This is a genomic window from Halorussus lipolyticus (assembly GCF_029338375.1).
Classification (GTDB): domain Archaea; phylum Halobacteriota; class Halobacteria; order Halobacteriales; family Haladaptataceae; genus Halorussus; species Halorussus lipolyticus.
This window is the reverse complement of the sequence record NZ_CP119804.1, coordinates 1,556,340-1,610,085: the sequence shown is the minus strand read 5'-3', so window position 1 is coordinate 1,610,085 and position 53,746 is coordinate 1,556,340. Positions and strand designations below refer to the sequence as shown.

Below are 53,746 nucleotides of genomic sequence, written 5' to 3'. Positions count from 1 at the left end.
GCCGGTCGCTTCCGGACCGCTCGGACCGGCCGGACCCTCCTCGCCGGGCGCGCCCCCGACGAGGACGCCTGCCGTCACGCCGGAGCAGACGACCGTCACGACCGCGAGTATCGCCAGTACGGACTCCAATCGTCTCATTCGTGCGTTACGTGTCCGGCACCCCATACTTAATTTGTGATATTAATTTCCGCGCAGACAACTGTTCCCGGCGACAGTATTCGCCGAGGTTCACGCAACTTTTAATCTCGTTCGCAGGCGATGCAGAAGCAATGGCCGACGACGCAGGCGAGGTCCCCCCAAGCACCTCCGAGGACGGAGACAGCGACCCCGACCCCGTGGAGTTGGGCGTCGAACTCCTCTCGAAACTCGAACACCCCGAACTCACCGTTGCCGAGGCCGTGGACCGCATCGAGACGGTCACGACCCATCCGGCGACCACGCGCAAGATTCTGGACGAGGCCGAGAAGCGCGGCGTCATCGAGCGCGAGGAGGGCATCGTCAAGACCACAGGTGGCGGTTACGTCAGCTATCAGAGCGAAGTCGTCACCAAGGAAGGGGAGTTCTCCTGTCGGCGTTGCGGCGCGAGTATCTCGACTGGCTACTTCATCAAACTCGACGCGGGAGAACACGGCGCGTTCGGCCCGGAGTGCATCCGGAAGGTCACGGGCCGAGACTGACGATTAGCGACCGCGACTCAGTTCCTCGATGAGGGTTTCGAGGGTGCGCTGTTGCTCGGCCAGCAGTTCGTTCTGGCGCTCGACGGCCTCGGTCAGCGCCGCTAACTGCTCGTCGGTGTCGTCGGCCTCCAACTCCGAACTCGCCGGTTCGAAGCCCGAGTCGGCGAACCCGCCCGACTCCTCGGCGGTCGCTCGCTCGCTGTCTGCCGACTCGTTGGTCAGACTAACTTCGTCGCGCTCGGCCGCCGGTCGTGCGCCACCGGGGTCCTCGGCAGTCGAATCAGCTTCGACCGCCGGACTGGCAGGTTCGGTAGTGCCGGCGGAGTGGGCCGTCGATTCGGTCCGGTCGGCCTCCGCGCCCGACTCGCTCGCACCGCCTGCGTCTGCACGACCGGCGTCTGTGCCCGAACCGGCGTCCGTTTCGGTATCGGCGTCTACATCCGCGCCGGCACTCGCCGCCGCGGCCCGCGCCGCCGCGTCACTGGCTTCGTCGGCGCTGACCGATTCGCCTGCGCGCTCGCCGGTCGTCACGCTGGCGTCGTCAGCCACGATTGCGCCCTCGTCGTCCAACTCCGGCGGGTCGGCGTCGATGGGGTCCACGCCGCCGCCCGCCAGCGGGTCGTTCTCGGCGGGTTGGCCGGGAGCCTCGGACTCGCCCTCGGCCTCGCCGTGGTCGTCGGGTTCGGCGTGTTCCCGAGCGAACTCGTCGTAAGAACTCGCGTCGTGATGCTCCAGCAGAGCGCGCTCGATGCGCTCGCGGACCTCGCGGGTCTGGTCGCTCGGTGTCTTGATGCGTTGGGGACGCCCGTCGGTTTCGAGGATGATTTGCGACGAGACGTTGCCCTCCTCCACGTCGAGGGCGGTCACGTCGTCGAAGTGGAACTCCTCGTGGTCCTCGTCCCAGACCGCCGCGCCGACGTGCTTGACGACGCGCTCGCTGGTGATGACCAGCGTGAGTTCGCTGAACTGGTAAGTCTGCTTGACCGTCTCGTCGGGACCGGTCACGTCGGCCGCGTTCAGCACGCCGGCCAGCACGGGGTGGAGGGCCTCGTAGAGCCGATTCGAGGGAATCTTGAACTTCTCGTCGCCCTCGATGCCGTAGTCGAGTTTGATGGCCGACTTGCGCCGCCCCTCCGAAATCTCGATTCGTTCGGCCTCGTGGGGGTACTCCTCGACCGATTCGTCGCTCAGGAGTCCGTCTGCGCGATAGATGAGAGTCCGAGTGCGAGTCACGTAGAGGCCGTCCTCGCCGCCGAGCGGGACCTGCGCCGCGACCTGTTCGCCGTCTAGCCGGGACTGTACGATGCCGGGAACGCTCATGCTCAGGTATGTTTATCCCCCCGGCTTAAATCCGCCGGGTGCGTAGCGCGACGAATCTCTCTCACGAAAAATCCCCGTGCGTCCCGGTGACGAATCGCCGGAAGATGAGAACTTTAAAGAGCAACACCCACCTACTCGAAATTGAGCCCGGGTGGCTTAGCTGGACATAGCGCCGCACTCATAGGGTTACTGAGATTCGGTGCTCAGGCCTTGGAAGCCTCCCATGCCCGAGAGGCCCGCCGAGCCTCGTACCTGGGTCATGCGGAGATCGAGGGTTCGGAGCCCTCCCCGGGCATTTTCTTCATCACCATGAACTCCGAGCGAGTCGTCTCGCCGGAGAACGCCTACGAAAAGGATTTTGAAAACCGGGCCGCTCAGCGACTGTTAGATTCTCGACGTGTTCGTCGGGTTGGACGGGCCCGCCCGCGGGAATAAACGCCGTCGCGCTTCCCGTGTCGTGCCACATGCACCGCTCGTCCCAGACTAGTCCAGTATTCGTGTGCTGATTGGTCATCGTGTTCTCGAAATCTTCGGTCGTCCTCGCTGACTGTACGACGTTCTATTCTCGGCGTTATTATTTAGAATACCAAGAGAAATCCGGGGGGGAACCTGTGTCATTTCCACCACTATCGGTGTTCAGAACGCCTCTCCAACAGTTAGGGAAACAATAATATTGCTTTTAATTGGGTGAAGATTGTCGGACTGCCTACTCCGGACGAGCGAGTACCGACAGCGATTCCTGCGGGTCGGTCAGCCACTCGGTTCCCTCGTCCGTCACGAGGAGCATCTCTTCCAGTCCCAGATACCCCCACTCGGTGTCGGCCCCCAACTCGACCGTGTAAATCTCTCCGGCGCGAATCTCGCCCTCGGGTGCGGACCCGTACCGGTCCCACTGCGGGCCGAGGAGCGTCCCGCCGTCGTGAGCGTTCCGCCCGACCTGATGGCCGAAGGCGTGTTCGTACTCGGGCCACCCCCGGTCGGTCAACTCGTCGCGCGCGGCCGAATCGACCTCGTGGCCCGCCACGCCCGGCGCGATTCGCTCCCGGCCTGCCTCGATGGCGGACCGCACGTCGGCGAAAGCCTCGCGTAGCCCCTCGGGCGGTTCGGGGTTCTCGTCGGACGGCCGGTAAAACAGCCTCTGCATGTCGGCGCTGTAGCCGTCCTGTTTCACGCCGAAGTCGATGTGCAGGACCTCGCCCGGCGGAAGCGTCAACTCGCCCGGCAGGGTGTGACCGACTTCTCTGTCGCCGCCGGCGTGGACCGTCGGGCAGTAGTCCCAACTCCACGCGCTCCCGAGACCCCGGTCGTCCATCCGGTCGTGAAGCCAGTCGGACACGTCGGCCTCGGTCCAGTCGGGGTCCCATCGGTCGCGCATCTCGCCAAGTAACTCCTCGGTGGTCTCAACCGCCTGCCGGACGCGCGCTCTCTCGGTGGGCGACTTGATACCCCGGACCGCCGAAATCACGTCCTCGGCGCTGGTCAGCGACTCGTCGTAGTCGGTTCCGGAGAGGAGGTCCCGCAGTCTGAGGTACATCCCGTGAGTCAACCCATCTGCAGTGTTGTCGTCCCGCGAGAAGTTGACCGCGATTTCGTCGGGGTCGATTTCGTCCAGCAGGCCGAGGAGGGCCTCCTCCAGCGACTCGTCGTAGGGGTAGACCTCGTGCGGGAGTTCGCGGGCGTTCGGCGCGTCGTGGCGGCCGACGACCACCGCCGACCGGTCCTCCTTCGAGACCACGATTGCGGTCGGCCACACCACGTCGAACCCGAGGAGGAAGGGCAGACACGGTTCGTGGATTTCGGTCGTCTCTCGGCAGAAGGTGAGCCAGCAGTCTACGTCCTGTTCGGCCAGCGCGTCGGCGGCCTGCTCGGTCTTTTCGGCAATCAAGTCAGCGTCTGGCATGGTCGTCACTACGGGTCGTTTCAGAGGGTCGGTCAAAGAACGTTCCGGCGACCGAGGCGAGTGCCGACGCTCGTCGTCGCCGACTCTCGCGCTACCGGACGTAATCGACGCCGTAGACGTTCAGTTTCCCGCTTCCACCCGAGAGGCGAAGTCGCCGAACCGGATTTTCACTCTCCACGACGCCGCTTTCGAGGACCGTGTTCTCGGGGCCGTGCGTCGTGGTCACCGTTGCGGTCGTTTTCAGAAAGTGACTGTCCTTCTCGTTCACGTTCGGTCCGTGGACCAGTAGCGTCCCGGACCCGGTTCCCGAAAGCACCTCCCAACTCGACGACGTTTCACGCCGTATCCCCGACACGGACCCCGAATCGTCGGTCAGACTGTCGGCCAGTCTTCCGCTCCGCTTGGTCACGTACTCGTAGCGCTGGTTGCTGTTTACGTCGTTGACCTTACAGTCGAGGCCGCCGTCGATACTGAAGTTCACCTCGTAGGCGTCGAACTTCGGAAGCTTCCCGGAGTCGTAGTCGATTTGCTCACTGTTGCGGACTGTATCGAGGAGTTTGCGCCGCGTTCCATCCGAGTCGGCGGTGTGGCGCAGTTCCCCGGTCTCGACCGAATCGAAGGCGGGCGACTTGCCCGACGTGGCGAGTCGCTTCCATTCGGACCCGTCGCCGAGGTACTCGTTTTCGGTGTCGGTGGCGAGGAACTTCGCACCCGCTCGGGGTTCGTACTCCGAGCGCTTGTCGTCTGTGTCCCGAATCTCGACGTCGCCGTCGAGTTTCTCGAAGTTTTCGTTCAGCGGGACGTGCCAGTCGGTCGCACCTTCCTTCGGCGTGTTGTAGTCGTGATTCTTCGTCATCTTAGCCACCGTATCCGAGCGTTCCGTAGCCCTGTTCGCCGTACTCGTCCTCGGGGGCCGAGGATGTTTCCGTCGTTTCGTTCTTCGCTGTGGTGGTTGCAATCTCTGTGGTAGTCGGTGTCGCGGTCTCGGCCGTGGTTGCAGTCGTCGCCGTGCCACCGTATCCGTAGGTAGTCTCGGTGGTCGTCTGGCTGGTCGTCTTGTCGCCTCCCCCGCTACAGCCAGCGAGGACGCCGACGACGGCCGTCGTCAGAAACGCGCGACGTCGCATGCCTCGTCGGTCTCAACTCCGACACAAAAGCTCACCGGTTGACATCTCCGCGAGGAGAAACGATAGTTAGGATTCGTGGAGGTCCGAGGCTTCGACCTCACCGTCGAGATACTCCCTGCCGAGCGGGCTAATCGTGTAGATGTCGCTTCCGAGGTGTTCGACCAGTCCGTGGTCGGCTAGCGTCCGACACCGGTCGGCGACCTCCTCGCGGGCGAGGGGCAACTGCTCGGCGATGGTGTTGAACGTATCCTTGCGCTCGGCGCGAAGCAGGGCGAGCAAGTGGTCGTCCTCGGGACGCATCCAGTCGGCCTGCTCGCTCATGGTGGTCTCTTCTTCGTTCGTCTCCTTCATCCTTTGTGGAGGGGTACGGTTGATTCCACCGCCGACGTTGACGTTGGTTACCGACGCGCAGGCAACGCCTGATTACCGGTCGAGTGGTCGGGGTATGCCGGTATTTCTACTGTCGTAGTATCCGAGAGAAAAACGCTCAAATCCGGTTTTAAATTTTACGAACGGTTTAGAAGGCGTTTTGAAAGGTACTCTTTTCGTATTGTTCACGGTAAACGGTCCTGAAATCGCGCTAACGCTCGGCCCGTTATATGACCCCTGCGGTGTAACGAATGGATGAGGACGAAACGTCCCCATGACCGAATCCACCCTCCAAAACGAAAACGGCTCCATCACCTCCCCCGCGGACGCCGGCGAGGCGAGCGCAGGGCGAACCAAACTCGCTGTGATGTACGACCAGTACCGAGACCACACCCTCACCACGCCCTTCGAGGTTGTCGGGTTCTGGTCGGCAATCGCACTGCCCTTCCTCTACCTGCCGCTGTTGGCCTCGGGCATCTCGACGCAGGGCGAACTGCTGACCTTCATCGGCCTGCTCGCGCTGAACGTCGCCGCCCTACTGGCCGGCCACAGCCACAAGCGAGAGTGACGCTTCGGCCCTCCACTTTCGGCCCTCCATTCTGCCGCCCTCTGACTTCACCGCCCTGTTCGACGCCGCGCTTCTCGTTCGTCTCGACTGGCCGGTCTCTGCTGTCCCGTCCCACACGGTTCCCGGAACAGATGGTTTAACCGGACGCTTCGGTAACGTTCGAGCATGAATCTCGATACGGTGTCGCTGGGTCGCACCGGGACGAAGGTCAGCGAAGTCGCCTTCGGGACGTGGCGCTTCGGCCGAGAGGACGACGACGAGGAGGTCGAAATCGGCAAGGAGCGCGCCCACGACCTCTTGGACGCCTACGCCGACGCCGGCGGGAACTTCATCGACACCGCCGACATGTACGGCGACGGCCGGAGCGAGGAGTACATCGGCGATTGGTTGGCCGACCGGGAGCGCGAGAACTTCGTGGTCGCGTCCAAAATCTACTGGCCGACCCGCGACGACCCGAACGGGCGGGGCCTCTCGCGCAAGCACCTCCGGAACAACATCGACGAGATTCTGGAGCGTCTCGGGACCGATTACGTGGACCTGCTGTACGTCCACCGGTGGGACGACGAGACGCCCGCCGAGGAGTTCATGCGCACCCTCGACGGGTTCGTCCGCGAGGGGAAAGTCAACTATCTCGGGACCTCGACGCTCGGACCGAACGCGTGGAAGGTCGCCAAGGCGAACGAGTTGGCCGACAAGCGGGGCTACGAACCCTTCAAACTCGCACAGCCTCGGTACAACCTCGCCAACCGGGAAATCGAGGGCAACTACCTCGAAATGTGCGCCGACTACGACATCGGCGTCGTGCCGTGGAGTCCGCTGGCCGGCGGGTTCCTGACGGGCAAGTACAGTCGCGGCGAGCAACCGCCGAAGGGGACGCGGGGCGCGACCGACCAGCAGTTCCGCGATTCGTACCTCACCGACGAGAATTTCGACGTGTTAGAGGCGGTCGAAGCGATTGCCGAGGAAGTGGACGCCACGCCCGCGCAGGTCAGTCTGGCGTGGTTGACCCACCACGAGCAGGTCACGGCCCCCATCGTCGGCGCGCGCACCGTGGACCAACTGGCCGAGAACCTCTCGGGGACCGAAATCGAGTTGACCGACGAGCAGTTCCAGCGTCTGGCCGAGGCGAAGTAGCCCTCGCAGTCGGCGTTCGTTCTAGCGTTTTTCCAGATACTGCGGCACCAACAGCACCAATCCGGCCAGCGAAATCGCCGGGTGCGACAGCGCCTCGACGCCGAAGAAGTAGAGCGCGCTGTTCACCGCGACGACCGCCAGTCCGACGACGAAGAGCGCGGTCACAGTCCGCGACCAGCGTCCCTCTGCGTGGTTCTGCTCGGGCGCGAATCCGGAGAACTCGTTTCCTCGTTCGGTCATTGCTCCGTGGTGTCCGGCCCGAGGCTAAAGTCCTTCTGGAGTCGTACCAGTCCGAAAAGAGACCCGCCGGACAGTCGTTGCAGTCACCGCCGGGTGACGGCCGACCTGACCTTGGGGAGTTCGCGGGCCAGCGCCTCGTGTTTCACCAGACAGAATCCCGCGAAGATGATGAGGAAGCCTGCGACCGTGTTCAGGTCGATGACCTCGTTCAGGAACCACCACCCAGAGAGCGCCGCGAATATCGGAGCGACGTAGGAGACGAGGTTGATTTCGATGGGACCGAGGCGGTCCAGCAGGTCGAAGTATATCAGGAACCCGACCGCGCTCGCGGCGATGGAGAGGTACGCCAGCGCCCAGACGGCCTCCGAGGTCCACCGTATCGCGGCGAGCGATTCGCTCGGGCGGGCCACGCTCACGGCGTGCATCATGACCGCGCCGAGGAGCATCGACCACGCCTCCATCGTCTCGATGGGGAGTTGGGCCTCGATGCGCCGGGTGAGGACGCTCCCGAGTGCGAACGACGCCGCGGCCGCGAACACCAGCAGTTCCCCGACGACGCCGGAGGTCACGAGGTTGTTCGGATTCGGGTCGCTCAGGACGACCACGCCAGCGAGACCGAGCAAGAGGCCCGCGATTCCCGCAGGCGTCAGACGCTCGCTCGGCAGGAGACCGCGGGCGAACCCGGTGGTCAGGACGGGGTTCAGACTGACGACCACGGCGGCGACGGCGCTGGTCACGCCCTCGTAGCCCTCGCCGACGAACAGGAAGGCGTGGTAGGCGGCTATCAGGAGACTCCCGCCGACGACGACGAGCGACCACTCTCCTCGGGTGCGGGGCCGCCAGCGGTCGGTGGCGTAGGCGGCGTAGCCCAGCATCAACACGCCCGCGATGTCGTAGCGAATCGCCGCGAAGAGGACCGGCGGGAAGTAGTCGAGACCCGCCTTGATGGCCATGAACGCCGACCCCCATATCGCGGCCAACAGGACGAACAGCACGAAGTTCCGGTATCTGCTCACGTTCAAACTGGCCCGCCCCGGCGGGTCAACGTTTCGATGGGGGCAAGCGTTTGCCGGTTGCGAGAATCGAGGAGACTCCTCGAACGTCGAACGCAGAAAAGCGGGCGCAGATTAGGTCGGCGTCGTCTGGATGTTCAGCGACTTCCGGATGAGCTGAGTGAAGCCCATCGAGCAGAGGAAGTACCAGATGATCCACAACTGCATCGGACCCAGCACTTTGGTCGTCCAGCGGGCTTCGCCGATGAGCGGCGCGACGATTTCCCACTCGCCGGTGGCGACGTGGCCGTCCAGCACCATCCAGTAAATCCAGAGGAAGACGGGAATGGTGAGGAACATCGTCCAGACCATCGGGCGGAACTGCTCTTTGAACATGCCCAACTGGTCGCCCATCGCGTCCATCTGCTCCTCCCGAATCTGTTCGAGGGCCTCGTCGTCGCCGCGCTCGCGGGCCTCCTTGCGCTTGTCCTGAATGTCCTTCATGCGCTCCTGATAGGCGCTCATCTTGTCCATGTCCATCAGGTTCGCTTGCAGGAGCGTCGAGTAGAGACCGGTCAGCAGTGCCAGCACTAACACGACCACGTAGAACGGCAGTACGGCGTCGATTGGACCGACGAGGACTTCGATGGCGCTCCCCACGATGTTACGCACCGAACTCTGGGAGTAGCCGAGGAACAGGCCCGCAGACCCGACTGCGGCGAGTTTGTCCCACTTCGACCACGACGATTCTTCCATCTCCTCGTCGTCCGAGTCAACGTCGGTGGTCGAAGTCGAGACAGTCGTGGTGGGTTCGTCGTCCAGCGCGGCCTCTACCGCGCCGGGGTCTTTGAGTCGGAACTCGTCGTCCACGCTCTCCAACACGTCCTTTTCGATGAGTCGGCCCCACTGGCCGCTCGTGAGTTCGTCGTTCACGTCGGCCCACTCGATTCGCTCGGAGCCGCCGTCGGTGCGGTCGTAGACGACCGCTAAGGCGTCGGCCATCGCCGAATCGTCGGCGATGAGCGACTCGATTTTGTCCGCGGTCCGTGCCATTGTGGGAGATTTGGAATCCCCCGGTTAATCAACTTTCGCTCTTGTGCGCGTTCTGGACCTTCGTCTTCGATTCGTGTTCGGAGCGGTGTTGCGTCTCCGTGGGAAACGCATGAGGACAACTAATCACGTCTTACGGAATTGTAATCCTATTTCTAGCTTGCCTCTACAATTCTTTACTGGCGCAGAATATGGCTATAAACAGGTCCAGAACGCGAGGGAGCGACACGACCGAGTGCAGACGACGGGCGGATACGGAACGCGACCGACGGGCGGCTAGACGAGTCGGAGGTACGCCTGAAGCAACTGAAGACCGTCTGCCCGCGGCCGCGGAAACGAGACTATCTGCAATCGAGGACCACCGAAAACAGCACTCGAAGCCGAAACCGAAGAAACGACGACCGATTCAGGCGCGGTCTTCGATGGTTTCCTGCACGTCGTCCCAGACCTCGCCGGGCGTCTGCTCGCCGTCGATGCGGGCGAGTTCGCCGCTGTCGTCGTAGAAGTCCACGACAGGCTGAGTGTTCTCGTCGTAGACCCGAATGCGCTCGCGGGCGGTCTCCTCGGTGTCGTCCTCGCGCTGGTAGAGGTCGCCGCCGCACTCGTCGCAGACGCCTTCCTCCTCGGGCGGGTTGAAATCGACGTGGAAGGTCGCGCCGCACTCCTCGCAGACGCGGCGGCCGGTCAGGCGGTCAACGAGTTCGTCCTCGTCCACGTCGAGGTACAGCACCACGTCGAGGTCCGTGATGTCCGAGAGGAACTCGGCCTGTTCGAGGTTCCGGGGGTAGCCGTCCAGCACGTAGCCGTCGGCCTCGTCGAGGGCCTTGTCCACGATTTCGTTGACCACTTCGTCGGGGACGAGTTCGCCTTGGTCCATGTACTCGCCCGGCGTGTCGTACTCCAAGTCGAGATGGCTGATGTCCATCTCCTTGTTGCCACGGAGGGCGTCACCGGTCGTGACGTGTTCGACGCCGAACTCGTCTACGATGCGGTCGCTCTGGGTTCCTTTGCCTGCGCCCGGCGCGCCGAGTATCAGGATGTTCGGGTTCATGTATCGAACTCCGCCGCCCTCGCATAAAGGTGTTAAAGAAAGCGGAAAGAGTGTGTCGTGCGAACACCCATCACTCAAAAATTGGCGCGCCCCGGCAGGTTTTTGATTTGGCCCTGACTAGGCACGGGCATGCTTACCGTGCGGGCCCCGGCGACGAGCGCGAATCTCGGTAGCGGCTTCGACGTGTTCGGGGCGGCGCTGACCCGACCCGCCGACGTGGTGCGGGTCGAACGCGCCGCCGAGACGACCATCGACGTGACCGGCGTGGGTGCCCAGTACGTCCCGACAGACCCGACGGAGAACACCGCGGGGGTCGTCGCTCGGGAACTCGACGCACCCGCTCACATCCGAATCGACAAAGGCGTCCGGCCGTCGTCCGGGCTAGGCTCGTCGGCGGCCAGCGCGGCGGGCGCGGCAGTCGCGCTGAACGAACTCTACGACAGAGGCCTCTCCGACGAAGAACTGGTCTGGCTCGCGGCCGAGGGCGAGGCCGTCGTCTCGGGCGACGCCCACGCCGACAACGTGGCCCCCTCGATTCTGGGCGGGTTCACCATCGTCACCGACGACGGCATCACCACGATGGACGCCGACCTCCCGGTCGTGGTCTGCCTGCCCGAGACGGTGGTCTCGACTCGGGACGCCCGAGGAGTCGTCCCCGAATCGGTCACGATGGACCAGATGGTCGAGACGGTCGGGAACTCCTCGACGCTGGTCGTCGGGATGTGCCGGGACGACCCCGAACTGGTCGGCAGGGGCCTGACCGACCCGGTGGTCACCCCCGCTCGCGCCGACCTCGTTGACGGCTACGATGCTGTCGAGGAGGCCGCCCGCGAGGCGGGTGCAACCGGCGTGACGATTTCGGGTGCAGGCCCCGGCGTCTTGGCGGTCTGTCGCCATCGGGGCCAGCGCCGGGACGTGGCCTCGGCGATGGTCGGCGCGTTCGCAGAGGCGGGAGTTGATGCACAAGCCTACCAGACCGAAATTGGCGACGGCGCGGAAATTAGTCGGTGAGAAGATTTCGGGCGGGAACGTAGATTTCGCTCAGTTTCCGCGGTCCTGCAACTGGTCCTCCTCGGGCAGGTCGGCGTCGGTCTCGTTACTAATCTTCTTCATCATCGTCGAAGTCGCCTTGGAAGGCGACCTGTGCTTTGATATCTGGACGGTCACGGTCTTCGTCAGTACGGTCACGGTCTCTGTCAGTAGATTCGCTCATGTCGATATTTTCGGATGCAAGCCTCAAGAACCTTCGCCACGCTCCAACATACGGATTGCTGTATCTTTCCACTTCGAGAGCCATTTTTTCAGTCTGTCTGGTGGATCTGTCAGCTTCCACCAACGACGTAATGTGCCGTAAAGGCCGCTGAATTTCCCGAATAAGGCAAAAAATATCAATACTAGAGCATTGGTGAATGGTGTCACCACGTCCGAGTTATAGATGCCTATCACACCGAGCGCTAAATAACAAATAGCTCCGACGGCGGTCAACAGCGTAAGTGTAAAAAGAAGGGCGTTAGACGCGTTCTTTCTGAAATTGTAGTGAATCATCTGGCCATACTTTAGAGCGATTTCTTCTTCGACCAAATCGTAATCGTACTGCTGATTCAGAATCCCTTCTGCAATAGATTCTCTTGTGATGCCGATTTTCTCGGCAGTCGATGTGTACGTAGTAGCTGATAGGACGATAGATGTAAACAACAAGAGGCCCCCCGTCGTCGTATATGGTGTAATAAGTGTTTTAGACGATAGGTTTTTAGAGCTAACGGCTATTGACAGACCAGTAACAAGGATACTTGCCACGACGATATTGATTCGAAAAACCTGAATCGCCTTCTCATCAATGTCCGAAAGAGTAGATGTTTGTTCACTTATGGTTTCTCTCGCTTCCTCGCGAGCTAGTTGCGCTCGTGCGACTCTCTCTTCGTATTCGTCTTCTGGGATATCCACCATTCGTATTTATATCAGCAACAGCTATTTAGTCATATAAGACTATTCAAACACACTGATTTATTCCGCCATCCTGCTAGTGGTGGCAGAGCGTCTCTATCGAATGGAAGTAGCAGAGTCGGTACCTATCCACAACAAAAGAGAGGCCGCTCAGTTCCCGCGGTCCTGCAACTGCTCTTCCTCGGGCAGGTCGGCGTTGGCCTCGCCCTTCATCCCAGAGCCGATGTCCTTGCTGATGTCGGCGAGTCGCTCGGGGTCGTCCCAGTTGTTCGTCGCCTCCACGATGGCGTCGGCCATCGCCTCGGGGTCCTCTGCGCCGAAGATGCCCGACCCGACGAAGATGCCGTCGCAACCGTGGTGCATCATCAGCGCGGCGTCGGCGGGGGTGGCGATGCCGCCTGCCGCGAAGTTGACGACCGGGAGGCGGCCCTCCTCGGCAGTCTCGTGGACGAGGTGGGCCGGGGCCTCAATGTCGCGGGCGAAGGCCTCGCGCTCCTCTTTGGTCATGCCCTCGATTTTGCGGATGGCGCTCTTGATGTTGCGCTGGTGGTGGACCGCCTGATTCACGTCGCCGGTCCCGGCCTCGCCCTTGGTCCGAATCATCGCCGCGCCCTCCTCGATTCGGCGCAGGGCCTCGCCGAGGTTCCGGGCACCGCAGACGAACGGCGAGGTGAACTCGCGCTTGTCGATGTGGTACTTGTCGTCGGCGGGCGTCAGGACCTCTGACTCGTCTATCATGTCCACGCCGATGGCTTCCAGAATCTGGGCCTCCTTGGTGTGGCCGATTCGGGACTTGCCCATTACCGGGATGGACACCTCGTCGATAATCTCCTCTACGTCGGCGGGGTCGGCCATTCGGGCCACGCCGCCGCGCTTGCGGATGTCGGCCGGGACCGCTTCGAGCGCCATCACCGCGACTGCACCCGCGTCCTCGGCGATGCGGGCCTGCTCGCGGTTCACCACGTCCATGATGACGCCGCCCTTCTGCATCCGAGCGAACCCGCGCTTGACGAGTTCGCTTCCTCGCTTAAGCTCCTCGATGTCAGTTTCGTCGGCCATACGACTCCCTTAGGATGCCGGGACTTAAGGCGTACCGATTGCCCCACGTCACTTCCGCGACCAGATTTCGTCGGCCTCTCGGACGTTCCGGACGTTTCCGGGGTTCTCCAGTTCGGCGTCTCGACGCGCTACGAACTGGTCTACTTGCGCGGCCTCGTCGTCGTCGGCCGTCCGGTACGTCCCGCCGCCGACGAGGCCCAACAGCACGAGGTCGTAGAGCGCGAGCGAGAACGACGCGGCTCCCGCGAGTCGAACCCCGGCCCGAGGACTGAGCAGTAACACGAGCGCCCCAATCGAGAGAAACGGGAACGCGGCCAGCGACGCCGTGACGGCGTGGGGGTGATGGCGCTTCAGCAACGTCCACCACGCTCGATAGTAGCCGTTCTTCCGGTAGACGAGGCCCTCGTCGGTATCTACGGTATCGTCGTCGAAGGCCGTCACGTCCGGATGGTGGCGAATCGCCTCTCCGGCGGCGTAGGTTTCGACGTGGGCGTAGGCAAAGAGACCGACGCCCGCGACGGGCCAAATCGCGGGAAACAGCAGGCCGAGTCCGGGAATCGAGAGTTCCGCGAGGAAGAAGTCGGCGACGCCGAGACCTGCGACTACCGGCGGGACCGCCACGGCCGGGCCGAACCACGAGGTCCGGCACAGCGCCATCGAGCGATGCCGGACGCGCTCGTAGTGGCCGAACTGGTAGGCTCCGACGCCGACCGCGACGGCCCCGACGAGACCGGACAGAATCGCCACGTCCGCGCCTAGCTCTGTCACTATCGGGGTTTTATCAGAACGTTGGAAAAACGTTTCGGCGAGCGGTCGGGAAACCACTCCGGTATCGTCAGCGTTTAGCCACCGCCGTTCGAGGGTTCCGGCAATGACGAGGGTGCCCCGCCGCGCCGACTTGCCTCGGTATCTCGCTCCTCTGCCGGAGTCGCTGGAGGACCTCGCGCTCCGTTACGCGTGGGTCATCGTCGCGGTCAACCTCGCCGGGACCGCGTTTGGCTTCTGGTACTACGGGTTCCATCCCCTGCCGCTCTCGGACCCCCTCATCACGTGGCAGTTCGCTGGCGAACCGCCGGTGATGTGGCCCTTCGTGCCCGACAGTCCGGTAGCGACCCTGTTCATCGCGGCCAGTCTGGGCCTCTGGAAGTTGGGCCGGAACTCGGAGGTGGTCAACGCCTTGGCCTTCTTCGGGTGTCTCAAGTTGGGCCTCTGGACGCCGTTCGTCCTGCTCGCGTTCATGGAGGGCTTTTCGTATAACTCGGTGCTGATGTACAACTTCCTGTTCTGGAGTCACCTCGGGATGGTCGCCGAGGCGTTTCTCATCCACCGGTACAGCGACTTCCCGGTCGGCGCGGTACTGGTTGCGGTGGTCTGGTACGGGTTCAACGACGTGGTGGACTACTTCATCCCTATCGTCGGAACCCCGCACCACACCACGCTTCCGGGCCAAGCGGTGTTGGAGTCGGTGCGGGGGTTCTCGCACCCCTCGCCGACGCACGAGATTGCCGCCGCCGGAGCGGTCGTGATTACCCTCGGCGCGACGTTCTTGGCGTTGGCGACGCGGGTGAAGAAGTTAGAAGTCGGAAACCAGTCGTAGTCTCTAAGGTAACTATATCTGTCTTTTATATTTGAAATTGTTTCTCTAGGGACTCTACGTCGAACCGAACTGTCCCACTACGTTTCGGCCGACTCCGCCAGCACGTCGCCGTTCGCGTGCGCTCGAACCCACAACTCCCCGATTCGAGAGAGGCGCGTCCGGTAGGACTTCCCGTGTTCCTCCTGCTCGATGTACCCCTTGCCGCCCGGTCCGAGCCTATCGACGTTGTAGATGACCTTCGACCGGAAACTGTCGGTGTACTCCTCGTTGAGTTCGGTCGCCAGCGCCTCGGCGAGTTCCGAGACCGACTCGAACTCGCCTTCCTCGCCGAGTTTGAACAGGATGACCTCCTCGAAGGGCTTGACGTTCGAGAACGAGGCCACCGGGAGTTCCACGATGTGCCCGCCGCGAATCTCCTTCGCGCCGATGGTGGTCCCGCGCTCGTCGAACTCCGAGAGGAGGTCCCTTGCACTCGCCAAACGCTCACCGATGCGGTCGTCCTCGACTTCGCCATCGAGGTCTTCGAGGAGGTCCATCTGTCTGCGTAGCTCCTCGGCGAGTTCGGTTTCGAGGTACTTCTCCGGGGCGGTGTAGTAGGTGTGGATTTTTTCGCGGTCCTCCTCGCGCTCGACCATCACGGAGTGGGCCGCGGTAGCGAAGGCGAAGCTGACGGTCCGGGGCATCGCGGAGATGTTGACCCAGACCTCTCTGCCCGCGTCCAGTTCCGCATTAATCAGGTCGTAGGCCTGCTCGAAGGCGGCGTCGTAGTCGTACACGTCGGCGACGACCACGCGCTCGGTGGATGCCCCCAGTAGGTTCTGGAAGTCCTGTTCCAGTTTTTGAGAGAGGTTCTGGGAGTACTCGACGTTGGCCTCGCTCCCGACTGCGCCCTCCAGCAGGATGACGCGGTCCACGTCCAACTGGTCGCGGACGAGGGGCGCGATAAGCCGGTCGTAGTCGAAGCCGACCGGGACGATGTGAGTTTGCATATGAGTTGGATTAGTGGTATAGTTATAAAATACCAGTCTTCTACTTGTTGCTGTCTAAATCACCAAATAAGAAACTATATAAATCATAGTGTTTGTACCAATAATATAATTATACGTAGTTTAAAATTGACATATTCATATTACATCTCCGTGGATTAGAGACCAAAGGCGGTGAGTGATAACAAATAATGTGAGAAAATAGTGAGCTAACAAACTGTACACAAGTCCACTAACGAAAAAAGCAACTTCTAAACTTGCTACTCCATTAATACGTGAAATTATGTATCCGAACATTAAACAAGTGATAAGAAGAACACCAGCTAAAATAGTATAAAGAGTAAACTCCTTTGTTTTCCTTACTGTTTTTTCTTCATATGGATGGGAGCCATCCTTATCATATCTCATCAGTAATACTATAGTGTTAATTGAAAACCCCGTTAGAACGCTCAAAACAGGAGCAGAAGCAGCAATAAAACCTGACCAAATTATTACATAATTGGCGAGCGTGTAGCCAATAACTGATGGTATTATACCAAATACAATAACCAAGAAGACATAATCAAATGGTGTTTTTAGGCCAGTCTCCTCGCCAAGAGATGAATAGTGATCTGTGACAATACTTCCAATATTCCCGAATATCATCTTTTGACGTTGGTAGTTCCCGTAAGTGGTTCTACAATCTGTTGGTTCAAAATATCGTTGGCCAGTTTATTTACTTCGGCTCGGAGCGAATCCGCAGTAATAAGTCCTGAGGCTGTATGAAGATCATCAGTATCAAGATCTTTTCGCATGGCAATCTCTTCATTTAGTAATGAGAAAGTTTCGCTACCCCCTCCATCTTTCTGAATAGTTACGGAGAAGTTTTCTACATCGTCACTAACGATTTCCCCAAAGTGTTTTTCATTTTCTTTAAGTCTCCCTGCCTGATTCTTTAACCAATCAAAACTTCCCCCATGCTCTGGCCGAAGCACGACAGACTGAGTCCCGACCTCTTCAGTCTTTAGGCCCTTTACTAAGCTCATTTTGCTTTCGTCATCCCCCGGAATTTTCCGAACATTAATATCTAATTTAGCAATTCTGTCTGCCTCTAAAACCTTCTCAAGGACCTTCTCTGTCGTAACCGGTTCCATTTTCAGCGTATAATCAGTAACTCCACTCAGACAGGATTGCTCAATATGCTTCTTTAATTTCCCTTTCACCCCGATACGGTTTACTTGGTGAAGTATAATTAGCGCAGTTTGCCCATTGTCGTAGGGTTTGCCTTCTTGTGTTTGTGGAAGATAAATGAGGAAGTACAATGGCATCTGTTCGGCTTCATCTTCACCTTTCAGGTGGGTCATATTGCCGGAGTCAACATGTCGAATTTCAGCCTCATATCCGTGATAACCTGTAGAAACGATACCTTCAATCACGTTTCCATCTCGATGGAATTCCTCAATAACGAATGTTTTATCGTTACTCGCAGGCTCAAGATTTGTTTCTTGATTACTTTTGAGCATATTTTCAACCAAGTCTAAAAAGTGATTTTGACTGAATGCTGTATCGTGAGCCTGAAGCTGAGTAAGATTATATCCGTTATCCGGATTTCCATGTTCGTATATTTCAAACTCGTATGGAACGAGCTTCTCCGAGGGCATTGCGAGATACCTCCGATTGAAACTATATAAAAGTATGGTTAGCTGACCAGTTTCAACTCTCTGGTTATACTACGGTCTAGTACTAGTCATCCGTATTTTGCCCTAGAACCGTCACCTTTACCCACCGCTCCAACACCACTCAAACCGAGATGAGTCTCCGAAGTGCAGTTGCCGCCCCGTTCCAGCAGAAGGGCACCGAGTCGATGCCCGAGAGCGAATTCGTCGTGGCGCTGTCGCTCGACCGCGACTGGTTCTCGCCCGACCAAGCCGAGCGACTGGTGGACTTGGCGACCGGACAGGGCCTGCTCGCGCGGGACGACGAGACCGACGAAGTTCTTGCGGAGTTCGACCCCTCGGCGGTCGAGATTCCCGAGGACTTCGTGCCGGACGAGTCGGTGCTACAGGAGCAATCGACCTTCGAGAAGCTCCTCGACAAGGTGGTCTCGGCGGGCACCGACAAGCAGACCGCGGTGGCCGAAATCAACGACTTGCAGGGTCGCCTCGGCGTCACCATCGAGACTGCGGCGGTGGTCTACGCCCGCCGCCGAGGAGTAGACGCCAGCGCCGAAGCGGCCGAGGCCCGCGAGGAGTTGAAAGCCGAAAGCTGATTCGGCCACGGTGCGACGGTTCGGGCATGGTCGAGGACCGAACCACAGACGGGAAGCGAATCGCGCAACTGCTGTCCTCCGAGGTGTCGAGCAGGGAGGACTCCGGACTCGACGCCCTCGAAGTCGTCAACGCCGACGCCGACGTGGAACCGTCGGCCGAGGGCGAACTGGCCTACGAAATCGCGTTCGCGGATGGGGGCGAAATTCTGGCCGAGGTCTACGTGCAGGAGGACCGCGCCCGAATCGAGTTCCGCGAGGAGGTCGATTCTGCGGCCGAGGTCGCCGAATCGGTCGAACTGCGCGTCCGGCCCAAAGCGGTCGAACCCCCGCGGACCATCGTCTTCGTGGAGGACGGCGCAGAGGTCAAGCGAGCGACCGACGTGTTCGTAGCGATTCTATAGTCGCTTCAGAATTTTCGGTAGCTCCTCAGCCAGCGCGTCGCGCTCGACGTGTGCGTCGGCGTCGGGGTGGCGGTCGGGTCCGTCGTCGTAGAGGACCTGCACCGTGTACATCCCGGCGTCTCGCGCGCCCTCCACGTCGGTCTCGGGCTTGTCGCCGACGTAGACAGCTTCGCTGGGTTCGACGCCGAGGGCCGACAGGATGGCCTCGAAGGCGCGTTCGTCGGGTTTTCCAGCGTCGAGGTCGCCCGTGACGGCGATGGCGTCGAAGGTGTCCACCCAGTCGAAGCGGTCGAGTTTGCCGCGCTGGGCCTTCGAGGGGCCGTTTGTGAGCAGGCCGAGGTCGTAGTCGGCCTGCAAGTCCGCGAGCAGACCGGCCACGCCATCGACCTCGCGGAGCGACTCGGCGACTTTCTCGCGGTAGGCGTCGGATAGCTCCTCGGGGTTGGTCTCGGCGTCGTCGGGCAGGAGGTCGGCGAAGATGGGCACCCGCGAGTCGCTGTCGAGGTGCCGGGCGTGGGCGTCGAGGTAGTCCTCGCGCGTGAGGTCCGGCGCGCCGACCGCTTCGGTGCTGTCGTCCAGCACGGCCTGCCGAGGACGGCCGGGCGCGGTCAGGGTGTGGTCGAAGTCGAAGACAACGGCGGAGAGAGTCATGGCCCGGTCTTGGCACGACGCCCTCTTGAGAGCTACGGGCGCGAGCGAGGGCAGGCACGAGCGAGGGCGGGCACGAGCGAGGGAAGGGTATCGCGGACCGAAGCTATCACGGACCGAAGGCCGCGATGTCGGCCCCGACCGTCGCCAGCGCGTCGGCGGGGTTTGGGTCGCTGTCGGCCAAATGTGTGTAGTGGTGTTCCGGAAGGCTCGACAGCGCCGCCGTGACGGCCTCGCTGTAGGTCTCGACGCCCGGTTCCGTCGGGTCGTCGCCGCCCCAGACGTCGCGGATGACCGTCATCGAATCGATTCGCACTTCCAACCGGCGCGGCTCGTAGCGAGCCAACAGCTCGGAGAGGCCGAGCTGGAGGGCGACGTACTCGGCGGTGTTGTTCCCCGTCCGAGAGCCGACGGGTCGGCCCAGACGGGCGAGTTCGTCCTCCTCGGCGTCCATGATGACAGCGCCAGCGCCTGCCGGGCCGGGGTTGCCGCGCGAACTGCCGTCGACGTAGAGGACGAAGCTGTCGCTCGTCGGTTCGGGGACGGACGGCCGGGTGAGTTCCGACGCCAGCAGGCGTTCGAGCGCGGAGCGCAACTCGTCCGAGGTGGTCGAGGGTTCGAAAAGACCGCCGTAGCCGGGAACGGCGTCGTCGATGGCGTCGGTGGCGGCCGGCATCTCGTAGCCGACGCCCGCGAGTACCTCGTCCACGAGCGCCGCGAGCGGCGAAAGGTGTTCGGCCGGGAGGCGGTCGTCGGTCACGGCGTCTCCTCCTTCGGTCCTCGGTACCGGACCGCCGCGGCCTCGCCGCCGGATGGCGTGGTTGACTGGTCGCACCAGTTCATACGGGACCTCGGTGGTCGAGCCGGATAATCCCTTCAGGTGCCGCCGGCGACGGGCGGTATCGAATCGGGCGACCGCTCGGGGCCTCGACGGCGGAGCCGAAACACAGTAGAATAATTGTCTAAGAAATGGAGAAGAATGTTAAGAACAACGATATGCTTCTTTCGTCCGCCAAGAGTAAGAGCCTTGCCCGAACCACCGAAACCCTCGGTATGACCTTCTTCGACCGCCTGCGAGAGCGAATCCGGGCGACCGACGGCTTGCTGGCCGTGGGCCTGAACCCCGACCGCTCGCGCCTCCCCGACGACTGCCGGGACCACGACTACCCCCGGCGGGCCTTCAACCGCCGAATCGTGGACGCGACCCACGAACACGTTGCGGCTTACACCGTCAACCCGGCCGTGTACGCCGACCGCGAGGGGTGGACCGCGCTGGCCGAGACGATTGCCTACGCTCGGGGTCGGGGCGTCCCGGTCGTCCTCGACGCCAAGTACGCCGACCTGCCGGACCCCGACGCCGACCTCCTCGGCCGCGCCGACGCCGTGACGGTTTCGCCCTACCTCGGCCGGGACGCGCTGGCGGGTCTCCTCGACTCCAATCTCGGCGTCTTCGTGACCTGCCGGACGCCGAACGCCGGCGCGGCGGACTTGCAGGACCGCGAACTCGCCGGTAGCGGAGCAGACACTGGCGGGGGCGACGAATCAGCAGACGGACCGACCCTCGGCCAGCGCGTGGCCGACCTCGCCGGAGACTGGGCCGCAGACGCCGAGGCCGACGTGGGTCTCCTCGTCGGCGGTGAGTCCGACGACCTCGAAGCCATCCGCGAGCGAGCGCCGGACCGGCCGTTTCTCGCGGTCGGCGGCGCGCGAAACGACCCCGAGGTCGCCGGCCACGCCGCGCCGGAAAGCGGTCCGAACGCGGGACTTGGACTGGTCGAGGCCTCGCGGGAAGTCCTCTACGCGGGCGAGACCGCCGGACGACGACGCTCTCGGGGGCAGGACGACCACGCCGCGGCGGCCCGCGAATCTGCCCGGCGACTCGTGCGCCAACTGAACCGCCACCGGTGAATCCCGCCACCGGTGAGTCGCGGGCGAATCGGTCCGGTCTCAGAACCGCATCACTTCGTCGTCGTCGAGGTCGTCGGGTTTGACGGTCCCCTCGTCGCCGCCGCGTTGGATGGTGGCCGCACACTGGGCGCAGAGGCCATTAGCTTCGTCCCAGTGTTCTTCGCACGCCAGCGTCCCGCAGTTGGGACAGGAGTGTTCGGCTTCGTTGCGCTCGCAAATCTGGCAGAGGCCTGTGACACTCATGAGAGTTTCACTCGCCACAGATAGGGCGTCGAGGCGTATGAGTGTGTGGGAGTACCAGTCATGGGAGAGAGAGAATCGACCGTCGAACGTGGTACAAGTGGGTTGGTCCGTGAAACTCCGTGCCGGAGCAATCGAGTCAGCGCGCAAACGACGACAGGAGAAGAACCGAAAACAGAACGCTCGGTCAGTCGTCGGCGAGTTCGTCCCGAAGCGTCCCCACCTCGGCGACTCGCTCGGCGTGGGCGTTGTGCTGGTGGATGGACTCGTCGTTGCTCTGCTTCATCGTCACTACGGCGTCGTCGGGCAGGTCCGGGAACTCGGCCACGACGCCCTCGGCCATGTCGCGCACGCAGTCCTCCACGAACTTGGCGTTGGCGTGGGCCTCGAAGGTCATGTGGTCCTCGTCGGGGCGCTTGGCCAGATTATAGATGCGGGCGCTCATCGAATCTCGGGCGACTTCGATGACGTCCATCAGGTTGGCCTCGGGCGCGCCGTCGCTCTCGACGGTCAGGGTGGCGTGGCCTCGCTGGGAGTGGCCCGCCTGCGGGACCTCACGCAGGAACTCGCTGACTTCCTCCTCGCCGACGCCGAGGTCCTGCAACTTCTCGCGGGCGGTCTGGCTCATCATCCCCTGCGAGCAGGGACAGACCGTCATGCCGGTGACGCGCGCGCCGATCTCCTCGCGGGTGCCCTCGTCGGTCGCGGTGGCGCTGGCGATGATGTCCGCGGTGGCCTGCGTCGGGCGCTCGCTGGCCGGGGTCTCGTCCTTTATCATGTACTCGGCTTCCATCTGGACCTCGGCCTTCGATGTGTAGTCGTGTTTCTCCAGCAGGCGCTCGGCGACTTCGCCGCACAAATCTTCGACCGAGTAGGTGGGTTCGGCCACCGCGTCCTCCAGAATCTCGTCCACGACCTCCATGTTCCGGCTCATGTCCGCTCCCTTGCGCCAACTTGGGAGGTCCACCAAGACTTCGAACTCGGCGGTCAGCACGATGGGGCGCTTGTCGGGGCGGGCGAGTTCGACTAACTTCGTGACGCCGGTGACGCCGACGCGGTTGAGTCCGACGGTCACGTCGGGTTCGGAGGCCTGCACGTCCGGCAGTTGCTCGCTCATTACCGGCGACTAGCGAACGGGCGGGATTAGGACTTTCCCTTTCGGCAGATTCAGTCCAACTTCCCGAGCGCCCGGAAGAAGTCGCTAGACGGCTCGGCGATTCGGGTCGGCTCCTCGGCCGGTCGGACCGTCACCGACTCGGGCATCTCGAACCGCTTGCGAGTGCTGTCGGCGCTGACGTAGCCGAACTCCGCGCCCTCGGCCCGAATCACGATTTCGGCGTCGCCGTCCATCACCAGCGGGGGCATCGACTCGGCGGCGCACATCTCGGTAATCACGAGGCTGTCGGCGTCCGGATGCACGAGCGGTCCGCCCTCGCTCAGGTTGTACGCGGTGCTTCCGGTCGGCGTCGAGACCAGCACGCCGTCGCCGTGCCCGGTCGTAAAGACGCGGCCATCGACTCGGACCTCGTAGTCGAGGCCCTGTCCGTGGCCGCGTTGGGGTCCCTGCACGACGATTTCGTTGAGCGCGGGATGGACCGACCAGTCGCTGTCGTCCTCGCCAGTCGCCCGCAAACGGGGCACCTCACGGGAGGGAATCGTGTCGGTCTCCCGATAGCCCGCCACGACGGCTTCGACAGTCTCTACTGCGTCGTCGGGCGCGACGCCGTTGAGGAATCCGACCTCGCCGAGGTTGACGCCCAGAATCGGGGTCGGGCCTGCTCCTCGGGCCGCGAACAGGAAGGTGCCGTCGCCGCCGATGGAGACCACCAAATCGCAGGCGTCCATCTCGTCTACTGGGTAGCCCTCGCCGTCCACGCGCTCTGCGGTCGCGTCGTCCAGTCGAATCGTGACCTCCTCCGGCAGGGTTTCGCGTATCTGTTCGGCCAGAAAGGCCGCCCGTGAGTTGCCCTTCTGGGCGACGATGCCGACTCTCATCGTCGGGTATTCTCGCCCGCCCGCCAAAAGTCCGCCGACGCGGAACGGTCGCCGTGGCGGAACAGTCGCCGCGTCGGAATGGTCGGCGACGATTTCGGTCGCCGGACGCAAGAAACATTGAAATGTGACCGGTCCGAGGTGCCGGACGTGCATCGCGCTCGACTTCCGAGGAGGTGGCCTTCGTGACCGAGGACGACGACTGGTTCGAGCGCGCGCTCCGCGAGGACGACGAGGACGAATCGTCGGACGCCGCCGAGTCAGGAGCATCCGGGTCGGACGAGGCGGCCTCCTCGGCGGGACCCGCCGAGCAGGTGGAAGCCGAGCGAGTCGAAGAAGCCGAACTGGACGCCGGGGACCGCGACTCCGATTCCGGCGAGAACTCCCCAACCGGCGGATTCGGTGACGCCCCGGACTTCGACGCCGGAGAAACAGGATTCGGCGGTTCCGAGCAAGACGAACCCGACTTCGGCGACGCCGAGGCAGACGATAGTGAATTCGGCGGCCCCGACTCGGACGACGGCGGATTTGGCGGTTCAGAGTCTGAAGAAACCGTATTCGGTGGTTCCGACCCCGACGACGAACCGGGCGAGGGCGGCGAGTTCGGGATGGGTGGCGGCGGTGACTTCGGCGGCGAGGACGCCGAGAGCGGATTCGGCGACGGAGACGCTGACGCTGGTGGTTTCGCTGACGCCGACCCCTACGACGAAGACGACGAAGACGAGGGGGAACTGTTCGATGACGACTTCGCCAGCGCCTTCAAGAACGCCCCCGGCGGCGGCATGGGCGGCGAGGCCGGAGGCGGTGGCGGCGGTGGATTCGGTGACGAGGGCGGTGGGTTCGGCGGGGGCGGCGGTGGCGGATTCGGCATGGACGGCGACGAGGGTTTCGGCGGCGGATTCGGCGGTGGTCCCTCCGAGAGCGACGACTTCGACGACGAGGAGTTCGAGTCGTCCATCCCCCGCATCGACCTCGGCATCGAGGGGTTGGACGACATGATTCAGGGCGGCGTGCCCGAGCGGTCGCTCATCACCACCGTCGGGTCGGCCGGGACCGGGAAGACGACGTTCGGCCTCCAGTTCCTCCACGAGGCCCTCGAAAAGGGCGAGAACGCGGTGTTCATCACCCTCGAGGAGAGCCACGACCGCATCGTCAACACCGCGACCGAGAAGGGGTGGGAGTTCGACCAGTACGAGGACGATGGCCAACTCGCGGTCATCGACTTGGACCCAATCGAGATGGCCAACAGTCTGACCTCGATTCGCAACGACCTGCCGCGACTGGTCGAGCAGTTCGGCGCGAGTCGCCTCGTGTTGGACTCGGTGTCGCTGTTGGAGATGATGTACGACAATCAGGCCACCCGCCGAAACGAGGTCTACGACTTCACCAAGAGTCTGAAGCAGGCGGGCGTGACCACGATGCTCACCAGCGAGGCCAGCGAGGACAACGCCTACGCCTCCCGGCACGGCATCATCGAGTACCTCGTGGACGCCGTGTTCATCCTGCGCTACATCCGGAGTTCCGACGACTTCCGCGAGACTCGCCTCGCCGTCGAGATTCAGAAGATTCGGGACGCCAACCACTCGCGGGAAATCAAGCCCTACTCGATTACCAACGAGGGTATCAGCGTCTATCGGCAAGCCAACATCTTCTGAAGCGACCTTTTTTCGTCGTCGGGTGTCCTCGGGCGAGTGCTGGTGCGCTCCGCTGAAAGACACATATGTCGTTGTTTAGAATTTGTCCACATATTCAAAAGAAATGATTAGTTTGCTCTACAGCTCCTGTGTCGTCTCGGCCGAGACTCGCCGGTCCCTACCGGACCACCGTAATCGGAATGGTCGCGCGCCGGACCACCGTCTCGGCCACGCTCCCCAGCAAAATCCGCGAGACGCCCGACCGCCCGTGGCTTCCCATCACGATGTGGTCGAAGCCCTCGTCGTCGGCGTACTCCACGATGGTCCGGGAGGGCCGACCCATCTCGGTCGCGTTTTGGAGGGTGACCCCGTACTCGTCGGCGACTGCTTGGGCCTCCTCGAACAGTGCTTCGGCGTCGTCTTTCGCGCCCTCGTACCACTCCTCGGACCCGCCGGGGATGCCGACCGGGGCGCTGTACCCGGCGTCGATGGGGTCGATGACGTGGAAGACGGTGATTTCGTCGTCCGGAAATTCTTCGAGCGCGTGGTGAAGCGCGTCCGACGACTGAGGCGACCCGTCGATGGGGACGAGAACTCGCTTGCTCATGTCCGAAAATAGAGAGGGAGCGGGTTAAACTTTCAGGGACGGCGCATCGACCAGTCCGGGGAGTCGGACCGAGACGACCGTGCCGTCCTCGTCGCCGTCGAAGGCCACATCGCCGCCGAGGACGTTCACGCCCCACTGGATTATCCAGAGGCCCAGTCCGCTTCCGTGTTCGAGGTCACGCTCCTCGCCCTGACTGATGACCGCGACCTCGTGGTCGGGAATCCCCGGTCCGTCGTCGCGGACCTCGAAGACGACCGAGTTCTGGTCGCGTTCGACCTCGGTGAGGCCGATTTCGACCCGCGGTCTGTCGTGGGTGTCGTGTCTGAGCGCGTTCTCGACCAGATTCGAGAACACCAGTCGGACCACCGCGGGGTCGGTATCGAGCGCGAGTCCCTCGGGGAGGTCAACGTGGATGCGACTGCCGGGGTAGTCCTCGCGGAACTCCTCGGCGAGGTCGGCGAGGAGGTCCCCGACCTCGACACGCTGGCGCTCGCCGGACTCGCCCATCGCCCGCTCGAACCGGCGGGCCTTGTCGCCGAGTTCGGCCAACTCGCGGCCGGTCTCGATGATGGTCTCGGTGTGGTCCCGAATCTCGTCGGGGTCGTCGGTGTCTTGGATGACCTCGGCGTATCCGGTAATCGTCGTCATGTCGTTGCGGAGGTTGTGGCGCAGGACCCGGTTGAGGACTTCGAGGCGTTGCTCTCTGCGCTTCTCCTCGGTCACGTCTTGGAAGACGAGGGTGTAGCCCACGTGGGTCCCCGTCGAGTCGGCGACTTCCGAACTGGCCACGCTGTACTCCCGGCGCTCGCCGTCGGTCCGGACGGTCATGAGTTGCTCGTCGGCGGTCACGTCGATGGGGGTCTCCACGAGGTCGTTCAACCGACCGCCGATGTCGCCCACCGCGTCGATGCCGAACACGCGCTGGGCCTCCTCGTTCACGTCGATGACCCGGTGTTTGGTGTCGATGATGAGGACCGGTGTCCCGAGGTCGTGGATAGCGGCGCGCTCGCCGACCCGCCGGGCCGCGGGCGACTGTTCGAACATGTCGAGGTGAAAGAGACCGTAGAAGTCCAGCGCGAGGTGAATCGTCAGCGTCGTCGTGGTGAGGTTGAGACCCGGATGCGGAACCCACTTGAATAGCCACGCCGCGTTTGCGACGAACGGCGCGAAAAACGACAGCGCGACCACGACGGTCTGGCCGCGGTAGACCGACCCGTAACTCACGAACGCTTCCAAGAGCAACAACAGCGCGACGGTGGTCAGCGAGTAGAACATGAGCATCGACATGTAGAGCCACATCTGGTGGGTGTACGCCACCGTGGCCGCGCCGAAAATCGGGTCGATGTGGTAGTTGCTCCACGCGAGTTGGTGGAGCGGATTGGTCGCCACGAGCATGACCGAACTCAACTGTATCCCGCCGAGGAGGAACATCCACTTCGACCGGACGATTTCGGCCCGGCCGGTGTATTCGAGGGCGTAGGCGAGGAAGAACACCGTGATGAAGCTTTTGCCGAACCAGATGGGTATCTCGAGCAGTTGTCGGACCACGGGGTCGAAGACCAGAAGCGCGAACCCGTAGGCCCCGGTCCAGATGCCCTCACAGACGACAGTAGCGATAAGTAGCCCACCGCCCGGTTCGTCGCGGTAGGGCCAGAGATGCCAGAGGAAGTATAGCGACATGACGAAGGCCGAGAACGGCCCGAGCGCCAGCCACGTCAGAGAGATATCCATCTCAGGCGTTACAACAGAACCAACCAATAAAAAAGTAGGTTGGTTTCGGCGAACCAACAGGTGTCGATGGCTTGACTATTCAGTCGCGGCCGTGCTTCGTGACGCACTTCGAGAGACCGATAATCTCGACCGGTTCGGAGTTGTCCGGCGAGTAGACCACCATCTGACCCTTCTCCATGTAAGGGACCTTCCCCTCCAACTTCGAGGGGATGTTGACGCTCTTGATGGCGTCCTCGTCGCCCAGATTCAGGACGACGGTGGTGTTGACCTGCTTGAAGACCGGTTCGGCGATGTCTTGTGGGTCTTGGGTGATGAGGAACAGTCCGAGGCGCTCCTTTCTGCCCTGCTTGGCGGCGTCGGTGAACTTCCCGATGACCTTCCGGGCCTGCACGTTATCGGCGTCGGTCAGGAAGTTGTGGGCTTCGTCCATCCCGACCACGAGGGGCGTCTCCTTGATGCGGTCGTGTTTCGGGTTGTTCGATAGCTTTTCATCGATGAGGAGACTGGAGACGGCGAGGACGAACATCTCTTTCGCCCGACTGGAGGTGAGGTGATACGTCGGAACGATGGTCAGTCCGCCGGAACGGACCAGTTTGTGGTCGAGTTCGGTGATGGGTTCTGCGCTCTGGTCGAAGATGCCGCTCGGAATCGCACGAACTCGGCGCTTAACGGCGTCGTAGGTGGCTTCGTGGATTTTCCCGGACTCGTCGAGTTCCTCTTTGAGTGCGGGGTCGTCGAGGAACGAGCGGAACTGCTGGTACGTTCCGTCTGGGTACTGTCCAAAGAATCGATTCAGGAGTTCCTTCAGCGCGGGATACTGGTTTTCGTTCAGCGAACTTCCCGCGACCAGCCACGGTCGGGTGCGTGCCATCGAGAACGGAATCGTGAATGATTCGTACTCGGCGCGGTGGTTGTCCGCCGAGTAAGAAACACCGTCCTCTTTCGGGGCGAGGACGAGCGTGTCGTCGTGGCCGCCGTGGGCGATGTTCTCGGACTCCCACTTGCGTTCGTCGTCCCGAGTCACGTCGGGGTTGTCGTCGTGCATCTGGGCGTATTCGTCCTGCGGGTCGAACTGGACGACCGCTGTCCGGCGGGACGCGCCGTCCTCCATCTCGTATCTGCGCTCGTCGGCGAGGAACTGCCGGAGCATGTTCTTCGCGCCGTGGGTCTTGCCCGACCCGGTGCCCCCGGCGACGAGGGTGTGGCGGAACACGAGGGGGTCGCCGTCGTCGTAGTCGTCCTTGAGTCGGTAGTCGATGGTCGGTGGTTCCGCGGCGGTCCGAACCTTCTCGCCGCCGACCGAGAGGTGGCCGAGGAACACGCCGTTCTCGGGCATCTTGAGGCCGGTCTTGATTTCGGACTTGTCGTCGGCCTCGCGGACGACCGACTTGGGCTTGGGTACGCGGTCGGTCATCCGACGCTTGAGGTCGGCGTCCGGGCCGGTTCCATCCTTATAAAGGACTGCAACCGGTTCGAGGTCCGCCATGAGTTTGTAGTCGGTCTCCTCGATTTCGTCCCGGCGCATCGCGCGCTTGGCGTGGATTTCGGTGGCGTCGTCTACCCGGTACTCCTGCAAGTACTCCAATCCGCAGATTCGGCAGAATAGCTTCTCGTCGTCGGGATAGGGCACGAGGAGATACTGGCCGACCCGGACCTCCTCGCGGTTGTCGGCGGTGACGTAGGCTTGGAGGTGGGTCTCGTCGTCGTCCTCGCCGATGCGCAGGCCCTCGGCCGCAGACAGGGTGCCGATGCCCCGGTCGCGTCCTGCGGGGTTGGTGTCCATCTGGTCGAACTCCGTTTCGTCGCCCGCGCTGGCGGTCGAGGAGGCCTCGAAGTCGCCGGGGTCAGGGGAGGTGTCAAGGCCGGAGTCGTCCGCGTCGAAATCGTCGGTCTCGAAGGTCGACGACTCGGACGCCTCCGAGTCGCCGTCAGCACTGGGCCGAGTGAAATCGCCGGGGTCGGGGTCACTCATCGTTCCTCGGCAATGGGCGCATGGGACAAACAGGTTTCCCTCCGGGGCGACTGGTGGGGCGACCGGTGGCCTCCTCGGCGCGTGCGGAGCCGGGGAAATAATAACCTATCTTAAGAAATTGTTTTTCATTCCCTAAACGGAATAACAGACACTCGCGTCCTCGAATTCCGAGACGCTCGGTCTTCGCTACCCCGGAAATTTCGTGCGAGCGCGCCCCTTTTATCTCCTGACGTGCTACATCCGTTCTATGCTACTCATCCGTGGCGAAGCAGGGGGCACCACCCTGACCGGGACGCTGTACGAGCGTGGAGAGCGCGCGCCGCGGTTCAAGGGCGCGCCCGACGAGGACGCCCCCTACGTCTGGGTCTGCGACGAGTTCTATCAGGTCGAGAGCGGCGGCACCGTCCAGAAGGTGGACGGCGAGGAGGTCAACGTCGCCTTCGAGTCGCCGATGCCCCGCGGGTTCGACACCCGCGAGCAGGCCGAGGAGGCCGCGCGCGAACACATCCGGACCCAGTTCGTCCGCATCGGCATCGACGCCGACGACGTGGAGATTTCGGTGGAGAAGCAGGAAGCCGAGGCCGCAGAACCCCAGTAAATTGTCTTTCAGCGTCTCGTCTATTTCTCCGGGCGACGAGTAACAGACGCGGAGTTGGCAGTCGAAGGGACAGCGATTCGGTCGTTTCGAGTTAGAAAGCCCCCGCGGGCTCGCGGTCGCTGAGCAGGATATTTCGTGCGCGCAGTTCTGCGCGCACGAAATACTAGCCTGCACAGACGACTGAAGTGAACGCGAACCCGCGGCCCCTTTCAGTCCACCCAAACCGGGGATTGTCAGGTCAAGCGCCTGCCGGTGGCTGTTTCACCGAGCGCATCCCGAAGTCAGGTTCTCAGTAGTCTCTGCCCCATCGAATCGCGTTGTAGTTCTCGTCCAGTTCGGTGTTCAGCGAGTCCTCGAACGAGTCGATGAGCGAGCTGGCACTTCCGCGGTCGATAGCCGCCAACTCGTCGGCCTTCGAGATGGCGCGCGGTGGGCCACGCTGGAGAGCGACCTCTTGGAGAATTTGGCGTTCGATTTTCGTTCGGAGCGTTTCGTCAGTCGCAAAGACCTTCGGGGTTTCCACCTTGAACACGAGGTCCCGACGAGGGTCGTAGACGATACAGAACGCGACCCGATACTGCTCGGGGTCGAGTTTGCGGTCGAGATAGCGATTGTCCTCTTTAGCAAAGAAGTTGTCTGCACCGGCCTTCGAGAGGAACCAGTTCGTCAGCGTCAAATCGTCGGTCAAGCGCTCGTACTCGTCGCCGACTTTTTCTCGGCGTTCGAGAACCTGCGAGAAGAACGCGGCGTCGTGTGCCCACGGAATCGGCCCGATGTCGCTTCGCTTCTTGAGCGTCCGAACGATAGTTTTCGCAGAGACGTTCTTGACGAACCCGGCAAGCGGGATGTTTCGCTCTGCGAACTCCTCGACCAGTCTGACGTAGTTATCGAAAATCTGACTCACGTCGTCAGAATCCAGAAGGTCTTCCAAAGAAGGACTCCGGGATTGCCACCGGACGAGTCCTTTCGGGTATACCGGTCCGTCGAGGAGGAGAAAGTCGGAAACGCGCTCGGCGTTGTCGATGGCGTGCTGGCTTTCGGCGAGATAGAGCGCGAGTGCGTGGACGGCGTCCTGCTCGTATTGGTTTTCGGGAAGGTGGGTGTGGACGATGCGGCGCTTGCTCCCGCTGTTGTACGACTCCCAGTCGGTTTGGAACTTTGCGGACGTGTCGTTCAAGTGAACTGCCTTCACCACCGTCCGACAGTCGTGAAGGTCAAGATTCGAAGGAGTGGCACTCATCGCGGCGTGGGCCACGTCGAGGACGATTCCGTTTTTGAACGGTCGGGGGTTGAGTGTCCCGGCGTCCAGACCGTGCGTCGTCGGGAACGGTTCGTCTTCTAACGCGATTTCCTCCGCAGTAACTCGCTTTCTGGCTACCTCGTTTATCGGTTCGAGGACGGTTTCGAAGTCGTCGTCCTGAAGCGGGTCGAACTGACTGTTCCAGAGGTCGGTTGCGAACTCCCGGTGGTCGCGGTCCTCGGCGTCGTAGTCGATGCGGTCGGCGAGGCCCGCAATGCCGTCGAAATGCACCGGGTCGAGCGTCATGGACGTTGGGTTCTCGCCAACTCCGCAAAAAGGATTGGGTTCCCGAAAGCCGAAGGGTAGTTAGGACGCGACGCCCTCCTGTCGCGCATGAAAGCCGCGCTCATCATTCTCGACGGCTGGGGAGTAGGTAGCGAGGCGAACGCCTCGGAAAATCGAGCGGCGAAGCCGCGAGACAGCGAGGACGGCGGACGCAACGCCATCGAGGCCGCCGACACGCCGAACTTCGACCGGTACGCCGAGGCGGGGGCCTACGGCACCCTGAACGTCACCGGGCGGCGGGTCGGACTGCCCGAGGGCCAGATGGGCAACAGCGAGGTCGGCCACCTCAACATCGGCGCGGGCCGGGTGGTCAAACAGGAGTACACCCGCATCGAAGACGCCATCGAGGCGGGCGAGTTGGGTGACAACGACGCCATCGACGCCGCATTCGAGTACGCCCAAGAGAACGACGGATGCGTTCACTTCATGGGACTGGTGAGCGAGGGAGGAGTCCACTCCGACCAGCGCCACCTCTACGCGCTCATCGAGTTGGCCGCCGAGCGCGGCGTCGATGCGGTCACCCACGCTTTCACCGACGGTCGGGACACCCCGCCCGAGAGCGGCGAGGAGTTCCTCGGCGAATTGGAGGCGGTCGTAGAGCGCGAGGGAACCGGCGACGTGGCCACCGTCTCCGGACGATACTACGCGATGGACCGCGACCAGAACTGGGAGCGAACCAAGCGCGCCTACGACGCCATCGTGAACCGCGAGGCCGAGTGGGAGGCCTCCTCGGCGGTCGAAGCGGTCCGCGAGTCTTACGAGCGCGACACGACCGACGAGTTCGTGGAACCGACCACCATCGAGGGCGGTCCCGCCCTCTCGGACGGCGACGCCGCGGTCTTCTTCAATTTCCGGTCTGACCGCGCCCGCCAACTGACCCGAATGCTGGCCGACATCGACCCGGTTTGGGAGTTCGACACCTCGCCGCCCGAGATTCGCTTGGCGACGATGACCCAGTACGACAAGGAGTTCGGCCTCCCCGTCGCCTTCCCGCCTCACCAACCCGAGGACACCCTCGGCGAAGTCCTCGCGGGCCACGGTCTCACGCAACTCCGCATTGCCGAGTCCGAGAAGTACGCCCACGTCACTTACTTCCTCAACGGCGGGCGGGAAGTCGAGTTCGACGGCGAGGTCCGGAAAATCGTCGAGTCGCCGGACGTGCCGACCTACGACCAGCAACCCGAGATGAGCGCAGAGGAGGTCACGGACACCGCCATCTCGACCATCGAGAGCGACGACCCCGACGTGCTGGTCCTCAATTACGCCAACCCGGACATGGTGGGCCACACCGGCGATTTCGACGCCGCGGTGCAAGCGGTCGAAGCCGTGGACGCCCAACTGGGCAGACTCGTGGAAGCCGTCGAGAGCGCAGGCGGGCACGTCCTCGTCACCGCCGACCACGGCAACGCAGACGACATGGGCACCCCGGAGAACCCCCACACCGCCCACACCTACAATCTGGTCCCGCTGGTCTACCTCACCCCTGAGGGCGACGACGGCGGCCGGACGGTCCGTGACGGCGGGTCGCTCTGCGACATCGCGCCGACGCTCCTCTCGCTCATCGGCGTCGAACAGCCGAAAGCCATGACCGGGCAGAACCTGCTGGAGTAGGCTGTCGAACACCAAATTTCGACTTCCGTCCCGGCGCGCGCTAATTCGACCCGACGGTTCGGCGCGCGCTGGCGCGACCCGCAAGTGGTCGCGCCAACCGCGCGAGGGATGAGTAGCGTGGGAGAAGCGACCGAAGGGAGCGACGACCGAGCAACGCAGTCGGTTGGGGAGGGTGTGGTCCGCAGTTGCGGGGCGGTGCGGGGCGGTTGCGGCAGACGGCGTTGCTCACACCTGAAGCTAGCGCTATTTGTCTCCGATTCGGAACACATCGCTATATATTGCTCAAAGAAACGCAAATGCAGTTAAAAGAAACTATTTATTGGCCGCCAGTTCGGAACGAGAGGTCCAACGTATCAGCCGAGTGCGTCAGCGACCCCATCGAAATCACGTCCACGCCGGTCCCGGCGTACTCCGGCACGTCCGAAATTCCAATTCCACCGCTGGCTTCTGCAAGCACATCCTCCGGAAGCACCTCGACACCTTCTGAAACCTCCGCAGGCGTCATGTTGTCCAGCAGAACGATGTCGGCCCCGGCCTCCGCGGCCCGCGCCGCGTCTTCCGGGCGTTCGACTTCGACCTCGATTTTGGTGGCAAAGGACTTCTCGTCGCGGAAGTGCCGGACGGCCTCCGCCATCCCCATCTCGGCGACGTGGTTGTCCTTGACCATGACCATCCCCGAGAGCGTGAGGCGGTGGGTGTCCCCGCCGCCCGCCGCAATCGCGCGCTTCTCGACGCCCCGGAGGCCGGGCGTGGTCTTCCGGGTGCCCGCGATGGCCACCTCGTCGCTGACCTCGCGCGCAGACTCGACCGCTCGGCGGGTCTTCGTCGCCACGCCCGAGGCGTGGCCCGCGACGTTGACCGCGACTCGCTCGCCCCGGAGGACCGACTCGGCGGGACCCTCGACTTCCAGCAGAACGTCGCCCGGCGAAATCTCCTCGCCCGCATCGACGGTGGCCTCGCAGTCCACGTCGAGATAGTCGAAGACGGCCGCCCCAGCATCGAGGCCGGCCGCGACGCCCGACTCCTTGGCGACGAGTCGGCCCGTGGTCTCGCCGGGGACGTGGTTGGTCACGTCGCGGTGGCCCACGTCCTCACGTAGCCAGTCCTCGACTTTCCGGTCAGTCACCCGCACGGGCCTCGGCCTCCTCGTCGTCGGCGTCCGATTCGTCTTCGGCGAGCGCGTGGCATCCCACGGGGTCGGCGTCCATCGCCTGCCGGGCGACCAGCAGGGAGACCACGCTGGCGTTCCGGAGTTCGTAGAGGCTCCGCGAGGTTCTGGTCCGGGTGTAGGCGTCCACCTCGCCCTTGAGTCGCCGGAGAACCGCGGTCGCACGCTGAAGTCCGTCGGGCGTCCGGCGCAGACCCACCTGCTCGTCCATCACTCTCCGGAGGCGGACGAACTTCTCGCGGGCGAATCCGGAGGGCAGGTCGGGGTCCCTGTCCAGCAGGTCCGGCGCTTCGACGCGCTCCGGGTCGAATCCGACAGCGGACTCCCCGGCGCGCAGGCCCCAGACGAGACCCTCCAGCAGACTCGTGGACGCCAAGCGGTTCGCGCCGTGGACGCCGGTCCGGGCGCACTCGCCGACCGCAAAGAGGCGGTCCAAGTCGGTCCGGCCGCGGTCGTCCACCGCGATGCCGCCACAGAGGAAATGCTCGCTCGGTTCGACCGGGATGCCCGACTCCCAGTCCACGCCGCGGGCCTCGCACTTCTCGGCGAGGTCCGGGAACGACTCGGCGAAGCGTAGCGGGGATACGTCTAGATACACCCCGCCCGTGCGCTCGCGCTCGTCCGCGACTGCGCGGGCAACCACGTCGCGCGGGGCGAGTTCGGCGTCCTCGTGGTAGTCGGGCATGAATCGCTCGTCGTCGGCGTTCCGGAGGAGCGCGCCCTCTCCTCGGACCGCCTCGCTGACGAGGAAGGGGTCCTCGCCGGCATAGGCGGTCGGATGGAATTGGATGTACGCCATGTCCTCCACGTCGGCCCCCGCGAGGGCGGCCATCGCAATCCCGTCGCCGGTCGCCGTCTCGGGGTTCGTGGAGTTCCGGTAGAGCGCGCCGATGCCGCCGGTGGCGAGGACCGTCGCGCCCGCGAAGACCGACTCGCGCTCGCCGTCCTGTTCCACGACAGCGCCGTGGACCCGGCCCTCGTGGGTGATGAGGTCGAGCGCGGCGGTGTCGGCCCGGACGGTGACTCGCTCGTGGTCGTCGAGGTGGTTCAGGAAGGGTCCGAGGAGGTGCTTGCCGGTGCTGGCGTTGACGTGGAGGATGCGGGGTTCGGAGTGGGCCGCTTCCTGCCCGTAGTCGAAGTCCGAACTGTCGGGATTTCGGTCGAATGGCACGTCCAGCGTCTCGACCAGCACGTCCTCGACCGCTTCGGGGGCGTCCTCGACCAGCACCTCGACCGCCTCCGGGTCGGCGGTGTCGGCGCTGGCCTCGATGATGTCCCGCTCGAAGGCCTCGGGGTCCGAGCGCGTCGTGGCGACCCCGCCCTGCGCCCAGTGGGAGGTGGTCTGTTCGGGACGCTCGGCCTTGGTGACGACGAGGACCTCCGCGCCTTCGCGGGCGGCCGAGAGCGCCGCGGCGCATCCGGCGACTCCGCTTCCGACGACCAGCACGTCGGCCTCGGTGGGGGTGCCGGAGTCAGTAGGGGTGTCGGAGTCGGTGGGGGTGTTCTCGGTCATGGTCAAATATCCAGCATCCTCTGCATGGCTACGTCCGCCAGTTCGGCCTCCTGCGGGGCGACTTCGATGACGTTGCGCTCGCGGCCCGCGACCAGTTCTTCGAGGACCCACGTCAGGTAGTTGGGGTCGATTTGGCGCATCGCGTTGCAGTCCATGCAGGCGTCGCCACAGAGGGGCACGACGTTGACCTCGGGGTGCCACCGCTGGAGGTGGTTGGTGAGGTGAATCTCGGTGCCGATGGCCCACGTCTCGCCGGGGTCTGCGTCCTCGACTGTCTGGCAGATTGTCGCGGTGCTTCCGGCCACGTCGGCGGCCTCAACGACCTCGCGCCGGCATTCGGGGTGGACGATGACGTTGGCGTCGTCGTACTCGTCGCGGACCTGTTCGATGTGGTCGGCGCGGAATCGCTCGTGGACCTGACAGTAGCCGTCCCAGAGGATGATGTCGCTCCGAGCGACCTCCTCGGCGTCTTTGCCCTCGGGGTCCCACGGGTCCCACTCGGCGATGGACTCGGCCATGTCGAGGCGGTGGGCGGTGTTCTCGCCGAGGTGCTTGTCGGGGAGGAACAGCACCTTGTCGCCCTGCTCGAATGCCCACTCGAACACCTTGTCGGCGTTCGAGGAGGTACACACCGCGCCGCCCTGTTCGGCGCAGAAGGCCTTCAGGTCGGCGTAGGAGTTCATGTACGTGATGGGAATGATGTCGGCGTCGGGGGCCGCGTTCGTAATCTCGGCCCACGCGGCGTCTACTTGCAGGGCCTCGGCCATCCCGGCCATCGGGCAGGACGCCTCCATCGAGGGGAGGATGACGGTCTGGTCGTCGTCGGTGATGATGTCGGCTGACTCGGCCATGAACGTCACGCCCCCGAAGACGACGTATTCGGCGTCCGCCTCGGCGGCCTCGACGCTCAACTGGTAGGAGTCGCCGATGAAGTCGGCGTGTTCGACGATTTCCCGGCGCTGGTAGTTGTGGCCCAAGATTACGAGGTCGTCGCCCAACTCGGCCTTCGCCGTCTCGATTCGGTCACGCCGTTCCTCCTCGTCCAAATCGCGGTAGGCCTCGGGCAACTGCTCGAGGTTGTCGTATTTGAAGAGGCTCAGGTCTGTTTCGATGTCCGCCGTTTCCATTTTTGGCACAGTCAGCCACCTCCGATTGCAACAGACTTCGGTGGCCAGTATTGAAAATATTTTCTCTTCATAGCTGGGCGGTGAATTGGTTCCGGTGCTGTTGGCTTTCTCGTTCGGTGACGAGTCAAACGGTCTCGGCGCACGAACCGAAACCGGTCGGGAGTTCGTCTCGGCGACAGCTTCGACTGCGAGCGGTCCGCGAGCGCCAACGGAAATAAATACGATTCTCTAAGACAACTATTTGATTTCTAAAAACTGGCAGATATTTCTCAGTGGCGGGAGAGACCGCCGACCTGTCTCTCCGGCCGTCTACCGCATCGCCGACTCGACTCACCGACCGTCGTACACCACGTCGCCGTCCACAATCGTCAGCGCCACGTCGATGTTTTCGATGTCCTCGGGATGCTCCCACGGCGAGCGTTCGAGCGCCACCAAATCCGCCCTTTTGCCCTCCGCAATCGTTCCCAATCGGTCCTCGTCGAACCCGGCGTAGGCCGCGCCGCGGGTGTAGGCCCGCAGGGCGTCCGTCACCGAGAGGCGCTGGCGCTCGGCGGGCGCGTTGACCGTCTGGTGGATTCCAAACAGGGGGTCGAGGGGCATACAGTCGCTCCCGAACGCCAGCGGAGCGCCCGCTTCCAGCAGGTCGGCGTAGCGGTTCGACCGCTCTCTGCGCTCGGTGCCGAGGCGCTCGTCGTAGAGACCGCCCTCTTGGGCCCACTTCAGGAAATTCGGCTGGACCGAGGCCACCACGCCCGATTCGGCGAACTTCTCGACCGCCTCGTCGTCGGTGAGTTCGGCGTGTTCGACCCGGTGGCGGGCCTCACCGGGACTGTCGGTCTCGGCGTAGGCCGACAGGACTGCATCGACCGCTTCGTCGCCGATGGCGTGGGCGGTCATCTGGAAGCCAGCGCCGTCGGCCTCGGCGACGAGTTCCCGGAGTTCGTCGGGCGAGACGACCCACTGGCCGGTCTCGTCGTCTTCGACCTCCTCGGCGTCGTCGGCGTCGGCGTAGGGGTCCGAGAGTTTGGCGGTCCGACCGCCGAAACTCCCGTCGGTGAACGTCTTGACGCCGCCGGTCCGGACGAACTCGCTCCCGTGGTTGGTCCGTAGTCCGGTCTCCACGAGAGCGTCGAGGTGGTCCGACCAGTAGTTGATTCGCACGCGAAGCGAGAGGTCGCCGTCCATGTCCATCTGGCGGTAGACCTCGGGGGCGCGCGAGTCCCGAACCATGTCGTGGACGCCCGTGACGCCCAACCGGTTGGCCTCGCGCTGGGCGGCCGTCACGAGTTCGCGGGTCTGTTCGGTGTCGGGTTCGATGGCCTCGTAGATTACGTCCACGGCCTCCTCGACGATGACGCCCGTGGGTTCGCCCTCCTCGGCGTGAACGTCGTCGTCGGGCATCTCGGCGACGTAGCGGTCCAGCGCGACCGAGTTGACCGCCGCGATGTGCATGTCCTCGCGGAAGGCCGCAATCGGGCGCTCGTCGCTCACGGCGTCTAAGTCCTCGCGGTCGATGTATCGGGAGTCGTCCCACGTACTCTCGTCGTAGCCGAACCCGAGAATCCAGTCGTCGTCCGCCTCGTCGCTCGCGTCGGCGGCGTCTGCCGTCTCGGCGAGCAACTCCACGCAGTCGCCGGGCGAGGAGGCCACCGAGAGGTCGGCGTGGACCAGCGAGCGCCCCAGATGCTGGAGGTGCGTGTGAGCGTCGATGAACCCCGGCAGGAGGACCCGCCCACCGAGGTCCACCACCTCGGTCTCGACGCCGTTCAGAAACTCGACTTCGTACTCGTCAGCTACACGCACGATTTCGCCGTCGCGGACCGCCACCGCCTCGGCCTCCTCGCCCGGTTCGCCGAGCGTGTGGACTTCTGCGTTCGTGAAGATGTAGTCTGCCGCCGCTGTCATGGCAGAGACGTGCGCCGGAGAGGCGATAATCGTTGGGGAATCGGCGATAGCGAGTCGTCGGCCGACTGGCGACCCTGAAACTGCGGCGGTGGACGACGGGAGAAACGAGGCTACCGCGGCGCGTCCACCACGGAGACGAGGCCGTCGCCGGTCACGACGAGTTCGTAGCCGAAGAAGGAAAACCGGGTGCGTCCTCCCGACCGGGGCGTCCCGTCGTATTGGTCGGCGAAAAGGGCGTCTAAGGCGTCGGGGTCGATAGCCTCGGCCAGCGGGTCCATCGTGGCCGGGTCCGTGTTCGACACCGCGGCGACCGCCGCCACGACGCCCTCGCTGAGGGACTGGTCGTCGGCTACTTCGTACGTCAGTACCGTTCCGGGGTCGAGTGCTGATTGCTTCTCGCTCATGGATGTTCGAACTCGCAGACCACGACGGTCTCTGTAGAGTCGCTACGTCGAACACTAGCGCCCCGACAGCGTACCCTCGGGGGTTCGTCAGCGAAGGGTTTTAAATAGGTTTCAGTCGTCGGTGACCAGCGTGGCCGCGACGAGGTTCCGGAGTCCTCGGCGCATTCGCTTCGAGACTGCCCGAGGAGAGATGTCGAACTGTTCGGAAATCTCCTCTAAGGTCGTTTCTCTCGGCTCGTCGAAGTAGCCCGCTTCGAAGGCGGTCACGATGGTCGCTCGCTGGTCGTCGGTCAGTCCGTACTGCTGGCCGGCCTCGACTTCGGTCAGAGTGTGAATCCAGTTGAGTCGGAGGTCGATGTCGTTGTCGGCGCAGTAGCGCTGGAGGTTCACGATGCCCCCGCGGTCGGGTGACCGGAGTCGGAACTCCCACACGCTATCGCGTCGCCGGACCTCTAACAGCGTGGCCTCCGACCGAAGGACGCCCTCGATAAGGCCGGGTTTGTCCGACCAGACCGCCCGGACCAGCGCGCCGTTGTCCACTTCGTCCAACACTGCGACGCTCTCGATGCCGGAGTTGTCCCGTAGCGCGCCGACGAACGTACTCACGTCGTCACCCCACACCCAGAAGAATGGGAGTGCGCCCCCGCCGGTGGGTACGATGCGCTCCAGTTCGACCTGCATCTCGGGGGTCGCGTCGAGTGCCTGCCCGAGCGGGAAGTCCTCGACGGGAACGGACAACTCCGCGATGACGCTCATGCAACTCGGGTTGGACATGCGCATGCAAGGTTGTTTGGGTGGTCCGATTCGGGCGCAGTTTTTTCCGGAACCACTATGCGAGGGGCGGACAAATCGCGGCGCATGAACCGCATCATCGGCGAGCGGGACCTCTCGGAGACGCCGTTTTCGCCCGAGGAGGCCCGACAAACGTACCGGGACATGGTTCGAGCGAGAGCGTTCGACGAGCGAGCGCTGGCGCTCCAGCGCAGAGGCTGGATGAGCAGTTGGCCGCCCTACAAGGGCCAAGAGGGTTCGCAGGTCGGTGCCGCGCTGGCGATGGAAGACGACGACTGGCTCTTCCCGACCTACCGGTCGAACGCGATGCAAATCGCCCGCGACGTGCCGATGAGCGACGTCCTGCTGTTCCGGCGTGGCATGCCGGAGTTCCACTCGGGCCACGAGGTCCCTAACTTCCCCCAAGCGGTCCCTATCGCTACCCAGATTCCTCACGCCGCCGGGGCAGGGATGGCGATGAACTACCGACAGGACGTGGATGGCGACGAGACGAACCACGCCGCGCTCTGTTACTTCGGCGACGGCGCGACCAGCGAGGGCGACTTCCACGAGGGCCTGAACTTCGCGGGCGTCTTCGACGCGCCGACCGTCTTCTTCTGCGAGAACAACGAGTGGGCGATTAGCCTGCCTCGTCACCGCCAAACCGCTTCGGACACCATCGCCCAGAAAGCCGACGCCTACGGGTTCGAGGGCGTGCAGGTTGACGGCAACGACCCACTCGCGGTCCGCGAGACGGTCGCCGAGGCCCTCGATTCGGCCCGCGACGGCGACCCCGTACTGGTCGAGAGTCTGACCTACCGACAGGGTGCCCACACGACTAGTGACGACCCGAGTCAGTACGAGGAGGCCGCACGGGACCTGCCCGACTGGCGGACTGCCGACCCCCTCGAACGCTACGAGGAGTACCTCCGCGAGCAGGGCGTGTTGGACGACGAGTTCGTCGCCGAAGTCGAGGACGAAGTTGACGCCGAGCTGGACGAAGCGGTCGAGCGCGCCGAGTCGGTCGAACCGGGCGACCCCCACGACGTGTTCGACCGGGTGTACGCCGACCTGCCGCCGAACCTGCAAGACCAGAAGGCGTGGCTGGACTCCTTCCTCGCGGAGAACGACGTGCAGGAGCTAGACCACTGAGTCGAATCGGGACAGCCGAAATCGGCTGTTCGCCCGGTCAGTCGAGCGCCATGTAGGTCTTGGTATCGGCCACCCCGTCTATTCCCGAGATGTCCGACGAGGCGGCGTGGAGTACCTGATACACCTCGTCGGCGTCGGCTTCCACGATGATGTCGAACTCGCCCGCGACGACGTGGGCCTCCGAGATGCGGTCTAACCCCCGAACCGCGTCTACTACGTCCTCGGAGCGTCCAGCGGCCGTTTTCACCATGATAAAAGCGTGAACCATCGCACTGTGTGGTTCTGTACCATACGAGAAAAACCTTTGGGACGGAGAAAACTTATTCAACCAGTCCCGCGTAAGCGTTACCATGCGATTCGTTATCATTGGTTCGGGTCGGGTAGGGCTTCGCACGGCCCGCGTCCTCCGCGAGGAGGGCCACGAAGTCACGTTGGTCGAGGCCGACGCCAACAAAGTCGAACGCGCCCGGAACGACGACTTCGAGGTGGTGGAAGGTGACGGTGCCCGCGAGGAGGTGCTGAAGCAGGCCGACCTCGAATCCGCCGATGCGGTCGGGGCGCTCACCGGCGACCTGAACGTCAACTTCGCTGGGTGCATGGTGGGCAAGCACTACGGGTGTCGGACCGTCCTGCGCATCGACGAGGACTACCGCGAGGACATCTACCGGAAGTTCGCCAGCGACGTGGACGAGGTGGTCTACCCCGAGCGTCTGGGAGCCATCGCGGCGAAGAACGCCCTGATGGGCGGTAACGTCCGGGCCATCGCCGACATCGCCCAGAACTTGCAGGTCGTGGAACTCACGATTACCGACGAGTCGCCGGTCAAGGGCTACTCCATCAGCGAACTCTCGCTTCCCGCTAACTCCCGGATTCTCGCCTTCGGAAAGGCCGACGAGGCGATGGGGATTCCACTTCCCGACGACTCGCTCGAGGTCGGCGACCGGGTGGCGGTGCTGGCGGACTTCACGGTGCTACAGGACGTGCGACAGATTCTGGTGGGCGACGCCAGCAGAGAGACTGCACAAGCGATGACGGGAGGCAACTGACATGGTTACCGCATACGTCATGGTCAAGGCGAACACGGGCGAGGCGGACAGGCTCAAAAACTCCATCATGGACCTCGACGGCGTCATCGACGCCCACATCGTGGCGGGCGACGTGGACATCATCGCCAAGTTAGACGTAGACTCGCCCGCCGACGTGAAGGAAATCGCGGCCGACGGGATTCAGGGCGTCAAGGGCGTCGAGGACACCCAGACCTACATCGCCATGGACTAGCCGGTCTCTCGGTCGGGCTACATCGGTGCGCCGCCGGAACCACCGGGACCCCGACCGCCACCGCCTCGACTGCTGTCGCCCCGACCGCCAGCGCCGCCCTCGTCGTAATTTTGTCTCGCGCGCTCGCGCAGTCCGGCGGCGGGGTCCCGGTAGTCGTAACCGGGGATGATTCCCTGCACCCACGTCCCCTCGACGTACTCTACGACCGCCAGCGCGTCCTCGGCGGCGTACTCGGGATTTTCGCGGTCGAATTCGAGGGTGACGACCACCTCGGCGTCCTCGCCGGCCCCCTCGCGCTGGATTTCGGGCGGTTCGGCCGAATCGGCGTTGGTGACGGTGTAGGCGTCGTCCAGTCGGAGTTCCAGCGTCTCGAACCAGCCATCTTCGACGACTTCGGCGACGGCCTCGCCTTCGACCACGGCGTCGAGCATGGGTGCCCGGACCTCGACCTCGTAGTGGTGGGCGTCCGGTGTGTCGTCCTCGTCGGTTACGGTGACGACGCCGGGAAACGGCTTTTGGGGCGTCTCGAACTGGTTTTCGGCGGTCTTCTCGAAATCGGGATGCTCGCGGAAGGCGCGTTCGACGGACTCGTCGGTCATTGGGTCTGGATAGGTCGTTCGGAGGAATGTGGGTTTCGACTGATGGAAACAACGTCGACAACGCTTGGTCTCTTTTTCGACTGTAACCGATTTTCACGGGCGCTGAGGATGCGAGCGCACGAGGCGCTCGCGGCGTAGCGCGCCGAGAAAGATGCGAGGGATGGGATTCGAACCCATGGACTCCTACGAGAGCGGGTCTTAAGCCCGCCGCCTTTGGCCGCTCGGCAACCCTCGCGCAGGTGGGGATTGACGACTCTCCCCGAAGTGGGTTTCGGTCTTCGCGGCCGGGCAAGGAAGTGGTCGCGTCCATGGTTGAAACCCGACCTGCTCGCACGAGGGTTGAAGTACCAGCGAGCGGCCAACCTCGCCCGGACGCTTCGCGCAGTCACGCGAGCGAAGCGAGTGTAACCGGCGAAAATCGAAGATTTTCGTGATGTGGCAAATCTTCGATTTGCAACACCTCGGAAGACGCGGTTTGTCTTCCGGTGGTTGCAGGCAGATAGCTGGCGAATCACCCAGCACTGTCGTCACGGTGACTCCGCCGCCTCGCTGATGGCGCCAGAGCCGCACCTACCCCGTAACTGCTAGTCCGACTAACTCGAAAGGGCTGTGCCAAAAGGAAAGAGCGGCGCGTTTAGTCGTGAATCTCGACGCGTTCGAGCGTCACGTCCTCGTTGGGGTTGTCGTTGTGGTCGGTCGGGACCGAGCCGATCTCCTCGACCACATCCATGCCGTCTACGACCTCGCCGAAGACGGCGTGGCGGTCGTCCAGATGCGGTTGGGCGTCGAGGGTGATGAAGAACTGCGAGCCGTTGGTGTCGGGGCCGCTGTTGGCCATCGAGAGGACGCCCGCGCCGTCGTGGCGGAGTTCGTCGTGGAACTCGTCTTCGAACTCGTAGCCGGGGCCGCCGCGGCCGGTGCCGGTCGGGTCGCCGCCCTGAATCATGAAGTCCTCGATGATTCGGTGGAAGGGCACGTCGTTGTAGAGGGCGTCACCGCGGACCTCGCCGGTCTGTGGGTCCTCCCACGTCGTCGTGTCCGGCGCGGGGTCGTCGTCCGCGGCGGGGTCGTGTTCGGCCAGATTCACGAAGTTCTCGACGGTTCGCGGGGCGCGCTCGTCGAACAGTCGTACCTCGATTTCGCCGTGCGTCGTGTGAAGCGTCGCAGTCAAATCGTCTGCCATAGTTCCGTGGACGGACCATAGACAGATAACGATGCCGGACGCGAGCAACGATTCCGAGGAGACCGGCGATAGTCAGGTCGAGCAGACCGACGATACTCGGGCGAGCGTTCGCCACGGTGTCGAACATCGAGGATAAATCCATGTTCCTATTAGCAATAGAATCACGTCTAAAAGAAATATTCCAATCTGTCTAGCAGGTCGCTACGATTCCATCGAAAGACGAGTGGCTTCGCTGTGGCGACCGCTACCGTTCTAAATCGACGTCCGCGGCCGCCTGTAGGGTGTTGGCCACGCCCGGTGACTCGGTGAGTCGAACGACTTCCCGCTCGTCGTCGTACTCCACGATACCGGCCTCGGTGAGTTTCGGCAGGTGGATTCGGCGGAGTTCGGTCCGGGTCTTCTCGATTTCCGCGGAGGTCAGCACTGCGCGGGTCTTCTCGGTCATCGACGCTGTGAGCAACTCCGCGAGTGCGTCCACGCGGAGCGAGTCGTCGGCCTGCAAGAGGTAGTGACAGACATATCGCCGTCGGTGGTCGGACAGCGCTCGAAACACCGAGTCGAGCGATTCGCTCTCGCTGTTGACTGGCAGTACGTCCTTCTCGGAGACGTGCGGGATGAAAACTGTCTCCCGATTCTCGTCATGACTCATGTATAGTCGAAGACGCTCGAAGTACGAACCGCACCCCCGGCGGCGTCCCAACCACCCCCGACGAGGCGCGCGCCGAGCGCCACTCCGTCCGACAAACACCACCCTCTCGGAGAAAAGGGTACTGCCCGATAATTCATGCCGAGGCCCTCAGACGGCCGAAAACCGCACCGAGGAGGCGTCGGTCGTCTCCCGCGGTTTCACCCCGGTCGCCTGCGATTCGCGCTCAGTCGTCGGCCGCAGTCTCGGCCGTCTGCTCGTCGGTTTCGAGCGGTGGACTCGACCAGTACTCGTGGTCCTCGACCCGCCGGAAGCAGGCCGCGCGGTGGCCCGCCGAGTCGTCGCCTTCGACCGCGTACTCCTCAGGGTCCTCCTTCGCGCAGACCTCTCTGGCGTAGGGACACCGGGTGTGGAACCGGCACCCCGAGGGCGGGTCCCGCGGCGAGGGCACGTCGCCAGAGAGGGTATCGACCTCCCGCCCGTGTTCGCTGGTGTCTGCCCGCGGGACGCTTTCGAGCAGGGCCTCGGTGTAGGGGTGGCCGGGGTTCTCGAATATCTCATCGACCGGACCGACCTCCACGATTTCGCCGAGGTACATCACCGCCACCCGGTCGGAGATGTGCCGGACCACCGAGAGGTCGTGGGCGATGAACAGGTAGGTCAGGCCGAACTCGTCCTGCAAGTCGTCCAAGAGGTTGAGAATCTGGGCCTGCACCGACACGTCCAGCGCCGAGACGGGTTCGTCGCACACGATGAAGTCCGGTTCGAGCGCCAAGGCCCGAGCGATGCCGACCCGCTGGCGCTGACCGCCCGAGAACTCGTGGGGATAGCGGTCCACCTGCCCGGCCGACAGGCCGACGCGCTCCATCAGTTCCGCGACTCGCTCCCTGCGCTCGGCTTTCGTGCCGATGCCGTGAACGTCGAGGGGTTCGCGGACGATTTCGCCGGCGGTCATCCGCGGGTCGAGGCTGGAGAAGGGGTCCTGAAACACGACCTGCGACCGCTTTCGGAACTCGGTCAGGTCGTCCATCTCGAAGACGTTCTCGTCGTCGAAGTAGACCGCGCCCCCGGTGGGTTCCCGGAGGTTGAGGAGCGTCTCGCCGGTCGTGGACTTGCCACACCCTGACTCGCCGACGAGTCCGAGCGTCTCGCCCTCTCGGACCTCGAAGCTCACGCCGTCCACGGCTTGGACGCTCTCGGGTTCCTTGCCGAGGAGCCTATCGGTCAGGTTGTCCTGCTCGTAGTAGTACTTCTGTAAGTCCTCGACGTGAACGAGGGGGTCAGTCATCCGCGCTCACCTCCTCGTCCTCGGCTGAATCCCTGCTGTCCCCGCTGGAAGTGCGCCGGGCGTCGCTGTCGAAGTAGTCCTCGGGGAGCGCCCGCGAGGGGTCGAACTCCTGCTGGGCGAGGACGCACCGGACGCCGTGTTCGCCCGCTGTGGCCTCGTCCTCGCGCGGTTCCCCGGTTTCGGCGTCGAACTCCGGCGGGTGGTTCAGACACTGCTCCATCGCCTTGGGACACCGGTCGGCGAAGTAACACCGGTCGCCCATCTCCGAGTCGATGAGGTCTGGCACGTTGCCCTCGATGGGTTGCAGGCGGGCAGAGGGTTCGTCCAAGTCGGGAATCGACCCGAGCAGGCCCCGCGTGTAGGGATGCACCGGGTTGTCGAACACGTCTTCCAACTCGCCGCGCTCCACGATTTCCCCGGCGTACATCACGCCAACCCGGTCGCACATCCGGGCGATGACCCCGAGGTTGTGGGTAATCATCACGATGCTCATGCCCGTCTCGTCCTGCAAGTCCCGCAGGAGGTCCAGAATCTGGGCCTGAATCGTCACGTCGAGCGCAGTGGTCGGTTCGTCCGCGATGAGCAGGTCGGGTTCGCCCGCCAAGGCTTGGGCTATCATCGCTCGCTGGAGCATCCCGCCGGAGAACTGGTGGGGGTACTCGTCGGCCCGGTCGGCGGGGTCCGGAATCCCGACCTGTTCGAGGAGTTCGATGGCCTCCTCGCGGCTCTCGTCGCTGACGTAGTTTCGACCCGGCAGGACCGTACTCGACAGCAGGTCGGCCAATCCGAACCCCTGCGTCCGGGAGCGAGTCGAGCGCGGATTCGACCGCGCCCGGCGCTGAACCTCGACCGCCTCGGCTATCTGCTCGCCGACCGTAATCGAGGGGTTGAGACTGCTCATCGGGTCTTGGAAGATGGTGGCGAACGACGGCCCGCGGAGCGCGCGTCGGACGTTCTCGGGGACTCGACGCACGTCCACGTAGTCGCCGGCCACGGCCTCGGGGTCGTCGTCGCGCACCTCGTCGGCCAACTCGGGGTTGCGATACCAGACCTCGCCGCTGGTGATGCGGCCGGGCGACTCCACGAGGTCGATGACCGACAGCGCAGTCACACTCTTACCCGACCCCGACTCGCCGACGATGCCGAACACCTCGCCGTCCCGAACGTCGAAGTCCACCGACTCGACCGCGTTGACCTGCCCCTCCTCGGTGAAGAACCGGGTCGAGAGATTGCGGACGCGCAGGAGTTCGTCGGCCATCAGACGCCACCCCCTTCGCCCTCGATACCGGGGTCCAAGGCGTCACGAAGCCAGTCCCCGACGAGGTTGATGCCGATGACAGTCACCACGATGGCCAGACCCGGCACCGTCGAAATCCACCACGACGAGGCCAGATAGTCACGACCCTGCGCGATGTCGAAGCCCCACGAGAGACTGGTCCCGGAGAACCCGAGGAACGAGAGGGCCGATTCGAGCAGGATGATGGCCGCGATTTGGATGGTCGCCAGCACGAGAATCGGCGTCACGCTGTTGGGCAGGACGTGTTTGCGGATGATGAACCCGTCGTCAGCGCCCACCGAGCGCGCCGCCTTGACGTACTCCTCGCCGTTGATGGACAGGGCCTCTCCTCGGGCCACGCGTGCGAACCACACCCAGTTCACCAGTCCGACGACGATGATGACCGTCCCCGGCAGGGCGAACGTCTCGGGCATGGTCGGCGCGATACCGGCCTGCACCAGTGGGTCGGGAAGCCTGACCACCGCCCGCCCGAACAGGCCGACGAGCGCGACGGCAAGCACCAGCGACGGGAAGGCGAGCATGATGTCGGCACTTCGCATCAGCGCGTCGTCCACCTTTCCGCCGTAGTAGCCTGCGACCAGTCCGACCGTGACGCCGACCGTCGCGGCGATAACCGTGCCGAACAGGCCGACCAGCAGGGAAGTCCTCGCGCCGTAGATAACCCGCGAGAGCATGTCCCTGCCGAGCGCGTCGGTGCCGAGCGGATACTTCGGCGAGGCCGAAACCGTCACCGTCTCGTTGACGACTTGGACCGACCCGTTGACCATCTCGGAACTGGTCTGGGTGGTTGTCTTACTGAAGCCGAGTGGCGGGAGTTGGGACTGGTCGAGCGTCTGGTTCGTGGGGTTGTGCGGCGCGAGGAGCGGCGCGAACACCGCCACCAGTACGATGACCACGACGACGAGGATTCCCATCTTGGCCAGCGCGCTCTGTCGGAGTTCTTTCCGGAGATTCCGGAGCGTTCGCGGTGAGAACATTAGTGAACCACCTGCGGATTGATGTAGGCGTACAGTGCGTCCACGAAGATGTTGATGAGGACGAACCCAGTCCCGATGACGATGAGCGACCCCTGAATCAGCGGCCAGTCACGCGAGTTGATGGCGTTGATGAGGAGGGTCCCCAGTCCCGGCCACGCGAAGACGGCCTCGGTGATGACCGCGCCGCCGATGAGGGTGCCGAGTTGGAGGCCAAGCACGGTGATGACCGGAATCAGCGTGTTCCGGAGCGCGTGCTTGTACCGGACCAGCGTTTCGGGAAGCCCCTTCGCACGGGATGCCCGGACGTAGGGTTTACCGAGTTCGTCGAGCATCCCGCTTCGGGTCAGTCGGGTGATGAGCGCGGTGAAGTAGGTGCCCAGCGTGACGGCAGGGAGAATCATGTGGGAAAGCCACGTCACGAGTCCCGAGAAGTCGAGTTGGGTCACCAGCATTCCGATTGCGGGGGCGAGACCGATTCCCCGGCGACTCGTCGGGAACAGGCCGAACTGGACCGACAGCACCAGCACGAGCATGATGCCCAGCCAGAAGTTCGGCGTCGAGATGCCGATGAGCGAGAAACTCGTCGCGGCGTAGTCGGCGGGTTCGTGTCGCCGAGTCGCCGAGATGACGCCCAGCGGAATCGAGAGGACCACCGCCACGACGCTCGCGGCGACGGCCAACTCGACGGTGGCCGGGAGGCGGGCGAAGATGAGTTTGCTGGCTTCGACTCCCTGAATGTACGAGTAACCCATGTCTCCCTGTAACAGGCTGAAGATGTAGTCGAAGTACTGGACGTAGAACGGCCTGTTCAGTCCCAATTCACGGGCGATTTGCTCGCGCAACTCCGGTCCGGCGTCCAGTGGCGCGACGAACGTAATCGGGTTGCCCGGCGTGACGTACCGGAGCGCGAACACCGCCGTCACGACGCCCCAGACGACGAACACACCTTGGACGCTACGCTTGAGGAGGAATCGTCCCATCGCCATCAGGCATCACTCCGTCGAAGCGAAAACATGAGTCGGTGTTACTGACTTTCGGCAGGTTCCATCGCGTAGGCGTCGATGCGTTCGTCACGACGGGCTTGCCATTCGACGCGATTTCGCACCCCGTAGACGCTGTACTGGCGGTTGAGGAATATCCACGGCGCTTGGTCGTGGAGCGTCTGGTTTACCTGCTGGAGCGTCTGGTCGCGCTGTTGTTCGTCGGTCTGGCTCTGGGCCTGATTCATCTGCTGGTCCACCTGCTCGTTGCAGTAGGAGGTCAGCGCGCCGTCGCAGGTCAGCAGGGGGATGATGGTCTGACTCGCGTCGAACGTCGCGTTCCCCCAGCCGATGAGGTAGAAGTCTGGACTGGTTTCGAGATTGCCGTCGGTGAGTTCGCCCGCCAGCGTGGCGAACTCGCGCTGTCTGACCGAACACGAGACGTTCGAGAGCTGGTCGATTTGGTTGGCGACCGCTTGGGCGATTTCCACGTCCTTCAGGTACCGGCCGACCGGCGTGTGGAGCGTGATTGACACCCCGGCGTGGCCGCTCTCCTCGACCAACTGCTCGGCCTGCGCTGGGTCGTGGGGGTACTGGCTCACGTCGGAGTTGAAGCCGAAGAAGCCTTCGAGCGTGGGTTGGTTCGTCGGGTCGGCGAAGCCGGATAGCACGTTCTCGATGATGCTTTCGAGGTTCACGGCGAGGTTCATCGCCCGCCGGAACTCCACGCTGGAGAACGGTTCGACGTTGTACTTCATCGCGTTGTAGAGGATGCGCGTACTCGGTGCCGCGCTGATTCGGGTACTCCCGTTGTTCCGGACCCGGCCGATGGACTGGGGCGGGACGTTGACGATGATGTCGCTCTCGCCCTCCAGCAGTTGGTTGACGCGAGTGCTGGACTCCTCGGCCGCCCGAAAGGTCAGCGACGTGACCGCGGGCGGTTGCCGCCAGTAGTCCTCGTTGCGAGAGAACTCGACTCGCACGTTCGACTGGAACTGTTCGAGAACGAACGGACCGGTCCCGTTCATCTGTTGGGCGATTTCGGACTTCGAGCGCTCCTCGACCCACGACTGCTGCATGACGTCGCAGTAGGTGGCGAACAGCGAGAACACGATGGGGTTGGCCCCGTCTGACATCACGTCCACCGCGCGCTGGCCGTCTACCACCTCTGCGCCGGTGACGCCCGCGAGTTGGTCAGCCTGCGGGCTGGCGATGCTCACGCTCTCGTCCACGATGCGGTTGATGCTGAACGCCACGTCCTCGGGCGTGAGTTGGTCGCCGTTGTGGAAGGTGACGCCCTCTCGAATCTGGAACCGCACCCGGCCCGGTTCCTGTCGCTCGTAGTTGGTCGCCAACTTCTGGACGATTTTCCCCTGCTGGTCGCGGCCGAGCAGACCCTCGTAGGCGTGCAAGACCACGTTGTCGGTCGGGGTAGACCGGTGGTTCTGCGGGTCGAGCGTGGTCGGCATCTGGCCTTGGGTAATCGTGACTGCGAACTCGTCGGGGAGGTCACCCTCCTCACTGGTCTCGGTCTGCGTGTCGGTCTCCGTCGTCGTCCCGCCCGTTGTCGTCGTCTCCTGTGTGCCACCGCCACCAGTACACCCCGCGACCGATGCGGCCGCCGCCGCGGTACCTGCTGTCTTGAGGAACGTCCGTCGAGACGCGCCTTCGTCGTGCGCCATACCATTTCAAACATACACTAGAACATAAATATGGTGTGGCAAACCACACGGTACGACGCCGTAATCACACCTTCTTGACGACGCTCTGAAGCGATTTCGACCACACCGGACGCGGGCCGTAAGTTTAAGTTGTCACGAACCGAAACAGGATATATGGCCGTTCACGGCCGTTCCTCCCCGCTCCGGGCATTGTTCGACGAATCGCCCACGCCGCACATCGCCCACCCGCCGCGGACGCATCACCGCGATTTCTACGTCGCCACCGACGGTTCGTACAACCTCGACAGCGACGAGGGTGGACTGGGCGCTATCATCGAAACGCGAGACGGCGAGCAGGTCGCTCGCCTCTCGGTCCCCGACCGCTCGGTCACGGACAACAACGTCGCCGAGTATCGGGCGCTCCACCTCGGTCTCGACGTACTCGCAGAGCGCGCTCCGACCGGCGCTCGCGTCGGCGTCCTCGTGGACCACGACGACCTCGCCGCGAACGTCAACAGCGCGACGCTGGCGACCCGCCGGTCCGACCACACCCCGCCGCGGAAACTGACAGTCCCGACCGCCGGTCGCAACCACTGGCGCGGCATCCGCGCTCGGGTCTGCCGGTTCGGCGAGGTCCGCGCGGCGGTCCTCGAAAGCGACCAGAACCCGGCCCACGCGCTGGCGAACTCCCCCGAGGAGTACGCCCACGTCAATCGCCAGACCGACCGGTGTCTCCTGCCGGAACGCCCGGAGTCCAGCGAGTCCCAGATTCCACCGCCGTCTCGGGCCGACCGCAACCCCGGCGACTCCCGAGCGAGCGACTGAGCGCGGGACGGAGCCGCGGCTATCCGCCCGCCGCCAGCGACCGGCGGGTCGGGGATGGCTGACGCGCCGTCGCCTCGAATCGGCGGGGCGGCGGCTTGTCGAGTCGGTCCGGCGGCGTCCGAAACCGGCGTCGGGGTCGCTCTCGGGGCCGACGGAGCGGTCGCTCGCGTGGCGGGTTTCGCGGTGGTCTCGGCGGCCGGCGCGACGCGGGCGAGGCGACGAGGAGCGGCCTACTCGACCAAGCCCACGGCGTACATGTGTCTGCGGAGGTCCTCCTCGGAGTCGAAAGGTTCGCCGCAGGCCTCGCAGACGTACTGCTTCTGGTCCCCCATGAGCGAGGAGACGACGCGAGCGAGGGTAAGGCTTGCCCGAATAGTCGAATCAGCGCGACGAGTCTCCTCGCCAGTAGCGTCGGGAGACCGACAACGCTGTTGGCACGTCGAACCGGCACGCGAGGGGTTGGTCCCGTCCTCGGACCTAAACCTTCGTACCGGCGAACTGCCCTAAGAAATAATGACTTGTCCTTAAGAATTATATTTAGCTGTATAACAATCCTATAAGTTTCCCTGTGGCGATACCTCTGTCCAGTACCCACCCGGCAAACGACCGCTGGTATCGGCCGGTAGGTCAGGGGACGCCGGGTCGCTCCGGGCGTCGTCTCAACCGCGCAACCGGAAACGATACGGCCCGCCGCCGCTTCGGTATCCGACATGAACGCGAGCGACCTGATGACGACCGACGTTGAGACCGCTCACCCCGACGACGAGATAAGCGAAGTACTGACTCGTCTCGGGCGCGCGGACTTCAACGGCTTCCCGGTCGTGGACGACGACGAGCGAGTGGTCGGCATCGTGACCCAACACGACCTCGTTCACATCTTCCAACCGAGCGACCGCACGCTCTGGATTCCGGTCGGCTTCCCACCCTTCCTCGAAACCATCGAGTACGCCATCGACCTGTCGTGGGACGACCTCGACACCGAACTCGACCTGCTGAAACACGCCGGCAAGCCGGTCAGCACGGTCATGACCGAGGACGTAGTGACGGTCGCACCCGACGACGGTTTCGACGCCCTCCTCGACCTGTTGGCCGACGACCACCGAGACATCAACCGCCTGCCGGTTGTGGACGACGACGGCAAACTCTTGGGTATCGTCGCCCGCCAAGACGTGCTTCGGGCGGTCCGCGACGAGCGACGGAAGGCCGACCCCGGACTGTAGCGAGGCCGATTCCGAATCGACCGCGACCGGCCGCGCTTTTCCGTCGTCGGACGGGCGTCAGTCGGCCGCCGAGCGGGGTCGCCGCGAGTTACGGGGTAACAGGGCGAACCCCCGGAGAAGTTCAAAACCCCTTTTATACTCCGCCTCGGAGATGGGATATGTTAATCACAGTCTCCGGACCACCGGGTGTCGGAAAGAGTACGACGGCCTCCGAACTCTCGTCGGTCCTCGGACTCGAACACATCAGCGGCGGAGATATTTTCCGCGAACTCGCCGACGAGCGAGGCTACACGACGCTGGAGTTCAACAAACTCGCCGAGGAGGACGACCAAATCGACCGCGACTTAGACCGGCGACTCAAGCAAATCGCCGCCGAGCGCGACGATGTGGTGCTGGAATCCCGCCTCGCCGGGTGGCTGGCGGGCGAACACGCCGACTTCCGGGTGTGGCTCGACGCGCCGCTGGACGTTCGGTCTGCCCGCATCGCCGACCGCGAGGACAAGACCGTCGAGGACGCCCGCGAGGAGACCGCGGCCCGCGAGGGGAGCGAGGCCGACCGCTAT

At 63.6% G+C, this 53,746-nt stretch carries 59 protein-coding genes and 2 tRNA genes (2 of these 61 only partly in view); 18 read left to right on the top strand and 43 right to left on the bottom strand.

The genetic code is table 11. The features are described from left to right. Positions 1-138, bottom strand: partial view of a hypothetical protein gene (locus P2T57_RS08155; RefSeq protein ID WP_276301987.1) — the beginning only. Its footprint begins 1,755 nt before the window's first position; the window shows 138 of its 1,893 coding nt (coding positions 1-138); the start codon lies at positions 136-138; its stop codon lies beyond the left edge, outside the window. A 131-nt stretch (positions 139-269) separates the two neighbouring features. Between P2T57_RS08155 and P2T57_RS08150 the strand changes: the two genes are divergently transcribed. Beyond that, positions 270-677: a DUF5830 family protein gene (locus tag P2T57_RS08150; RefSeq protein WP_276301986.1), complete on the top strand. Its 408-nt coding sequence runs from the start codon at positions 270-272 to the stop codon at positions 675-677. A gap of 3 nt (positions 678-680) precedes the next feature. Here the strand turns inward: P2T57_RS08150 and P2T57_RS08145 are convergent, their stop codons facing one another. Then, the gene (locus tag P2T57_RS08145) at positions 681-1,997 is read right to left on the bottom strand and encodes a DUF7115 domain-containing protein (protein ID WP_276301985.1); all 1,317 of its coding nucleotides are present in this window, start codon (positions 1,995-1,997) and stop codon (positions 681-683) included. A 145-nt stretch (positions 1,998-2,142) separates the two neighbouring features. On the opposite strand from P2T57_RS08145, the gene P2T57_RS08140 reads away from it, so the two are divergent. After that, a tRNA-Met gene (locus P2T57_RS08140) sits at positions 2,143-2,292 on the top strand. 411 nt (positions 2,293-2,703) lie between these two features. On the opposite strand, the gene P2T57_RS08135 is transcribed toward P2T57_RS08140, so the two are convergent. The 4 genes from P2T57_RS08135 to P2T57_RS08120 form a co-directional block, all read right to left on the bottom strand. Beyond that, on the bottom strand, positions 2,704-3,897 hold the full coding sequence (locus P2T57_RS08135) for a M24 family metallopeptidase (protein ID WP_276301984.1): 1,194 nt from the start codon (positions 3,895-3,897) through the stop codon (positions 2,704-2,706). A 91-nt stretch (positions 3,898-3,988) separates the two neighbouring features. Continuing rightward, the gene (locus P2T57_RS08130; RefSeq protein ID WP_276301983.1) at positions 3,989-4,753 is read right to left on the bottom strand and encodes a hypothetical protein; all 765 of its coding nucleotides are present in this window, start codon (positions 4,751-4,753) and stop codon (positions 3,989-3,991) included. 1 nt (position 4,754) lies between these two features. Further along, positions 4,755-5,024: a hypothetical protein gene (locus P2T57_RS08125; protein ID WP_276301982.1), complete on the bottom strand. Its 270-nt coding sequence runs from the start codon at positions 5,022-5,024 to the stop codon at positions 4,755-4,757. A gap of 66 nt (positions 5,025-5,090) precedes the next feature. Further along, positions 5,091-5,345, bottom strand: a complete 255-nt coding sequence (locus tag P2T57_RS08120) for a hypothetical protein (protein WP_276301981.1) — start codon at positions 5,343-5,345, stop codon at positions 5,091-5,093. A gap of 322 nt (positions 5,346-5,667) precedes the next feature. Here P2T57_RS08120 and P2T57_RS08115 point away from each other — a divergent pair, with 322 nt between their 5' ends. After that, positions 5,668-5,961, top strand: a complete 294-nt coding sequence (locus P2T57_RS08115; protein ID WP_276301980.1) for a DUF8028 family protein — start codon at positions 5,668-5,670, stop codon at positions 5,959-5,961. A 165-nt stretch (positions 5,962-6,126) separates the two neighbouring features. Beyond that, the gene (locus tag P2T57_RS08110; protein WP_276301979.1) at positions 6,127-7,095 is read left to right on the top strand and encodes an aldo/keto reductase; all 969 of its coding nucleotides are present in this window, start codon (positions 6,127-6,129) and stop codon (positions 7,093-7,095) included. 21 nt (positions 7,096-7,116) lie between these two features. Here the strand turns inward: P2T57_RS08110 and P2T57_RS08105 are convergent, their stop codons facing one another. From P2T57_RS08105 to P2T57_RS08090, 4 genes are all read right to left on the bottom strand, one after another. Beyond that, positions 7,117-7,335: a hypothetical protein gene (locus tag P2T57_RS08105; protein WP_276301978.1), complete on the bottom strand. Its 219-nt coding sequence runs from the start codon at positions 7,333-7,335 to the stop codon at positions 7,117-7,119. An 83-nt stretch (positions 7,336-7,418) separates the two neighbouring features. Continuing rightward, positions 7,419-8,351, bottom strand: a complete 933-nt coding sequence (locus P2T57_RS08100; protein WP_276301977.1) for a DMT family transporter — start codon at positions 8,349-8,351, stop codon at positions 7,419-7,421. 111 nt (positions 8,352-8,462) lie between these two features. Further along, positions 8,463-9,380: a DUF106 domain-containing protein gene (locus P2T57_RS08095; RefSeq protein ID WP_276301976.1), complete on the bottom strand. Its 918-nt coding sequence runs from the start codon at positions 9,378-9,380 to the stop codon at positions 8,463-8,465. A 403-nt stretch (positions 9,381-9,783) separates the two neighbouring features. Further along, positions 9,784-10,428 (bottom strand): adenylate kinase, encoded by a 645-nt coding sequence (locus tag P2T57_RS08090; protein WP_276301975.1) that lies wholly within the window; start codon positions 10,426-10,428, stop codon positions 9,784-9,786. A gap of 129 nt (positions 10,429-10,557) precedes the next feature. Here P2T57_RS08090 and P2T57_RS08085 point away from each other — a divergent pair, with 129 nt between their 5' ends. Next, complete coding sequence (locus tag P2T57_RS08085) at positions 10,558-11,439, top strand: homoserine kinase (protein WP_276301974.1); 882 nt, start codon at positions 10,558-10,560, stop codon at positions 11,437-11,439. Positions 11,440-11,469: 30 nt separating this feature from the next. Here P2T57_RS08085 and P2T57_RS08080 read toward each other — a convergent pair whose 3' ends face one another. The 4 genes from P2T57_RS08080 to P2T57_RS08065 form a co-directional block, all read right to left on the bottom strand. Continuing rightward, on the bottom strand, positions 11,470-11,616 hold the full coding sequence (locus P2T57_RS08080; protein WP_276301973.1) for a hypothetical protein: 147 nt from the start codon (positions 11,614-11,616) through the stop codon (positions 11,470-11,472). 48 nt (positions 11,617-11,664) lie between these two features. Then, positions 11,665-12,375 carry a hypothetical protein gene (locus P2T57_RS08075; protein ID WP_276301972.1) on the bottom strand — a complete coding sequence of 237 codons (711 nt, stop codon included), beginning with the start codon at positions 12,373-12,375 and terminating at the stop codon, positions 11,665-11,667. A 147-nt stretch (positions 12,376-12,522) separates the two neighbouring features. Next, on the bottom strand, positions 12,523-13,431 hold the full coding sequence (gene pdxS / locus P2T57_RS08070; protein ID WP_276301971.1) for a pyridoxal 5'-phosphate synthase lyase subunit PdxS: 909 nt from the start codon (positions 13,429-13,431) through the stop codon (positions 12,523-12,525). A gap of 48 nt (positions 13,432-13,479) precedes the next feature. Further along, positions 13,480-14,199 (bottom strand): hypothetical protein, encoded by a 720-nt coding sequence (locus tag P2T57_RS08065; RefSeq protein WP_276301970.1) that lies wholly within the window; start codon positions 14,197-14,199, stop codon positions 13,480-13,482. A gap of 103 nt (positions 14,200-14,302) precedes the next feature. On the opposite strand from P2T57_RS08065, the gene P2T57_RS08060 reads away from it, so the two are divergent. Next, positions 14,303-15,028 carry a DUF1405 domain-containing protein gene (locus P2T57_RS08060; RefSeq protein ID WP_276301969.1) on the top strand — a complete coding sequence of 242 codons (726 nt, stop codon included), beginning with the start codon at positions 14,303-14,305 and terminating at the stop codon, positions 15,026-15,028. Between the two features lie 77 nt (positions 15,029-15,105). On the opposite strand, the gene P2T57_RS08055 is transcribed toward P2T57_RS08060, so the two are convergent. From P2T57_RS08055 to P2T57_RS08045, 3 genes are all read right to left on the bottom strand, one after another. Then, positions 15,106-16,017, bottom strand: a complete 912-nt coding sequence (locus P2T57_RS08055) for an HFX_2341 family transcriptional regulator (RefSeq protein ID WP_276301968.1) — start codon at positions 16,015-16,017, stop codon at positions 15,106-15,108. Between the two features lie 135 nt (positions 16,018-16,152). Next, positions 16,153-16,659, bottom strand: a complete 507-nt coding sequence (locus P2T57_RS08050) for a hypothetical protein (protein ID WP_276301967.1) — start codon at positions 16,657-16,659, stop codon at positions 16,153-16,155. Next, positions 16,656-17,654 carry a hypothetical protein gene (locus P2T57_RS08045; protein ID WP_276301966.1) on the bottom strand — a complete coding sequence of 333 codons (999 nt, stop codon included), beginning with the start codon at positions 17,652-17,654 and terminating at the stop codon, positions 16,656-16,658. The genes P2T57_RS08050 and P2T57_RS08045 overlap by 4 nt, the downstream gene beginning before the upstream one ends. Before the next feature lie 149 nt (positions 17,655-17,803). Between P2T57_RS08045 and P2T57_RS08040 the strand changes: the two genes are divergently transcribed. Together P2T57_RS08040 and P2T57_RS08035 are read left to right on the top strand one after the other, a co-directional pair. Further along, positions 17,804-18,262 (top strand): DUF2240 family protein, encoded by a 459-nt coding sequence (locus P2T57_RS08040; RefSeq protein WP_276301965.1) that lies wholly within the window; start codon positions 17,804-17,806, stop codon positions 18,260-18,262. A gap of 26 nt (positions 18,263-18,288) precedes the next feature. Next, positions 18,289-18,663, top strand: a complete 375-nt coding sequence (locus P2T57_RS08035; protein WP_276301964.1) for a DUF7993 family protein — start codon at positions 18,289-18,291, stop codon at positions 18,661-18,663. On the opposite strand, the gene P2T57_RS08030 is transcribed toward P2T57_RS08035, so the two are convergent. Beyond that, the gene (locus P2T57_RS08030; protein ID WP_276301963.1) at positions 18,658-19,314 is read right to left on the bottom strand and encodes an HAD family hydrolase; all 657 of its coding nucleotides are present in this window, start codon (positions 19,312-19,314) and stop codon (positions 18,658-18,660) included. The two genes, P2T57_RS08035 and P2T57_RS08030, sit on opposite strands and share 6 nt — an antisense overlap. Positions 19,315-19,420: 106 nt before the next feature. After that, positions 19,421-20,071 (bottom strand): ribonuclease HI family protein, encoded by a 651-nt coding sequence (locus P2T57_RS08025; RefSeq protein ID WP_337250813.1) that lies wholly within the window; start codon positions 20,069-20,071, stop codon positions 19,421-19,423. Positions 20,072-20,364: 293 nt separating this feature from the next. On the opposite strand from P2T57_RS08025, the gene pyrF reads away from it, so the two are divergent. Continuing rightward, positions 20,365-21,219, top strand: coding sequence for an orotidine-5'-phosphate decarboxylase (gene pyrF, locus P2T57_RS08020; RefSeq protein WP_276301961.1), 855 nt, complete (start codon positions 20,365-20,367; stop codon positions 21,217-21,219). Between the two features lie 39 nt (positions 21,220-21,258). Here the strand turns inward: pyrF and P2T57_RS08015 are convergent, their stop codons facing one another. From P2T57_RS08015 to P2T57_RS08005, 3 genes are all read right to left on the bottom strand, one after another. Continuing rightward, entirely contained in the window at positions 21,259-21,462 is a 204-nt protein-coding gene (locus tag P2T57_RS08015; RefSeq protein ID WP_276301960.1) for a hypothetical protein, read from the bottom strand. A gap of 184 nt (positions 21,463-21,646) precedes the next feature. Further along, positions 21,647-22,576 carry a GTP cyclohydrolase MptA gene (mptA, locus tag P2T57_RS08010; protein WP_276301959.1) on the bottom strand — a complete coding sequence of 310 codons (930 nt, stop codon included), beginning with the start codon at positions 22,574-22,576 and terminating at the stop codon, positions 21,647-21,649. A 50-nt stretch (positions 22,577-22,626) separates the two neighbouring features. Continuing rightward, on the bottom strand, positions 22,627-23,454 hold the full coding sequence (locus P2T57_RS08005; RefSeq protein WP_276301958.1) for an NAD(+)/NADH kinase: 828 nt from the start codon (positions 23,452-23,454) through the stop codon (positions 22,627-22,629). A 182-nt stretch (positions 23,455-23,636) separates the two neighbouring features. Between P2T57_RS08005 and P2T57_RS08000 the strand changes: the two genes are divergently transcribed. Then, complete coding sequence (locus P2T57_RS08000) at positions 23,637-25,106, top strand: KaiC domain-containing protein (protein WP_420028516.1); 1,470 nt, start codon at positions 23,637-23,639, stop codon at positions 25,104-25,106. 157 nt (positions 25,107-25,263) lie between these two features. Here P2T57_RS08000 and P2T57_RS07995 read toward each other — a convergent pair whose 3' ends face one another. The 3 genes from P2T57_RS07995 to P2T57_RS07985 form a co-directional block, all read right to left on the bottom strand. Next, the gene (locus P2T57_RS07995) at positions 25,264-25,692 is read right to left on the bottom strand and encodes a universal stress protein (protein WP_276301957.1); all 429 of its coding nucleotides are present in this window, start codon (positions 25,690-25,692) and stop codon (positions 25,264-25,266) included. Positions 25,693-25,716: 24 nt separating this feature from the next. Next, on the bottom strand, positions 25,717-27,423 hold the full coding sequence (locus P2T57_RS07990) for a histidine kinase N-terminal 7TM domain-containing protein (RefSeq protein ID WP_276301956.1): 1,707 nt from the start codon (positions 27,421-27,423) through the stop codon (positions 25,717-25,719). A 79-nt stretch (positions 27,424-27,502) separates the two neighbouring features. Continuing rightward, entirely contained in the window at positions 27,503-29,395 is a 1,893-nt protein-coding gene (locus P2T57_RS07985; protein WP_276301955.1) for an ATP-binding protein, read from the bottom strand. 247 nt (positions 29,396-29,642) lie between these two features. Here P2T57_RS07985 and P2T57_RS07980 point away from each other — a divergent pair, with 247 nt between their 5' ends. Continuing rightward, a complete protein-coding gene (locus P2T57_RS07980) occupies positions 29,643-29,993 on the top strand; it encodes a DUF7113 family protein (protein ID WP_276301954.1) in 351 nt (116 codons plus the stop codon). A 289-nt stretch (positions 29,994-30,282) separates the two neighbouring features. Here the strand turns inward: P2T57_RS07980 and P2T57_RS07975 are convergent, their stop codons facing one another. Further along, positions 30,283-31,539 (bottom strand): DNA double-strand break repair nuclease NurA, encoded by a 1,257-nt coding sequence (locus P2T57_RS07975; RefSeq protein ID WP_276301953.1) that lies wholly within the window; start codon positions 31,537-31,539, stop codon positions 30,283-30,285. A gap of 87 nt (positions 31,540-31,626) precedes the next feature. Here P2T57_RS07975 and gpmI point away from each other — a divergent pair, with 87 nt between their 5' ends. Then, entirely contained in the window at positions 31,627-33,189 is a 1,563-nt protein-coding gene (gene gpmI, locus P2T57_RS07970; protein WP_276301952.1) for a 2,3-bisphosphoglycerate-independent phosphoglycerate mutase, read from the top strand. 316 nt (positions 33,190-33,505) lie between these two features. Here gpmI and nadC read toward each other — a convergent pair whose 3' ends face one another. The 6 genes from nadC to P2T57_RS07940 form a co-directional block, all read right to left on the bottom strand. Then, positions 33,506-34,321 (bottom strand): carboxylating nicotinate-nucleotide diphosphorylase, encoded by an 816-nt coding sequence (nadC, locus tag P2T57_RS07965; protein ID WP_276301951.1) that lies wholly within the window; start codon positions 34,319-34,321, stop codon positions 33,506-33,508. Then, a complete protein-coding gene (locus P2T57_RS07960) occupies positions 34,308-35,870 on the bottom strand; it encodes an L-aspartate oxidase (RefSeq protein ID WP_276301950.1) in 1,563 nt (520 codons plus the stop codon). The genes nadC and P2T57_RS07960 overlap by 14 nt, the downstream gene beginning before the upstream one ends. A gap of 2 nt (positions 35,871-35,872) precedes the next feature. Further along, complete coding sequence (gene nadA / locus P2T57_RS07955; protein ID WP_276302093.1) at positions 35,873-36,997, bottom strand: quinolinate synthase NadA; 1,125 nt, start codon at positions 36,995-36,997, stop codon at positions 35,873-35,875. 330 nt (positions 36,998-37,327) lie between these two features. Beyond that, the gene (locus P2T57_RS07950; protein WP_276301949.1) at positions 37,328-38,902 is read right to left on the bottom strand and encodes an amidohydrolase; all 1,575 of its coding nucleotides are present in this window, start codon (positions 38,900-38,902) and stop codon (positions 37,328-37,330) included. 110 nt (positions 38,903-39,012) lie between these two features. Then, a complete protein-coding gene (locus P2T57_RS07945; RefSeq protein ID WP_276301948.1) occupies positions 39,013-39,306 on the bottom strand; it encodes a DdfA family disk-determining factor in 294 nt (97 codons plus the stop codon). A 111-nt stretch (positions 39,307-39,417) separates the two neighbouring features. Then, positions 39,418-40,062 carry a helix-turn-helix domain-containing protein gene (locus P2T57_RS07940; RefSeq protein ID WP_276301947.1) on the bottom strand — a complete coding sequence of 215 codons (645 nt, stop codon included), beginning with the start codon at positions 40,060-40,062 and terminating at the stop codon, positions 39,418-39,420. Positions 40,063-40,164: 102 nt separating this feature from the next. On the opposite strand from P2T57_RS07940, the gene P2T57_RS07935 reads away from it, so the two are divergent. After that, positions 40,165-41,229 (top strand): thiamine pyrophosphate-dependent dehydrogenase E1 component subunit alpha, encoded by a 1,065-nt coding sequence (locus P2T57_RS07935; RefSeq protein WP_276301946.1) that lies wholly within the window; start codon positions 40,165-40,167, stop codon positions 41,227-41,229. A gap of 37 nt (positions 41,230-41,266) precedes the next feature. On the opposite strand, the gene P2T57_RS07930 is transcribed toward P2T57_RS07935, so the two are convergent. Continuing rightward, complete coding sequence (locus tag P2T57_RS07930; RefSeq protein ID WP_276301945.1) at positions 41,267-41,497, bottom strand: Lrp/AsnC family transcriptional regulator; 231 nt, start codon at positions 41,495-41,497, stop codon at positions 41,267-41,269. Positions 41,498-41,579: 82 nt separating this feature from the next. On the opposite strand from P2T57_RS07930, the gene P2T57_RS07925 reads away from it, so the two are divergent. Next, entirely contained in the window at positions 41,580-42,275 is a 696-nt protein-coding gene (locus P2T57_RS07925; protein WP_276301944.1) for a potassium channel family protein, read from the top strand. 1 nt (position 42,276) lies between these two features. After that, positions 42,277-42,507 carry an Lrp/AsnC family transcriptional regulator gene (locus P2T57_RS07920; protein ID WP_276301943.1) on the top strand — a complete coding sequence of 77 codons (231 nt, stop codon included), beginning with the start codon at positions 42,277-42,279 and terminating at the stop codon, positions 42,505-42,507. Between the two features lie 17 nt (positions 42,508-42,524). On the opposite strand, the gene P2T57_RS07915 is transcribed toward P2T57_RS07920, so the two are convergent. The 9 genes from P2T57_RS07915 to P2T57_RS07875 form a co-directional block, all read right to left on the bottom strand. Then, positions 42,525-43,106 (bottom strand): DUF5813 family protein, encoded by a 582-nt coding sequence (locus tag P2T57_RS07915; RefSeq protein WP_276301942.1) that lies wholly within the window; start codon positions 43,104-43,106, stop codon positions 42,525-42,527. 152 nt (positions 43,107-43,258) lie between these two features. Beyond that, a tRNA-Leu gene (locus tag P2T57_RS07910) sits at positions 43,259-43,341 on the bottom strand. Between the two features lie 399 nt (positions 43,342-43,740). Further along, positions 43,741-44,289: a peptidylprolyl isomerase gene (locus tag P2T57_RS07905; RefSeq protein ID WP_276301941.1), complete on the bottom strand. Its 549-nt coding sequence runs from the start codon at positions 44,287-44,289 to the stop codon at positions 43,741-43,743. A gap of 244 nt (positions 44,290-44,533) precedes the next feature. Further along, a complete protein-coding gene (locus tag P2T57_RS07900; protein ID WP_276301940.1) occupies positions 44,534-44,938 on the bottom strand; it encodes a DUF7344 domain-containing protein in 405 nt (134 codons plus the stop codon). A gap of 223 nt (positions 44,939-45,161) precedes the next feature. Beyond that, positions 45,162-46,223, bottom strand: a complete 1,062-nt coding sequence (locus tag P2T57_RS07895) for an ABC transporter ATP-binding protein (RefSeq protein WP_276301939.1) — start codon at positions 46,221-46,223, stop codon at positions 45,162-45,164. Then, a complete protein-coding gene (locus tag P2T57_RS07890) occupies positions 46,216-47,481 on the bottom strand; it encodes an ABC transporter ATP-binding protein (protein ID WP_276301938.1) in 1,266 nt (421 codons plus the stop codon). Before P2T57_RS07890 ends, P2T57_RS07895 begins: the two co-directional genes overlap by 8 nt. Beyond that, positions 47,481-48,497, bottom strand: a complete 1,017-nt coding sequence (locus P2T57_RS07885) for an ABC transporter permease (protein ID WP_276301937.1) — start codon at positions 48,495-48,497, stop codon at positions 47,481-47,483. Before P2T57_RS07885 ends, P2T57_RS07890 begins: the two co-directional genes overlap by 1 nt. Beyond that, entirely contained in the window at positions 48,497-49,483 is a 987-nt protein-coding gene (locus tag P2T57_RS07880; RefSeq protein WP_276301936.1) for an ABC transporter permease, read from the bottom strand. The genes P2T57_RS07885 and P2T57_RS07880 overlap by 1 nt, the downstream gene beginning before the upstream one ends. Positions 49,484-49,521: 38 nt before the next feature. Next, a complete protein-coding gene (locus P2T57_RS07875) occupies positions 49,522-51,159 on the bottom strand; it encodes an ABC transporter substrate-binding protein (RefSeq protein WP_276301935.1) in 1,638 nt (545 codons plus the stop codon). Between the two features lie 153 nt (positions 51,160-51,312). Here P2T57_RS07875 and P2T57_RS07870 point away from each other — a divergent pair, with 153 nt between their 5' ends. After that, the gene (locus P2T57_RS07870; RefSeq protein ID WP_276301934.1) at positions 51,313-51,963 is read left to right on the top strand and encodes a reverse transcriptase-like protein; all 651 of its coding nucleotides are present in this window, start codon (positions 51,313-51,315) and stop codon (positions 51,961-51,963) included. A gap of 230 nt (positions 51,964-52,193) precedes the next feature. Here the strand turns inward: P2T57_RS07870 and P2T57_RS07865 are convergent, their stop codons facing one another. Then, complete coding sequence (locus P2T57_RS07865; protein WP_276301933.1) at positions 52,194-52,295, bottom strand: C2H2-type zinc finger protein; 102 nt, start codon at positions 52,293-52,295, stop codon at positions 52,194-52,196. Positions 52,296-52,673: 378 nt separating this feature from the next. Here P2T57_RS07865 and P2T57_RS07860 point away from each other — a divergent pair, with 378 nt between their 5' ends. Together P2T57_RS07860 and cmk are read left to right on the top strand one after the other, a co-directional pair. Continuing rightward, positions 52,674-53,183: a CBS domain-containing protein gene (locus P2T57_RS07860; protein WP_276301932.1), complete on the top strand. Its 510-nt coding sequence runs from the start codon at positions 52,674-52,676 to the stop codon at positions 53,181-53,183. 158 nt (positions 53,184-53,341) lie between these two features. Then, positions 53,342-53,746, top strand: the 5' portion of a protein-coding gene (cmk, locus tag P2T57_RS07855; protein WP_276301931.1) for a (d)CMP kinase. It continues 171 nt past the right edge of the window; only the first 405 of its 576 coding nucleotides appear in the window; the start codon lies at positions 53,342-53,344; the stop codon falls past the right edge of the window.

What these genes read in the sequence shown, in the direction of transcription:
- P2T57_RS08150 (WP_276301986.1), top strand. Translation starts at nt 270, where the DNA reads ATGGCCGACGACGCAGGCGAGGTCCCCCCAAGCACCTCCGAGGACGGA.
- P2T57_RS08145 (WP_276301985.1), bottom strand. Translation starts at nt 1,997, where the DNA reads ATGAGCGTTCCCGGCATCGTACAGTCCCGGCTAGACGGCGAACAGGTC.
- P2T57_RS08135 (WP_276301984.1), bottom strand. Translation starts at nt 3,897, where the DNA reads ATGCCAGACGCTGACTTGATTGCCGAAAAGACCGAGCAGGCCGCCGAC.
- P2T57_RS08130 (WP_276301983.1), bottom strand. Translation starts at nt 4,753, where the DNA reads ATGACGAAGAATCACGACTACAACACGCCGAAGGAAGGTGCGACCGAC.
- P2T57_RS08125 (WP_276301982.1), bottom strand. Translation starts at nt 5,024, where the DNA reads ATGCGACGTCGCGCGTTTCTGACGACGGCCGTCGTCGGCGTCCTCGCT.
- P2T57_RS08120 (WP_276301981.1), bottom strand. Translation starts at nt 5,345, where the DNA reads ATGAGCGAGCAGGCCGACTGGATGCGTCCCGAGGACGACCACTTGCTC.
- P2T57_RS08115 (WP_276301980.1), top strand. Translation starts at nt 5,668, where the DNA reads ATGACCGAATCCACCCTCCAAAACGAAAACGGCTCCATCACCTCCCCC.
- P2T57_RS08110 (WP_276301979.1), top strand. Translation starts at nt 6,127, where the DNA reads ATGAATCTCGATACGGTGTCGCTGGGTCGCACCGGGACGAAGGTCAGC.
- P2T57_RS08105 (WP_276301978.1), bottom strand. Translation starts at nt 7,335, where the DNA reads ATGACCGAACGAGGAAACGAGTTCTCCGGATTCGCGCCCGAGCAGAAC.
- P2T57_RS08095 (WP_276301976.1), bottom strand. Translation starts at nt 9,380, where the DNA reads ATGGCACGGACCGCGGACAAAATCGAGTCGCTCATCGCCGACGATTCG.
- P2T57_RS08090 (WP_276301975.1), bottom strand. Translation starts at nt 10,428, where the DNA reads ATGAACCCGAACATCCTGATACTCGGCGCGCCGGGCGCAGGCAAAGGA.
- P2T57_RS08085 (WP_276301974.1), top strand. Translation starts at nt 10,558, where the DNA reads ATGCTTACCGTGCGGGCCCCGGCGACGAGCGCGAATCTCGGTAGCGGC.
- P2T57_RS08075 (WP_276301972.1), bottom strand. Translation starts at nt 12,375, where the DNA reads ATGGTGGATATCCCAGAAGACGAATACGAAGAGAGAGTCGCACGAGCG.
- pdxS (WP_276301971.1), bottom strand. Translation starts at nt 13,431, where the DNA reads ATGGCCGACGAAACTGACATCGAGGAGCTTAAGCGAGGAAGCGAACTC.
- P2T57_RS08060 (WP_276301969.1), top strand. Translation starts at nt 14,303, where the DNA reads ATGACGAGGGTGCCCCGCCGCGCCGACTTGCCTCGGTATCTCGCTCCT.
- P2T57_RS08055 (WP_276301968.1), bottom strand. Translation starts at nt 16,017, where the DNA reads ATGCAAACTCACATCGTCCCGGTCGGCTTCGACTACGACCGGCTTATC.
- P2T57_RS08050 (WP_276301967.1), bottom strand. Translation starts at nt 16,659, where the DNA reads ATGATATTCGGGAATATTGGAAGTATTGTCACAGATCACTATTCATCT.
- P2T57_RS08045 (WP_276301966.1), bottom strand. Translation starts at nt 17,654, where the DNA reads ATGCCCTCGGAGAAGCTCGTTCCATACGAGTTTGAAATATACGAACAT.
- P2T57_RS08040 (WP_276301965.1), top strand. Translation starts at nt 17,804, where the DNA reads ATGAGTCTCCGAAGTGCAGTTGCCGCCCCGTTCCAGCAGAAGGGCACC.
- P2T57_RS08035 (WP_276301964.1), top strand. Translation starts at nt 18,289, where the DNA reads ATGGTCGAGGACCGAACCACAGACGGGAAGCGAATCGCGCAACTGCTG.
- P2T57_RS08030 (WP_276301963.1), bottom strand. Translation starts at nt 19,314, where the DNA reads ATGACTCTCTCCGCCGTTGTCTTCGACTTCGACCACACCCTGACCGCG.
- pyrF (WP_276301961.1), top strand. Translation starts at nt 20,365, where the DNA reads ATGACCTTCTTCGACCGCCTGCGAGAGCGAATCCGGGCGACCGACGGC.
- P2T57_RS08015 (WP_276301960.1), bottom strand. Translation starts at nt 21,462, where the DNA reads ATGAGTGTCACAGGCCTCTGCCAGATTTGCGAGCGCAACGAAGCCGAA.
- mptA (WP_276301959.1), bottom strand. Translation starts at nt 22,576, where the DNA reads ATGAGCGAGCAACTGCCGGACGTGCAGGCCTCCGAACCCGACGTGACC.
- P2T57_RS08005 (WP_276301958.1), bottom strand. Translation starts at nt 23,454, where the DNA reads ATGAGAGTCGGCATCGTCGCCCAGAAGGGCAACTCACGGGCGGCCTTT.
- P2T57_RS07995 (WP_276301957.1), bottom strand. Translation starts at nt 25,692, where the DNA reads ATGAGCAAGCGAGTTCTCGTCCCCATCGACGGGTCGCCTCAGTCGTCG.
- P2T57_RS07990 (WP_276301956.1), bottom strand. Translation starts at nt 27,423, where the DNA reads ATGGATATCTCTCTGACGTGGCTGGCGCTCGGGCCGTTCTCGGCCTTC.
- P2T57_RS07985 (WP_276301955.1), bottom strand. Translation starts at nt 29,395, where the DNA reads ATGAGTGACCCCGACCCCGGCGATTTCACTCGGCCCAGTGCTGACGGC.
- P2T57_RS07980 (WP_276301954.1), top strand. Translation starts at nt 29,643, where the DNA reads ATGCTACTCATCCGTGGCGAAGCAGGGGGCACCACCCTGACCGGGACG.
- P2T57_RS07975 (WP_276301953.1), bottom strand. Translation starts at nt 31,539, where the DNA reads ATGACGCTCGACCCGGTGCATTTCGACGGCATTGCGGGCCTCGCCGAC.
- gpmI (WP_276301952.1), top strand. Translation starts at nt 31,627, where the DNA reads ATGAAAGCCGCGCTCATCATTCTCGACGGCTGGGGAGTAGGTAGCGAG.
- P2T57_RS07960 (WP_276301950.1), bottom strand. Translation starts at nt 35,870, where the DNA reads ATGACCGAGAACACCCCCACCGACTCCGACACCCCTACTGACTCCGGC.
- nadA (WP_276302093.1), bottom strand. Translation starts at nt 36,997, where the DNA reads ATGGAAACGGCGGACATCGAAACAGACCTGAGCCTCTTCAAATACGAC.
- P2T57_RS07950 (WP_276301949.1), bottom strand. Translation starts at nt 38,902, where the DNA reads ATGACAGCGGCGGCAGACTACATCTTCACGAACGCAGAAGTCCACACG.
- P2T57_RS07945 (WP_276301948.1), bottom strand. Translation starts at nt 39,306, where the DNA reads ATGAGCGAGAAGCAATCAGCACTCGACCCCGGAACGGTACTGACGTAC.
- P2T57_RS07940 (WP_276301947.1), bottom strand. Translation starts at nt 40,062, where the DNA reads ATGAGCGTCATCGCGGAGTTGTCCGTTCCCGTCGAGGACTTCCCGCTC.
- P2T57_RS07935 (WP_276301946.1), top strand. Translation starts at nt 40,165, where the DNA reads ATGAACCGCATCATCGGCGAGCGGGACCTCTCGGAGACGCCGTTTTCG.
- P2T57_RS07930 (WP_276301945.1), bottom strand. Translation starts at nt 41,497, where the DNA reads ATGGTTCACGCTTTTATCATGGTGAAAACGGCCGCTGGACGCTCCGAG.
- P2T57_RS07925 (WP_276301944.1), top strand. Translation starts at nt 41,580, where the DNA reads ATGCGATTCGTTATCATTGGTTCGGGTCGGGTAGGGCTTCGCACGGCC.
- P2T57_RS07920 (WP_276301943.1), top strand. Translation starts at nt 42,277, where the DNA reads ATGGTTACCGCATACGTCATGGTCAAGGCGAACACGGGCGAGGCGGAC.
- P2T57_RS07915 (WP_276301942.1), bottom strand. Translation starts at nt 43,106, where the DNA reads ATGACCGACGAGTCCGTCGAACGCGCCTTCCGCGAGCATCCCGATTTC.
- P2T57_RS07905 (WP_276301941.1), bottom strand. Translation starts at nt 44,289, where the DNA reads ATGGCAGACGATTTGACTGCGACGCTTCACACGACGCACGGCGAAATC.
- P2T57_RS07900 (WP_276301940.1), bottom strand. Translation starts at nt 44,938, where the DNA reads ATGAGTCATGACGAGAATCGGGAGACAGTTTTCATCCCGCACGTCTCC.
- P2T57_RS07895 (WP_276301939.1), bottom strand. Translation starts at nt 46,223, where the DNA reads ATGACTGACCCCCTCGTTCACGTCGAGGACTTACAGAAGTACTACTAC.
- P2T57_RS07890 (WP_276301938.1), bottom strand. Translation starts at nt 47,481, where the DNA reads ATGGCCGACGAACTCCTGCGCGTCCGCAATCTCTCGACCCGGTTCTTC.
- P2T57_RS07885 (WP_276301937.1), bottom strand. Translation starts at nt 48,497, where the DNA reads ATGTTCTCACCGCGAACGCTCCGGAATCTCCGGAAAGAACTCCGACAG.
- P2T57_RS07880 (WP_276301936.1), bottom strand. Translation starts at nt 49,483, where the DNA reads ATGGCGATGGGACGATTCCTCCTCAAGCGTAGCGTCCAAGGTGTGTTC.
- P2T57_RS07875 (WP_276301935.1), bottom strand. Translation starts at nt 51,159, where the DNA reads ATGGCGCACGACGAAGGCGCGTCTCGACGGACGTTCCTCAAGACAGCA.
- P2T57_RS07870 (WP_276301934.1), top strand. Translation starts at nt 51,313, where the DNA reads ATGGCCGTTCACGGCCGTTCCTCCCCGCTCCGGGCATTGTTCGACGAA.
- P2T57_RS07865 (WP_276301933.1), bottom strand. Translation starts at nt 52,295, where the DNA reads ATGGGGGACCAGAAGCAGTACGTCTGCGAGGCCTGCGGCGAACCTTTC.
- P2T57_RS07860 (WP_276301932.1), top strand. Translation starts at nt 52,674, where the DNA reads ATGAACGCGAGCGACCTGATGACGACCGACGTTGAGACCGCTCACCCC.